Origin of the sequence: Photobacterium kasasachensis (genome assembly GCF_050336885.1) — a bacterium.
GTDB lineage: Bacteria > Pseudomonadota > Gammaproteobacteria > Enterobacterales > Vibrionaceae > Photobacterium > Photobacterium kasasachensis.
The window spans coordinates 1-57,671 of record NZ_JAKJSH010000006.1; the positions used below are offsets into that span (position 1 = coordinate 1).

At 46.3% G+C, this 57,671-nt stretch carries 48 protein-coding genes, 5 tRNA genes, 1 other RNA gene and 1 pseudogene (1 of these 55 running past the window's edge); 32 read left to right on the forward strand and 23 right to left on the reverse strand.

The genetic code is table 11. From position 1 onward, the window contains the following. Window positions 1-24 precede the first annotated feature (24 nt). The 5 genes from L4D19_RS07730 to L4D19_RS07750 all read right to left on the reverse strand — a co-directional run bounded on the left by L4D19_RS07730 (window position 25) and on the right by L4D19_RS07750 (window position 781). Window positions 25-109: transfer RNA gene (locus L4D19_RS07730), tRNA-Tyr, on the reverse strand. 80 nt (window positions 110-189) lie between these two features. Then, a tRNA-Tyr gene (locus tag L4D19_RS07735) sits at window positions 190-274 on the reverse strand. 81 nt (window positions 275-355) lie between these two features. Next, window positions 356-440: transfer RNA gene (locus tag L4D19_RS07740), tRNA-Tyr, on the reverse strand. Window positions 441-520: 80 nt separating this feature from the next. After that, window positions 521-605, reverse strand: a tRNA-Tyr gene (locus L4D19_RS07745). A 91-nt stretch (window positions 606-696) separates the two neighbouring features. Next, a tRNA-Tyr gene (locus L4D19_RS07750) sits at window positions 697-781 on the reverse strand. A gap of 236 nt (window positions 782-1,017) precedes the next feature. Between L4D19_RS07750 and L4D19_RS07755 the strand changes: the two genes are divergently transcribed. From L4D19_RS07755 to aroC, 4 genes are all read left to right on the forward strand, one after another. Further along, window positions 1,018-2,103 (forward strand): efflux RND transporter periplasmic adaptor subunit, encoded by a 1,086-nt coding sequence (locus L4D19_RS07755; protein ID WP_428451989.1) that lies wholly within the window; start codon window positions 1,018-1,020, stop codon window positions 2,101-2,103. Continuing rightward, the gene (locus L4D19_RS07760; protein ID WP_428451990.1) at window positions 2,103-5,240 is read left to right on the forward strand and encodes a multidrug efflux RND transporter permease subunit; all 3,138 of its coding nucleotides are present in this window, start codon (window positions 2,103-2,105) and stop codon (window positions 5,238-5,240) included. The genes L4D19_RS07755 and L4D19_RS07760 overlap by 1 nt, the downstream gene beginning before the upstream one ends. A 170-nt stretch (window positions 5,241-5,410) precedes the next feature. Then, entirely contained in the window at window positions 5,411-6,541 is a 1,131-nt protein-coding gene (gene rluF, locus L4D19_RS07765) for a 23S rRNA pseudouridine(2604) synthase RluF (protein ID WP_428451991.1), read from the forward strand. A 213-nt stretch (window positions 6,542-6,754) separates the two neighbouring features. Beyond that, on the forward strand, window positions 6,755-7,840 hold the full coding sequence (gene aroC, locus L4D19_RS07770; RefSeq protein WP_428451992.1) for a chorismate synthase: 1,086 nt from the start codon (window positions 6,755-6,757) through the stop codon (window positions 7,838-7,840). A 98-nt stretch (window positions 7,841-7,938) separates the two neighbouring features. Here aroC and L4D19_RS07775 read toward each other — a convergent pair whose 3' ends face one another. From L4D19_RS07775 to L4D19_RS07795, 5 genes are all read right to left on the reverse strand, one after another. After that, on the reverse strand, window positions 7,939-8,586 hold the full coding sequence (locus tag L4D19_RS07775; RefSeq protein ID WP_428451993.1) for a trimeric intracellular cation channel family protein: 648 nt from the start codon (window positions 8,584-8,586) through the stop codon (window positions 7,939-7,941). 199 nt (window positions 8,587-8,785) lie between these two features. Beyond that, window positions 8,786-10,063 (reverse strand): outer membrane protein transport protein, encoded by a 1,278-nt coding sequence (locus L4D19_RS07780; RefSeq protein ID WP_428451994.1) that lies wholly within the window; start codon window positions 10,061-10,063, stop codon window positions 8,786-8,788. Between the two features lie 345 nt (window positions 10,064-10,408). Continuing rightward, window positions 10,409-11,689 carry an outer membrane protein transport protein gene (locus L4D19_RS07785; protein ID WP_428451995.1) on the reverse strand — a complete coding sequence of 427 codons (1,281 nt, stop codon included), beginning with the start codon at window positions 11,687-11,689 and terminating at the stop codon, window positions 10,409-10,411. A 291-nt stretch (window positions 11,690-11,980) separates the two neighbouring features. Next, a complete protein-coding gene (locus L4D19_RS07790; RefSeq protein WP_428451996.1) occupies window positions 11,981-12,694 on the reverse strand; it encodes a DUF3379 domain-containing protein in 714 nt (237 codons plus the stop codon). Further along, the gene (locus tag L4D19_RS07795) at window positions 12,681-13,253 is read right to left on the reverse strand and encodes a sigma-70 family RNA polymerase sigma factor (RefSeq protein ID WP_075761854.1); all 573 of its coding nucleotides are present in this window, start codon (window positions 13,251-13,253) and stop codon (window positions 12,681-12,683) included. Before L4D19_RS07795 ends, L4D19_RS07790 begins: the two co-directional genes overlap by 14 nt. Before the next feature lie 569 nt (window positions 13,254-13,822). Between L4D19_RS07795 and fadI the strand changes: the two genes are divergently transcribed. After that, window positions 13,823-15,133, forward strand: a complete 1,311-nt coding sequence (fadI, locus tag L4D19_RS07800) for an acetyl-CoA C-acyltransferase FadI (RefSeq protein WP_428451997.1) — start codon at window positions 13,823-13,825, stop codon at window positions 15,131-15,133. Then, window positions 15,133-17,247 (forward strand): fatty acid oxidation complex subunit alpha FadJ, encoded by a 2,115-nt coding sequence (gene fadJ, locus L4D19_RS07805; RefSeq protein WP_428451998.1) that lies wholly within the window; start codon window positions 15,133-15,135, stop codon window positions 17,245-17,247. Before fadI ends, fadJ begins: the two co-directional genes overlap by 1 nt. Before the next feature lie 72 nt (window positions 17,248-17,319). On the opposite strand, the gene L4D19_RS07810 is transcribed toward fadJ, so the two are convergent. Next, window positions 17,320-20,085, reverse strand: a complete 2,766-nt coding sequence (locus tag L4D19_RS07810; protein ID WP_428451999.1) for an insulinase family protein — start codon at window positions 20,083-20,085, stop codon at window positions 17,320-17,322. A 327-nt stretch (window positions 20,086-20,412) separates the two neighbouring features. Between L4D19_RS07810 and sixA the strand changes: the two genes are divergently transcribed. Together sixA and L4D19_RS07820 are read left to right on the forward strand one after the other, a co-directional pair. Then, window positions 20,413-20,886 (forward strand): phosphohistidine phosphatase SixA, encoded by a 474-nt coding sequence (gene sixA, locus L4D19_RS07815; RefSeq protein ID WP_428452000.1) that lies wholly within the window; start codon window positions 20,413-20,415, stop codon window positions 20,884-20,886. A gap of 144 nt (window positions 20,887-21,030) precedes the next feature. Then, complete coding sequence (locus L4D19_RS07820) at window positions 21,031-21,390, forward strand: hypothetical protein (RefSeq protein WP_083651690.1); 360 nt, start codon at window positions 21,031-21,033, stop codon at window positions 21,388-21,390. A gap of 90 nt (window positions 21,391-21,480) precedes the next feature. Here the strand turns inward: L4D19_RS07820 and smrB are convergent, their stop codons facing one another. After that, window positions 21,481-22,011 (reverse strand): endonuclease SmrB, encoded by a 531-nt coding sequence (gene smrB, locus L4D19_RS07825; RefSeq protein WP_075761833.1) that lies wholly within the window; start codon window positions 22,009-22,011, stop codon window positions 21,481-21,483. A gap of 53 nt (window positions 22,012-22,064) precedes the next feature. Here smrB and prmB point away from each other — a divergent pair, with 53 nt between their 5' ends. Further along, window positions 22,065-22,997: a 50S ribosomal protein L3 N(5)-glutamine methyltransferase gene (prmB, locus tag L4D19_RS07830; RefSeq protein ID WP_428452001.1), complete on the forward strand. Its 933-nt coding sequence runs from the start codon at window positions 22,065-22,067 to the stop codon at window positions 22,995-22,997. Between the two features lie 96 nt (window positions 22,998-23,093). On the opposite strand, the gene queC is transcribed toward prmB, so the two are convergent. Together queC and L4D19_RS07840 are read right to left on the reverse strand one after the other, a co-directional pair. Then, window positions 23,094-23,792, reverse strand: coding sequence for a 7-cyano-7-deazaguanine synthase QueC (gene queC, locus L4D19_RS07835; protein ID WP_428452002.1), 699 nt, complete (start codon window positions 23,790-23,792; stop codon window positions 23,094-23,096). Between the two features lie 296 nt (window positions 23,793-24,088). Further along, the gene (locus L4D19_RS07840) at window positions 24,089-25,153 is read right to left on the reverse strand and encodes a PLP-dependent cysteine synthase family protein (RefSeq protein ID WP_428452003.1); all 1,065 of its coding nucleotides are present in this window, start codon (window positions 25,151-25,153) and stop codon (window positions 24,089-24,091) included. A gap of 177 nt (window positions 25,154-25,330) precedes the next feature. On the opposite strand from L4D19_RS07840, the gene L4D19_RS07845 reads away from it, so the two are divergent. The 3 genes from L4D19_RS07845 to L4D19_RS07855 all read left to right on the forward strand — a co-directional run bounded on the left by L4D19_RS07845 (window position 25,331) and on the right by L4D19_RS07855 (window position 29,589). Then, on the forward strand, window positions 25,331-25,792 hold the full coding sequence (locus tag L4D19_RS07845; RefSeq protein ID WP_428452004.1) for an Lrp/AsnC family transcriptional regulator: 462 nt from the start codon (window positions 25,331-25,333) through the stop codon (window positions 25,790-25,792). A gap of 273 nt (window positions 25,793-26,065) precedes the next feature. Beyond that, a complete protein-coding gene (locus L4D19_RS07850; protein WP_428452005.1) occupies window positions 26,066-27,808 on the forward strand; it encodes an ABC transporter transmembrane domain-containing protein in 1,743 nt (580 codons plus the stop codon). Beyond that, window positions 27,805-29,589, forward strand: coding sequence for a SmdB family multidrug efflux ABC transporter permease/ATP-binding protein (locus L4D19_RS07855; RefSeq protein WP_428452006.1), 1,785 nt, complete (start codon window positions 27,805-27,807; stop codon window positions 29,587-29,589). Before L4D19_RS07850 ends, L4D19_RS07855 begins: the two co-directional genes overlap by 4 nt. Window positions 29,590-29,693: 104 nt before the next feature. On the opposite strand, the gene tesB is transcribed toward L4D19_RS07855, so the two are convergent. Beyond that, window positions 29,694-30,554 (reverse strand): acyl-CoA thioesterase II, encoded by an 861-nt coding sequence (gene tesB, locus L4D19_RS07860; RefSeq protein ID WP_428452007.1) that lies wholly within the window; start codon window positions 30,552-30,554, stop codon window positions 29,694-29,696. A 121-nt stretch (window positions 30,555-30,675) separates the two neighbouring features. Here tesB and L4D19_RS07865 point away from each other — a divergent pair, with 121 nt between their 5' ends. After that, window positions 30,676-31,095 (forward strand): YbaY family lipoprotein, encoded by a 420-nt coding sequence (locus tag L4D19_RS07865; protein WP_428452008.1) that lies wholly within the window; start codon window positions 30,676-30,678, stop codon window positions 31,093-31,095. A gap of 45 nt (window positions 31,096-31,140) precedes the next feature. Here the strand turns inward: L4D19_RS07865 and L4D19_RS07870 are convergent, their stop codons facing one another. Further along, window positions 31,141-31,446, reverse strand: coding sequence for an MGMT family protein (locus L4D19_RS07870; protein ID WP_428452009.1), 306 nt, complete (start codon window positions 31,444-31,446; stop codon window positions 31,141-31,143). Between the two features lie 90 nt (window positions 31,447-31,536). On the opposite strand from L4D19_RS07870, the gene L4D19_RS07875 reads away from it, so the two are divergent. Beyond that, window positions 31,537-32,271 carry a VP0952 family biofilm-associated protein gene (locus L4D19_RS07875; RefSeq protein ID WP_075761843.1) on the forward strand — a complete coding sequence of 245 codons (735 nt, stop codon included), beginning with the start codon at window positions 31,537-31,539 and terminating at the stop codon, window positions 32,269-32,271. A 170-nt stretch (window positions 32,272-32,441) separates the two neighbouring features. After that, window positions 32,442-32,538: signal recognition particle sRNA small type (ffs, locus tag L4D19_RS07880), an RNA gene on the forward strand. A gap of 230 nt (window positions 32,539-32,768) precedes the next feature. On the opposite strand, the gene L4D19_RS07885 is transcribed toward ffs, so the two are convergent. Then, a complete protein-coding gene (locus L4D19_RS07885; protein ID WP_428452010.1) occupies window positions 32,769-33,701 on the reverse strand; it encodes a helix-turn-helix transcriptional regulator in 933 nt (310 codons plus the stop codon). Window positions 33,702-33,895: 194 nt separating this feature from the next. Here L4D19_RS07885 and mblB point away from each other — a divergent pair, with 194 nt between their 5' ends. The 5 genes and pseudogenes from mblB to L4D19_RS07910 all read left to right on the forward strand — a co-directional run bounded on the left by mblB (window position 33,896) and on the right by L4D19_RS07910 (window position 40,956). Then, window positions 33,896-35,047, forward strand: a complete 1,152-nt coding sequence (gene mblB / locus L4D19_RS07890; RefSeq protein WP_428452011.1) for an anti-phage 6A-MBL system MBL-fold protein — start codon at window positions 33,896-33,898, stop codon at window positions 35,045-35,047. Between the two features lie 5 nt (window positions 35,048-35,052). Continuing rightward, the gene (gene cap2-3 / locus L4D19_RS07895; RefSeq protein ID WP_428452012.1) at window positions 35,053-37,302 is read left to right on the forward strand and encodes an anti-phage 6A-MBL system cap2_3 protein; all 2,250 of its coding nucleotides are present in this window, start codon (window positions 35,053-35,055) and stop codon (window positions 37,300-37,302) included. Further along, window positions 37,295-38,452, forward strand: coding sequence for a patatin-like phospholipase family protein (locus L4D19_RS07900; protein WP_428452013.1), 1,158 nt, complete (start codon window positions 37,295-37,297; stop codon window positions 38,450-38,452). Before cap2-3 ends, L4D19_RS07900 begins: the two co-directional genes overlap by 8 nt. A gap of 161 nt (window positions 38,453-38,613) precedes the next feature. Continuing rightward, a pseudogene (locus L4D19_RS07905) lies at window positions 38,614-39,627 on the forward strand (IS630 family transposase). A gap of 1,107 nt (window positions 39,628-40,734) precedes the next feature. Beyond that, window positions 40,735-40,956: a hypothetical protein gene (locus L4D19_RS07910; RefSeq protein WP_428452014.1), complete on the forward strand. Its 222-nt coding sequence runs from the start codon at window positions 40,735-40,737 to the stop codon at window positions 40,954-40,956. Between the two features lie 71 nt (window positions 40,957-41,027). On the opposite strand, the gene L4D19_RS07915 is transcribed toward L4D19_RS07910, so the two are convergent. Together L4D19_RS07915 and L4D19_RS07920 are read right to left on the reverse strand one after the other, a co-directional pair. Further along, on the reverse strand, window positions 41,028-41,633 hold the full coding sequence (locus L4D19_RS07915; RefSeq protein WP_428452015.1) for a hypothetical protein: 606 nt from the start codon (window positions 41,631-41,633) through the stop codon (window positions 41,028-41,030). Between the two features lie 86 nt (window positions 41,634-41,719). Further along, window positions 41,720-42,463 carry a hypothetical protein gene (locus L4D19_RS07920; protein ID WP_428452016.1) on the reverse strand — a complete coding sequence of 248 codons (744 nt, stop codon included), beginning with the start codon at window positions 42,461-42,463 and terminating at the stop codon, window positions 41,720-41,722. 1,029 nt (window positions 42,464-43,492) lie between these two features. Here L4D19_RS07920 and L4D19_RS07925 point away from each other — a divergent pair. The 7 genes from L4D19_RS07925 to L4D19_RS07955 all read left to right on the forward strand — a co-directional run bounded on the left by L4D19_RS07925 (window position 43,493) and on the right by L4D19_RS07955 (window position 49,606). Further along, the gene (locus L4D19_RS07925; protein ID WP_428452017.1) at window positions 43,493-43,951 is read left to right on the forward strand and encodes a hypothetical protein; all 459 of its coding nucleotides are present in this window, start codon (window positions 43,493-43,495) and stop codon (window positions 43,949-43,951) included. Window positions 43,952-43,976: 25 nt separating this feature from the next. Continuing rightward, window positions 43,977-44,306: a hypothetical protein gene (locus L4D19_RS07930; protein ID WP_428452018.1), complete on the forward strand. Its 330-nt coding sequence runs from the start codon at window positions 43,977-43,979 to the stop codon at window positions 44,304-44,306. Window positions 44,307-45,484: 1,178 nt separating this feature from the next. Further along, window positions 45,485-46,228 carry a HupE/UreJ family protein gene (locus tag L4D19_RS07935; protein ID WP_428452019.1) on the forward strand — a complete coding sequence of 248 codons (744 nt, stop codon included), beginning with the start codon at window positions 45,485-45,487 and terminating at the stop codon, window positions 46,226-46,228. Between the two features lie 18 nt (window positions 46,229-46,246). Then, window positions 46,247-46,888 carry a transmembrane anchor protein gene (locus L4D19_RS07940; RefSeq protein ID WP_428452020.1) on the forward strand — a complete coding sequence of 214 codons (642 nt, stop codon included), beginning with the start codon at window positions 46,247-46,249 and terminating at the stop codon, window positions 46,886-46,888. A 745-nt stretch (window positions 46,889-47,633) separates the two neighbouring features. Continuing rightward, window positions 47,634-48,512, forward strand: coding sequence for a DUF2971 domain-containing protein (locus L4D19_RS07945; RefSeq protein ID WP_428452021.1), 879 nt, complete (start codon window positions 47,634-47,636; stop codon window positions 48,510-48,512). A gap of 264 nt (window positions 48,513-48,776) precedes the next feature. Beyond that, window positions 48,777-49,256 carry a type VI secretion system amidase effector protein Tae4 gene (locus L4D19_RS07950; protein ID WP_428452022.1) on the forward strand — a complete coding sequence of 160 codons (480 nt, stop codon included), beginning with the start codon at window positions 48,777-48,779 and terminating at the stop codon, window positions 49,254-49,256. After that, entirely contained in the window at window positions 49,238-49,606 is a 369-nt protein-coding gene (locus tag L4D19_RS07955; protein ID WP_428452023.1) for a T6SS amidase immunity protein Tai4 family protein, read from the forward strand. The genes L4D19_RS07950 and L4D19_RS07955 overlap by 19 nt, the downstream gene beginning before the upstream one ends. Before the next feature lie 113 nt (window positions 49,607-49,719). On the opposite strand, the gene L4D19_RS07960 is transcribed toward L4D19_RS07955, so the two are convergent. Together L4D19_RS07960 and L4D19_RS07965 are read right to left on the reverse strand one after the other, a co-directional pair. Further along, window positions 49,720-50,907: an IS4 family transposase gene (locus L4D19_RS07960; protein WP_428452024.1), complete on the reverse strand. Its 1,188-nt coding sequence runs from the start codon at window positions 50,905-50,907 to the stop codon at window positions 49,720-49,722. A gap of 205 nt (window positions 50,908-51,112) precedes the next feature. Further along, entirely contained in the window at window positions 51,113-51,436 is a 324-nt protein-coding gene (locus L4D19_RS07965; protein ID WP_428452025.1) for a hypothetical protein, read from the reverse strand. 681 nt (window positions 51,437-52,117) lie between these two features. Between L4D19_RS07965 and L4D19_RS07970 the strand changes: the two genes are divergently transcribed. The 3 genes from L4D19_RS07970 (at window position 52,118) to L4D19_RS07980 (ending at window position 53,779) form a co-directional block, all read left to right on the forward strand. Further along, window positions 52,118-52,252: a hypothetical protein gene (locus tag L4D19_RS07970; RefSeq protein ID WP_428452026.1), complete on the forward strand. Its 135-nt coding sequence runs from the start codon at window positions 52,118-52,120 to the stop codon at window positions 52,250-52,252. Window positions 52,253-52,497: 245 nt separating this feature from the next. Continuing rightward, window positions 52,498-52,671, forward strand: coding sequence for a hypothetical protein (locus L4D19_RS07975; protein ID WP_428452027.1), 174 nt, complete (start codon window positions 52,498-52,500; stop codon window positions 52,669-52,671). A 184-nt stretch (window positions 52,672-52,855) separates the two neighbouring features. Further along, entirely contained in the window at window positions 52,856-53,779 is a 924-nt protein-coding gene (locus L4D19_RS07980) for an arginase family protein (RefSeq protein ID WP_428452028.1), read from the forward strand. Window positions 53,780-54,002: 223 nt separating this feature from the next. Here the strand turns inward: L4D19_RS07980 and L4D19_RS07985 are convergent, their stop codons facing one another. After that, complete coding sequence (locus L4D19_RS07985; RefSeq protein WP_428452029.1) at window positions 54,003-54,254, reverse strand: Tn3 family transposase; 252 nt, start codon at window positions 54,252-54,254, stop codon at window positions 54,003-54,005. 226 nt (window positions 54,255-54,480) lie between these two features. On the opposite strand from L4D19_RS07985, the gene brnQ reads away from it, so the two are divergent. Then, entirely contained in the window at window positions 54,481-55,782 is a 1,302-nt protein-coding gene (gene brnQ, locus L4D19_RS07990; protein WP_428452030.1) for a branched-chain amino acid transport system II carrier protein, read from the forward strand. A 255-nt stretch (window positions 55,783-56,037) separates the two neighbouring features. On the opposite strand, the gene L4D19_RS07995 is transcribed toward brnQ, so the two are convergent. After that, complete coding sequence (locus L4D19_RS07995; RefSeq protein WP_428452031.1) at window positions 56,038-56,757, reverse strand: helix-turn-helix transcriptional regulator; 720 nt, start codon at window positions 56,755-56,757, stop codon at window positions 56,038-56,040. 149 nt (window positions 56,758-56,906) lie between these two features. Between L4D19_RS07995 and L4D19_RS08000 the strand changes: the two genes are divergently transcribed. Continuing rightward, a protein-coding gene (locus tag L4D19_RS08000; RefSeq protein ID WP_428452032.1) for an alpha/beta fold hydrolase crosses the window boundary here: on the forward strand, window positions 56,907-57,671 show its 5' portion. The gene runs 180 nt beyond the window's last position; only the first 765 of its 945 coding nucleotides appear in the window; the start codon lies at window positions 56,907-56,909; the stop codon falls past the right edge of the window.

The following is a 57,671-nucleotide window of genomic DNA, read 5'->3' on the forward strand; positions in this document are numbered from 1 at the left end:
TGAGCTAAACAATTTTCAAAATGATGGTGGAGGGAGATGGATTCGAACCATCGAAGGCGGAGCCGTCAGATTTACAGTCTGATCCCTTTGGCCACTCGGGAACCCCTCCACGGGGTGTTGCTAAATTATCGGCTTTTAAAGCCAGAAAACTGTCGGCCACTCTAATGAGCTAAACAATTTTCAAAATGATGGTGGAGGGAGATGGATTCGAACCATCGAAGGCGGAGCCGTCAGATTTACAGTCTGATCCCTTTGGCCACTCGGGAACCCCTCCACGGGGTGTTGCTAAATTATCGGCTTTTAAAGCCAGAAAACTGTCGGCCACTCTAATGAGCTAAACAATTTTCAAAAATGATGGTGGAGGGAGATGGATTCGAACCATCGAAGGCGGAGCCGTCAGATTTACAGTCTGATCCCTTTGGCCACTCGGGAACCCCTCCACGGGGTGTTGCTAAATTATCGGCTTTTAAAGCCAGAAAACTGTCGGCCACTCTAATGAGCTAAACAATTTTCAAAATAATGGTGGAGGGAGATGGATTCGAACCATCGAAGGCGGAGCCGTCAGATTTACAGTCTGATCCCTTTGGCCACTCGGGAACCCCTCCACGGGGTGTTGCTTTGGCAACAAGCTATTAAAGCTTGTTTAGGCCGGAAAGATGTACCTTACAACAAATAAGGAACAGCTTTCAAGAATAATGGTGGAGGGAGATGGATTCGAACCATCGAAGGCAGAGCCGTCAGATTTACAGTCTGATCCCTTTGGCCACTCGGGAACCCCTCCACAAGTGCGGTGCGGATAATATCAAACAATACGTTGCTGTAAACCCTTTTCCTGCGAAATTCTGTCTGCATGCTGTAATTTTCATCATATTGTTGCTTGTCAGGGCATTACCGCCGGTTTGTTCGCACCAGATCCCGGACAGATGAACGTATTATTGCGTAACTTTACATTTCTTTACCCCGTTTGCGCTCTGGTTTCGATATTATTCAACCAGTTTTCTTTAGGCGTTTTTTATCATGAAAAAAATCCTCGTAGCAGCACTGGTTACCGCTGCTCTATCCGGTGGTGGTTTTTTGTATTTTCAGGGCGAGTCTCACGCGGCAGAGAAAAAAGCCCCTCCGGGCGCAGGCAGGTTTATCCCGGTGACAACCGGGGAGGTCTCTTCTCATCCTGTTGCACAGTCGCTGTCACTGATCGGTAAATTGGAAGCCCAGCGCTCGGTGAATGTTGCTACTCAGGTTGCGGCCAAGGTCGATAGTATCGTTGTTGGTGTCAATAATAAGGTCGCCAAGGGCGAATTGCTGGTTCAGCTTGATGATGCCAAGGCGCGGGCGGCTTACGAAGAGGCGTTGGCATACCTTAATGATGAAAAGCGAAAACTAAACGAGTTTAAAAGCCTGGTGAAGCGCGGTGCCATTACCCAAACTGAAATCGATGCCCAGCAGGCTAGTGTAAATATTGCCGATGCCAGACTGAAAGCGGCGAAAGCCGAACTTGATGATCATGCCATTCATGCCCCATTCGCCGGTACCGTAGGACTGATTGATATTAGCCCGGGTCACATGCTGACGGTTGGCAGCGAGCTATTTTCCCTCGATGATCTCTCCTCGATGCGTCTCGATATTCAGGTCCCCGAGCAGTACCTCTCCTTTATGACCGAAGGAATGTCGGTCACGGCAACCAGTCAGGCATGGCCCGGACGTGAGTTTATGGGGGAGATCCAAGCTATCGACTCTCGGGTACAGGCAGACTCGCTCAATATCAAGGTGCGGGTGAATATTGATAATACTGACAACAAGTTGAAGCCGGGTATGCTGATGGCCGCAAACATTGGTTTCACGCCACATGATGCTGCCATTATTCCCGTACAGGCACTGGAGTATTCCGGTACCAAGCGCTTTGTCTATCTGGTGGACGAGGAAAATATCGCTCGCCGCACCGAGGTAACCCTCGGGGCCCGTGTTGAGAACGAGGTTGTGATTGAGTCCGGTATTAATATTGGCGATCGTATTGTTGTCCAGGGGCTGGTTAACATGCGCGACGGGTCAAAGGTCAATGATTTAACCGCAAAGAAGCCGCTTAAATCAGGAGACAGTGCCTAATGTGGTTATCAGATGTCTCTGTTAAGCGTCCGGTTGTCGCTATTGTTCTAAGTTTGTTGCTGTGTGTTTTCGGTATTGTCTCTTTTACCAAGCTATCGGTACGGGAAATGCCGGATGTTGAAAACCCCGTGGTCAGTATATCGACGCGCTATGAAGGGGCCTCGGCAACCATTATGGAAAGCCGGATCACCACGGTACTGGAAGATCAGCTGTCGGGGATCAGCGGGATTGACAGTATTACGTCAACGACCCGTAACGGTATCTCGCGGATCAAGATTGAGTTCGAGATGGGTTGGAACCTGACCGAAGGTGTCAGTGATGTTCGTGATGCGGTTTCACGGGCACAGCGAAGTTTACCTGACGAAGCTGACGATCCTGTGGTATCGAAAGACAATGGGTCCGATGAACCGGCGCTCTATATTAACCTGACTTCTAGCATCATGGATCGGACCCAGCTGACTGATTATGCCGAGCGGGTGCTGATGGATCGCTTTAGCCTGATCAACGGTGTCAGCTCGGTGCAGCTAAGCGGTGCCCTGTATCGGGTAATGTACGTGAAGCTGATGCCGGAGCAGATGGCCGGTCGCGGGGTGACAACCAAAGATATCGTCAGTGCCCTTAATAGCGAGAATGTCGAACTGCCGGGCGGGGAGGTGCGTAATGATACGACAACCATGTCGGTACGGACCGCGCGCCTGTACCGGACGCCTGATGATTTTGCCTATCTGGTTGTGCGTACGGCCGATGATGGAACGCCGATTTATCTCAAAGATGTCGCCAAGGTATCGATTGGTGCTCAGAACGAGAACGCGACGTTCAAAAACAACGGCGTCTCTAACCTCAGTTTAGGCATGGTTACTATGACAGATGCCAACCCGCTGAATGTGGCCGCTGATGTCCATGCCGAAGTTGAGCGGATGCAACGCTTTATCCCCGAAGGGACCTCGCTGTATGTCGATTACGATTCCACGGTGTTTATCGACCGTTCTATCAGCGAAGTGTATAGCACTTTGTTTGTCACCGGGATGCTGGTGGTATTGGTACTCTATATCTTTATCGGGCAGGCAAGGGCGACCTTGATCCCGGCGATCACCGTACCGGTCTCACTGATATCTGCCTTTATGGTGGCCTACTTCTTGGGGTTCTCTATCAACCTGCTGACACTAATGGCGCTGATTTTGGCTATCGGCCTCGTTGTGGATGACGCCATTGTGGTAGTGGAGAACATCTATCACCACATTGAAAAAGGCGAGCCGCCACTGCTTGCGGCGTACAAAGGAACACGTGAAGTTGGCTTTGCCGTCGTGGCTACAACCGTTGTGTTAGTAATGGTCTTCCTGCCTATTTCCTTTATGGACGGCATGGTTGGCCCGCTGTTTACCGAGTTTTCGGTGCTGTTGGCGGTTGCGGTTATCTTCTCGTCTCTGGTTGCCCTGACGTTGAGCCCGGTGCTGGGCAGCAAGCTGCTGAAGGCCAACGTGAAGCCTGGCAAGTTTAACCTTTGGGTTGACGGAATGTTTGGCAGGCTGGAGGCGAAATATCGTCAGGTGGTGACCTTTTCGGTGCGCTACCGATATGTTGCTCCTCTGATTGTATTGGGTTTCATTGGCTTGAGCGTTGTACTGATGAAGTCGGTGCCTTCTCAGCTGGCGCCGCAGGAAGATCGCGGGGTGATCTTTGCTTTTGTCAAAGGGGCTGAAGGGACCAGCTATAACCGTATGGTTGGCAATGTCGAAGAAGTTGAGCGCCGACTGCTGCCGATGGTGGGTGAGGGCGTGATTAAGTCTCTGTCTATCCAGACGCCGGCTTTTGGCGGCAGTGCCGGAGACCAGACCGGCTTTGTGATCATGGCATTGGAGAACTGGGAAGATCGCAGCGTTTCGGCGACTGAGGCTCTTGGCATGGTGCGTAAGGCATTGCAGGGGATCCCGGATGTGCGAGTGTGGCCTTTTATGCCGGGGTTTCGTGGCGGATCTTCTGAACCGATCCAGTTTGTCCTTAACGGCGCAGACTATGATGAGCTGTTTCAGTGGGCAAGTCAGCTGATGGATATAGCCGAAGCCAGTCCGATGATGGAGGGGGCAGATCTGGACTATGCCGAAACGACGCCTGAACTGGTTGTTACCGTGAATCGTCAGCGTGCAGCAGAGCTGGGTATCCCGGTGTCCGAGGTTGCCGAGACGCTTGAGATCATGCTGGGCGGTCGTACTGAAACCACCTTTGTTGATCGCGGTGAAGAATATGATGTGTATCTGCGCGGTGATGAAAATAGCTTTAACAATGCAACGGATCTGAGTCAGATTTATGTCCGCGCCCGCTCCGGTCAGCTGATCACCCTGGAATCCGTTGCTGAAGTTGAGGAAGTGGCATCGGCCCAGAAACTGAGCCATAACCAGAAGCAGAAGTCTATAACCCTGAAAGCAAGCCTAGTGCCTGGGTATACCCTGGGAGAGGCGCTGGAGTTTCTTGATGCCAAGGCACTGGAAATGCTGCCGAGCGATATCGTGATTGACTATGCCGGAGAATCGAAGGATTTCCGTGAGAACCAGAGCAGCATCCTGTTGGTGTTTGGTCTGGCATTGCTGGTGGCCTATTTGGTATTGGCAGCTCAGTTTGAAAGCTTTATCAACCCAATGGTGGTGATGCTGACCGTGCCGATGGGGATCTTCGGTGGTCTGGCGGGGCTGTTGATCCTGAGCCAGAGCCTGAATATTTTCAGCCAGATCGGGATGATTATGCTGATTGGGATGGTGACCAAGAACGGTATCCTGATTGTCGAGTTTGCCAACCAGCTACGTGACAAGGGGGTGGCCTTCGAGCAGGCAATTATTGATGCCTCGGAGCGCCGATTGCGTCCGATCCTGATGACAGCATTTACTACCTTGTTTGGTTCTGTCCCTTTGATTTTATCGACAGGGGCGGGGGCTGAAAGCCGGATTGCCGTGGGTACGGTCGTCTTCTTCGGTATGGCGTTTGCCACCTTTGTGACCCTGTTGGTGATCCCTGCAATGTATCGCTTGATGTCGGAGAAAACTGCATCACCGGGTCATGTTGCCGAACAGCTTGAAAAAGCCCTCCAGCAAGATTATGTCGGTCGTTCGAATCATGGTGAGCTGCCGACAGCAAAAGAGAGCTAATAGCCTTCGGCGCTGTTCTTTGACTGAAACGAAACCGTCCATTAGGGCGGTTTTTTTCGCTATTAAACATAATTTCTTTTCCAGCACCCTGCGGGGTTGGTAGAATTAGGGGGTATAGCCAATTAACTGACCTTGATCGCGTTGTGAAACGCATAGCAAAGAAGAACTCCATGTCTCAGAATCAGCCTCAGAATTCAACTGACAATGCCGACCAGAATCAGGCAAAAGCAGTACGTTTAAACAAATTTATCAGTGATACGGGCTTTTGCTCACGCCGTGAGGCGGACAAGCTTATTGATCAAGGCCGAGTGACCATCAATGGCCAAGAGCCGGAAATGGGCATGAAAGTACAACCGGGCGACGAAGTACTGGTCGATGACCGGCCTCTGCGTGCCAAAGAAAAGCCAATCTATATTGCGCTTAACAAGCCGACAGGCATAACCTGTACTACTGAGCGTCATATAAAAGATAACATTGTCGATTTTATTGGTCACCGTAAGCGTATCTTCCCGATTGGTCGCCTCGATAAGCCATCAGATGGTCTGATTTTCCTGACCAACGACGGCGACATCGTCAATAAAATCTTGCGCGCGGGTAACTCGCACGAGAAAGAGTATGTGGTGCGCGTAGACAAGCCGATCACCCAGGAATTTATTGACAAGATGGCCTCGGGTGTCGCAATCCTCGACACCGTCACCTTGCCATGTAAAGTCACCAAGGAAACGACCTACTCGTTCCGTATTGTGCTGACTCAGGGACTGAACCGTCAGATCCGCCGTATGTGCGAAGCTCTGGGTTATGACGTGTTCAAGCTGCGTCGTGTTCGTATTATGAATATCAGCATTGACGGGCTGCCGAATGGAAAATGGCGTTACCTGACAGATGCAGAAATTGCTGAAATCCATAGCCTGATTTCTGATTCCAGCGGTACTGAGGAAGCCTCGCAGGTTGATGGCAAAGGCAAATCCATTAAAAAAGCGACGGATGCCAAGCTGTTCGACAGTCGTCAGCAAGATGCAGCAGAGCGTAATGGCGGCAAGATCCAGTACAAAACTTATAAGGGCAAAGGCGAGTTTAACCGCAAGCGCCGTTCAGGCGAGCAAGAGGATTCACGCTCAGACGAACGCCGAGGTTCTCGCCCGGGTCGTGGCAACAAGCCTAGCCACAATAAGCCAGGTCATGGTAAATCAGGCCAAGGTAAATCAGGCGGCGGCAGATCTAGCCGTGACAACGACTTCTCTCGTGGCCGCAATTCTGGCTCGAGCGGCATCAAGAAGTGGAAATCGAAAAAAGACGCGTAATTCTGCTTGTATAGCGAGAGAGCCTTCTCTCGCTATATTCCCCCTCATTTCCTCTCCACATTTTAATTGCCATTAATTAGCCTGTTTCCCCTCTTGCATTCCCTGCGACTAATTTGCACTATGTACTCATTAACAAAGACACAACTATGAACATACCAGCAAGATAAATGTTGCTCGGGTATATCTGAAGCATCGAAAAGAACAGAGGAAGTAATGGCAGGCAATACGATAGGACAACTTTTTCGCGTCACTACCTTTGGTGAAAGCCATGGCCTGGCACTGGGCTGCATCATTGATGGCTGTCCCCCGGGACTAGCACTGACTGAAGCGGATATGCAGCATGATCTGGACCGTCGCCGTCCGGGTACTTCCAAGTACACGACCCAGCGTCGTGAACCCGATGAAGTAAAGATTCTGTCTGGCGTCTTTGAAGGCCAGACTACCGGCACCTCGATTGGTTTGCTGATCGAGAACACCGATCAGCGTTCGAAAGATTACTCTAACATCAAGGATAAGTTCCGCCCGGGACATGCTGATTATACCTACCACCAAAAGTACGGTGTCCGTGACTACCGTGGCGGTGGTCGCTCATCAGCTCGCGAAACGGCGATGCGTGTAGCTGCTGGCGCTGTGGCCAAGAAGTACCTGAAACAAGTGCATGGTATTGAAGTGCGTGCTTATCTCTCTCAGATGGGTGATGTCACCATTGATAAGGTTGATTGGGACCAGATTGAACAGAATGCGTTTTTCTGCCCGGATGCCGACAAGGTCGAAGCCTTTGACGAGCTGATCCGCAAACTGAAGAAAGAAGGCGACTCCATCGGTGCCAAGCTGACAGTGGTTGCCAGCAATGTCCCTGTGGGCCTGGGTGAACCTGTTTTTGATCGCCTTGATGCCGACATTGCCCACTCGCTTATGAGTATCAATGCGGTGAAAGGGGTTGAGATTGGTGATGGTTTTGACGTGGTTGAGCAGCGCGGCAGCGAGCATCGTGATGCGATGACACCGGAAGGTTTCAAGACCAACCATGCTGGCGGTATTTTGGGTGGTATCTCGTCGGGTCAGGATGTGGTCGCGCATATTGCCCTGAAGCCGACATCGAGTATTACTGTGCCAGGTGAAACGATCAACCGCCAGGGCGAAAGTGCGGAAGTGATCACCAAAGGCCGCCATGACCCGTGTGTGGGTATCCGCGCGGTACCGATTGCCGAGGCAATGCTGGCGATCACCTTAATGGATCACCTGTTGCGCCACCGCGGTCAGAATGCCGACGTGGTAACAGAAACACCGAAGATTTAGTTATCTCAGGACGGGACACTGGATTAAAAAAGCGAGAGGCTTTCACCTCTCGCTTTTTTATTTGTCGACATATCCAACGGAATGTTTGATGCCCGTTGTCAGGATTGTGAGTCAAGCTCTTTGGGTTCAACCTTGCCGACTTCTTCGAACTTGAATATCGGCAGGCGCCAGCCAAACTGCACGGCAGCAACGCGTACCATAAAGCCGATAACCAGAGTCGCAATCGTCGTTATTGTTTCCGGTACGGCAAAATACATCATCGCGTAATACATTCCGCCAGCCATGAATGCGACAGATGCATACAGCTCTTTATGCAGCACCATGGGGGTACGACGACAGATTAAATCCCGCAGCAACCCACCGAAAACGCCAGTTACTACGGCGGCCACGATACAGATAAGCGGAGACAGGCCCATATCCATGGCGACTCGGCAGCCGATGATACTAAATACAATCAACCCCAGAGAATCGAGCAGAACAAATACTTTGTGAAAGCGAACAACCTGCGGGGCCACCATGGTTGTAAACAGCCCTGCCAGGCAAGTAATCGCAAGGTATTGGGGATTTGCCACCCAGCCGAGCGGGTAGTGGCCCAGTAATATATCGCGTACTGTACCGCCGCCGATTGCAGTCGCGCTGGCAACCAGCATGACCCCGAACCAGTCCATATGACGTTTGCCAGCAGCCAGTGCGCCGGTCATTGCCTCGGCAGTTATTCCGATGATGTATAGTGTTGTTAAAAGCATGAGAAAAATTGATGAAATACTAAGAATGCTAAGAAAGATGCGATTCTATGAGGCAAATTCTGTGACGTCGAATGAAATTTCTTTCTCTATAGATTAATTGAATTCATGTATAAAGCATGCCTAATAAAAAAGAGAGTGCATATCAATACACTCTCTTTATGGACGTAGTTACAATCTTGTTTTTAGTCTTAGCTTGCTATTAAAACTTGTAGCTTGCCTGCACACCAACTAGCCAAATGTTACCGGTGATTTCACCTTTAAAGGTACTATCAGTGACTTTGTCGCCATTTAGATCAAGCTCTTCTGACATAGAAGCATCTTTAGCAAAGATGTAAGTGAAACCAGCATCAAGTGTTAGGTTGTCTGACCATGCGTAACCTGCACCAACACTTAGCCATAGGCGGTCGGTTTCAGGGATAGTCTGGGTACGGTGTTCCTCACTAACAGCAGAGGTATCGTAGGCAATACCCGAACGTAGAGCGAGTTTGCTTGTGTACTGGTAGGTAGTACCTACAGCCAGGCGGTAGTTGTCTTCCCAGTTTTCTTCTTTGATTAGATCTGGCTTGGAAGAAATTGATGGGATGTTTGCTTCAAGCTTCTCGAAACTGCTCCAGTCGGTCCAGTTGAAGCTTGCATGCACTGCTACTTTATCTGTGAGTTGGTGGAAACTAGCAATCTCTGCAGTAGCCGGAAGCGTTAAGTCCAGGCTACCAGCATAATTTTTGCTAGGCGTTTTGCCTTGCATAACAGAGGCTTTATCGTAGGCAAGGCCTGAAGCATTGCCTTCAAGAGTTAGATCAACTGCCGAGCGGTAGTTAACGCCTACACGGTGATTTGGATTGATTTGCCAAGCTGCACCTAGCTGCCAACCCCATGCGGTATCATCGCCTTCCATATATTTCAGATCGGCACCGCCTGCTGCTTTTGGTAAAGCCGCGCCAAAATGGCCTTCGCCCATGACATAGCGAACACCACCACCAACACTGAACTGCTCATTAATTTTGTATGCAAGGTTCGGGTTGATTTCCACAGACTTAACCATGGCCTGGTTACCGAAAGCTGTAGCCAGGTAGTCACCATCTAACTCAGTTTCCATACCATAGTTGGTTGCAAGCGCCAGTCCAACTACCCACTGGTCATTGATTTGGTGAGAAAGGTAGAAGTTAGGGATAACGGCAGAGTTTGCGATATCACTCGCTTTAGTTGGAACTGCGCCATCCACTTTGCCTTCGACATCAATATTCGGATCGACATAGATTGCACCAACAGAGATTTGAGTGCCTGCCAGGTAGGTCATCATCGCCGGGTTGCGGAACTGGGCACTGGCATTGTCTGCCATTGCTGCTTCACCGGCAAATGCGCGGCCAAGGCCTGTTGCCGAGTATTCTGCTAGCTGGAAGCCAGCTGCCATTGCATTGGCACTCATGCCTAGGGTTAATGCTGCTGCCAAAGAAAGCGTAATTTTGTTTTTATTCATCAGTCTAAATGTTCGCTGAAATGTAATGGTGCGAATCATACGCTTTAGAGTAAAAGCTTTAAGTTATTCTTTGTTCTTAATAATCATTAAGTTGTTTGTGCTGGTTGTTTTTGGGCTTTTGGTGTTATATCTGGTAAAAAATGCTCATTCCATTCTGGTCGGATGAGATTTCAGCGTACACATGTATATGAAATAGAGAGTTTCAGCGACGCACTGTTCACTCAAATTAGCGAGGAAAAGGTATATATAGTTATAAAATCTTTTAGTGACAGTAAGTTAGAATGGAAATAGAAAAGGGAGCCCAAAAGCTCCCTTTTACAAATTCAAGCAAAATGATTCGCTGAATTAGAATGAACGGCTGTACTGGATGCCGTATAGCAGTGCGTTAGCGTGCGTAGTGGCGCTGATGCTTGTTGCATCAGGGAATACTGGGTTTGTATTCGGATCTGGGTTAGGTGTTGATTCAGTAACACTAACATCTTTACCCACTAGGTAAGTAAGGCCAAAGTCGATATTAGACTTGGAATCGATGTGATAAGTGAAACCTGCCGAGAACCACTGACGGTCTGAATCGGGTACGGAGATCGATGTTTTCTCATCCTGGGCACTGGTGTCATACATGTAACCTGTACGTAGCGTCCAGTCGCTGTTTAGGTAGTAAGTACCACCCAGAGCGTAGTGCCAGCCGTCTTGCCACTCATAGGTATTTAGTACTTTGTTGCCACTTGTCTCTAGTTTGTCGAATGCACTCCAGCCAATCCACTGCACACTATAGTGAACTGCAAATTTGTCGTTAAGCTTATGGAAACCAGAGAATTCGGCCATATCTGGCAGAGGCATCTTCAGCTTCTCGTTGCCGATATCACCGCCGCCAGGTTGGTAATGCATATCACCTTCAGCTTCCAGTTCCGGGCTGTAACGGTAAGAAAGACCAAAGCGGTTATTGTCATTCAGCTCATAAACCGTACCCACGTTCCAGCCAAAAGCAATACCGTCTGCATCTACATCTAGAAGAGGACCTTCTCCAGGTAGGGCTGCTTCCAACGCTTTGTTAGAACGTTGAAGTTTACCTGCACCATAAATCACATCCAGGCCACCACCGACACTCCATTGCTGGTTGATTCGGTAAGAGGCACTCAGGGCAAAGTTGATGCTTTTCACATCGGTCATACCGCCGTATTCATTGGCTGCATAGTTATCACTGAATTCAGTTTTGGTACCGAAGTTAGAGTAAATACCTGCACCTACCGCCCACTTGTCGTTGATTGGGTGGATATAGTAGATATTTGGCGCGTAAGAGGTATCACCAACTTGCTGGTCTGCCAAAGAGGCTGTAACTGGTCCTCTTTGAGTCAAAGCAGTGTATTTGGCATCTTTTACATCAATATCACTATCAATAGCGTTGATACCTAGCGAGATAGCCGGTGCATCAAATAGCGACATTGCCGCTGCGTTACGAGCCATTGCCGATGCGTTATCAGCGATAACGGCATCACCTGCGAAAGCACGGCCAAGGCCGGTTGCAGATTGTGCGTTTAGCTGAAAACCAGCAGCAAGTGCTTGCTGCGATGCCATGGTGATTGCTACCGCAACCACAGATTTTGTAAACAGACGCTTCTTATTCATATTTATTGTTATTCCTAATCATATACTGCATTTATCTGCTATTTTTGCAGATTGCGCACGATTGTAGGTGGGTAGCCTGACGTATCAAATCAGACCAGTTGTTAACTTATTGGTTGTTATCGCAAAGTTAACAACTGGGGAGGGATTCTAGCGAATTTTTGTCGTAGAAAGGGATGGTTAATTGCAAAATATGCAACCAAGGTAACAAATAAAATTGCTATATTTTTCAGGGGAATAAGTGCGGTCATTTCCATTATTTTAGGGAATGACCGCAAATTGGAGGCAAGTGGGTTAAATTTCCCAGTTAAGATCAGAGCCCAGGCTTTCGGCAATAGGGGCGACGTTTTGTCCCTTCTCGCCAACGACTATCAAGCTCGCATTTTGAACAGGCATCACCACTCCGTTCAAGTTACTGTCACTGAATGATGACATTTTGGGCTGTTGCTCAGGCACGACGAATACAGTGACTTTGCCGTTTTCGGTTGCCATGACCATATGAAGCGCGTTTTTATCGCCAAAGCCACAATGGTTCACATAGTAAACATGGCCGGGCAAGCTGGTTAGCTCAGAGCCAAAGGGCGTTAGTTTGGCATTAACCTGCTGTAGTGAGACCGATTCGTCGATGCCCTCGATAAATGGCGCTTCGGTGTAGACATGCTCCATGGCGACCTGTGCAATTTCACTGGTGGCACCGGTCGGTACAATCTGAGAGTTAAATTGACCGACAAACAAACCGAAGACAAAAGCGATAGAGGCGGCTATAGCAAGATGGAATCGTGTTCTTCCTCGATCCTTCTCAGGCTGTCCAGATTGGTGAAACAAGATACGATCAGCCAGATCATCGGGCACATCGACTTTTAAAATACTTTCAAGCTTGGCATCGAGCTGTAATAGTTCATCCGATAACTTACGGTTGGTTATCGATGAGTTTTTTGCTGCGATCATTTCCTGACTGTTATCGTTAGGATCTGCCAGGATACGACGACGGAATTCAAGATCGTCCATTTTGTTGGCCCCTCCGCTCGGATTGCTTTTCAATTTGCTCTTTTAATTGATTTCTGGCGCGGAACAAGCGTGTCATTACAGTATTGCGGTTAAGGTCGAGGATTTCGGCAATTTCATCACCGCTAAACCCAGCCATAACCTGCAAAACTAATGGTTCTCGGTATTCTGGTGCCAGCTTCATGATCTGCTTGTGCAGGATCTGCTGCTCGACATCCATCTCGGAGCCCTGATGCTTGGTATCTGCGATGGCATAGTCATCAATATCAACCAAATCCAGTTGCTTTCGCTCAAAACGACGTGCGTTTTCCCTGCGAAGGATTGTAATCAGCCAGGACTTGGCGGCTTTGTCATCATGTAGGCTGTCGAGAGAGCGCCACGCACGTAGACAGGTTTCCTGCACCAGATCCTCGGCGATATGAGGATCGTGGCATAACCAGTAGGCGTAGCGATATAAGTCCCGATGCCAGGCCCGGACAAGGGCTTCGTACCGTCTTTGCTTATTCATGTCTACAGAGACCGAGGCATCCGTCTTTTTCTTACGAAAAAATTGCTTAATCATAAATTTGCCCATCAAAAAGAAACCGCTGGGTCGTTATTCAGTTCGTTTTATTCAGCGATTGCATGATTCATCGGATTATCAGCACTAAAATTGATCTGGTTCAAATTGTGTCCCCGTGAGGAAGCTATAGTAGTTCACGTCATCTGATGGTAAGCATTGAATTCGGTTCTGTGGAACAGGTCTGTTTTTGTATGGTTACTATCTGTTGAGCAAGATGACAACTTCCTTTTGAAGGCTGACTTTACTTTCTCCTATCAGGCTCTGCCTGATTTGCAATTGGCTTTATGTTAATTGACTTATACCTTGCATGGATTTTTATCCGTGTAAATTATAACCATACCATATCGGTATGGTTTTTTTTTGCCTTTTTTCTCATAGTAAGCAACAAGTTGCTCTTATTTTACTAAGATAGAAAGTACATATCCCCGCCGTAATTTCCTACTTGTGTCTCGCTTCTTGCAAATACTTAAAACAATTGTTTGAAATAAGTAACAAGTTGATTACAATTGATGTGGTCAGACCTCTACCGTGCACATTGAGTGCCCTGCAAATCATAATAAGGAGTAGCGATGACACGTCTCCAGAATCTCACCACTCACCAAGGTGAGCGCATCGCCGTTGTAAGTGGATTACGTACCCCGTTTGCCCGTCAGGCCACGGCCTTTAATGGCGTTCCTGCCTTGGACATGGGGAAAATGGTGGTCAACGAAATGCTGCAGCAGATTGACTTTGATCCCCAACTGATTGATCAGGTGGTATTTGGACAGGTTATCCAGATGCCTGAAGCACCGAATATCGCCCGCGAAATTGTTCTTGGCACCGGCATGAATATCGGCACTGATGCCTACAGTGTAACCCGGGCCTGTGCCACGAGTTTCCAGGCGGCGGCCAATGTGGCTGAGAGTATTATCTCGGGTACCGTTGATATCGGTATTGCCGGTGGGGCCGACTCTTCTTCGGTATTGCCGATTGGTGTTTCGAAAAAAATGGCAGCGACCTTACTGGCACTGAGCAAGGCAAAAACCATGAGCAAGCGTTTAAAACTGCTCAGCAAACTCAGCATGAAGGACCTGATGCCGGTACCGCCGGCGGTGGCTGAATATTCAACCGGCTTAAGTATGGGCCAAACCGCCGAGCAGATGGCGAAAACCCATGGCATCACCCGTGAAGAGCAAGACGCCCTGGCGCACCGCTCGCATTCACTGGCTGCTCAGGCGTGGAAAGACGGCCTGATCCAGGGTGAGGTGATCACTGCCTTCCCGGAACCTTATCGTCAGTGGATTGATAAAGACAACAACATTCGTGAAGACTCGTCACTGGAGTCTTATGCCAAGCTGCGCCCGGCCTTTGACCGTAAATTCGGTTCGGTTACCGCGGCCAATGCGACACCACTGACAGACGGTGCGGCGGCGATCCTGCTGATGCGTGAAGGTAGGGCCAAAGAGCTTGGCCTCAAACCATTGGGTTATATCCGCTCCTATGCCTTCTCGGCTATCGGGGTGGAGAAAGACATGCTGATGGGGCCGTCCTATGCGACACCTATGGCCCTCGATCGTGCCGGTATCAGTCTGTCTGATCTTACTTTGATTGATATGCACGAAGCTTTCGCCGCGCAGACGTTGGCCAACGTGAAGATGTTTGGCTCGAAGAAGTTTGCCGAGGAGAAGCTGGGGCGCAGTCAGGCAATTGGCGAGATTGATATGGACAAGTTCAATGTGCTAGGGGGATCTATCGCTTATGGTCACCCGTTTGCCGCAACAGGGGCACGAATGATCACCCAGACACTGCGTGAACTGCAGCGTCGAGGCGGTGGTTTGGCATTGAATACCGCTTGCGCAGCTGGTGGCTTAGGCGCTGCAATGATCCTGGAGGCAGAATAATGACCCAACAAGAATCCGCATTTTCTTTATCTTACGGTGATAACGGTGTCGCTTGGCTGAAAATCGATGTGCCGGAAGAAAAAATGAATACGCTGCAGTCAGCGTTTGTCGAGCAAGTATCTGATGTACTGGCTGAATTAAAGGCCAAACAAGATATCAAAGGGCTGGTTGTTCACTCTGGCAAGCCGGACAACTTTATTGCCGGTGCCGATATTCGTATGCTGGCGGCCTGCACCACAGCCGAAGAAGCCCAACAATTAGCCGCAAAAGGTCAGGAGCTGTTTGCCGAGCTCGAAGCGCTGCCATTCCATGTGGTGGCAGCAATCCATGGCCCGTGTTTGGGTGGTGGTATGGAGCTGGCACTAGCCTGTCATAGCCGAGTCTGCTCTGATGATGACAAGACCCGCTTAGGTCTGCCTGAAGTGCAGTTGGGCTTGTTGCCGGGCTCGGGCGGTACCCAGCGTTTGCCGCGCCTTATCGGTGTTGCCAACGCACTGGATATGATCCTGACCGGCAAGCAGTTGCGGGCCAAAAAGGCGAAAAAGCTCGGTGTTGTCGACGAGGCAGTTCCGCACAGCATCTTGCTTGAAATTGCCGAGAAGCAGGCACTGAAAGCCAAACCCAAGCGTAAGCACTCGTTTCAGGACTGGGCGATGGGCGGTAATGCTTTGGGGCGCTCTCTGGTGTTCGATCAGGCAGCCAAGAAAACCCATGAAAAAACTCGCGGTAACTATCCGGCGGCCGATGCCATTTTGGAAGTCATTAAGTTTGGTTTGCAGTTTGGTATGGAAAAAGGCCTGAAGCAGGAGGCCAAGCGTTTTGGCGAGTTGGTGATGAGTTCGGAATCAGCTGCGTTGCGCAGCATTTTCTTTGCCACGACGGCAATGAAAAAAGAAACCGGATCGGATGCCAAGCCGGGCGACATCAAACGAGTTGGCGTGTTGGGAGGCGGCCTGATGGGCGGTGGTATCAGCCATGTAACCGCATCCAAGGCCAAGTACCCGGTCCGGATCAAAGATATCGCCAATGACGGCATTTTAAACGCCATGGCTTATAACTATAAGCTGCTGGATAAAAAGCGTAAGCGTCGGATCATCAGCAAAGCCGAGCTGCAAAAGCAGATGATGAGCATTGCCGGGGGCACTGACTATACCGGTTTTGGCAATGTGGATGTGGTGGTTGAAGCGGTATTTGAAGATCTGAAACTCAAGCATCAGATGGTGAAGGAGATTGAGGATAATGCCAAGGCCGAGACTATCTTTGCCACTAACACTTCCTCGTTGCCTATCCACCAGATTGCCGAGGCTGCCGAGCGTCCGGAAAATGTCGTTGGTCTTCACTATTTCAGCCCGGTAGAAAAAATGCCGCTGGTAGAGGTGATCCCTCATGCCGGCACCTCTCCGGAAACAGTGGCCACAGTTGTTGCGCTGGCGAAGAAGCAGGGCAAAACTCCGATCGTTGTCGGCGACAAAGCCGGATTTTACGTTAACCGTATTCTTGCCCCTTACATGAATGAGGCGGCATCGGTACTGCTAAGCGGCGAGCCTATCGAGCACCTTGATGCAGCGTTGCTGGACTTTGGTTTCCCGGTCGGGCCTATTACTTTGCTTGACGAGGTGGGTGTCGATATCGGTGCCAAGATCATGCCTATTATGGTCGAGGAGCTGGGCGAGCGCTTCCGCGGACCGGATGTGTTTGATGTGCTGCTTAACGACGGCCGTAAAGGGCGCAAGAGCGGTAAAGGTTTCTACCTGTACAACAGCAAGAAAAAGTCTGTCGATAAGACGGTCTACAAACTGCTGAACATCAAACCGGAGAAGAAGGCGGAAGGGGCGGCACTGGCCATGCGCTGTAGCCTGATGATGCTGAACGAAGCGGCCCGCTGTCTGGATGAGGGCGTTATTCAGTCGGCACGGGACGGTGATATCGGCGCTATCTTCGGTATCGGCTTCCCGCCATTCCTCGGTGGTCCGTTCCGCTATATGGATCAGTTGGGGATCAAGCGAGTGGTTGAATTGCTCAACGAGCATGCCGATAAGTACGGCGAGCGCTTCAAGCCATGTGACAAGCTGATTGCGATGGCAAATGAAGGCCAGAGCTTCTATCAAGCCTGATAAGTGTAACCATTAAAAATGGCCTGCAAATGCAGGCCATTTTTTATTCTCTTTGCTGGTTTTTAGCAGACGTTAGCGCGCTTTTTTCTGAAACTCATCGATTGATTCGAGGGGCAGGCCGATGCTGAGCGGCTCAAGGTTGCTATGGGCATGTCCTTGGCAGTGCATGACCAGCCGGTTTGAAGTGCGAGGCTTGATGATCTCGACAATGAAGCGAATCATATCGGCACGACTGAGATCCTGAAGCTCCTGCACCACTTTCTGGCGCTGGTTAAACTCCGCATCCTTGTTGCCGATGCTGACCCAGAATCGCTGTGCCCGGGCACGCAGGTTCGTATCCGGTTCGGATATTTGCGCGATCAGTCCTTGTTTGCTGGCCTGCCATTGCGCCTCGGTCAGCTCTAGCAATACTAGGGCAAAGGCATTGGTGAATTCGTCAATGGCCTCGGATAGCTGAGCTGGCGCGGCCACCGGCGACTGGATATATAAAATCAGCCCCGGATGGCGGTTCAGGGGCAGATTTGCGGTGCCGACCATATAGCCCAATTGCTGGCGGGTACGCAGTTCATGGAAGAAGGTGGTCGACATCAGATGGTTTGCCAGAGTGTAGACGGCAATTTTTCTGGGGGTCGTTTTCCTCGACTGGTAGTACATCAGGATCGCAGAATCGGCATGGTTGCAGTTGACTTCATGACGCAGGGTGCCGACTTTGCCCAGACGAACCAGTGGTCTTTGTGATTCGCCATAGAGCTGGTCGGTAACCCGGAAAGCGTCCTTGAGAAGCTCGGCCAGTGCCAGTGCATCTTCTTTCAGCCAGTTACCGTAGATAAAGGTGTCGATGTGCAGCTCGGCAAACATCGCCTCGACAAACTCCGGAAGCTCGTCGACCTCAATGGTTTCCAGCTCTTCGATGAGCACCGGGTAAGGCGGGTTGTTAGGCTGCAATATCCCGGTCAGCTCGTTGAAAAGCTGAGATATCGGTTTGTCCTCGGCGGCATTGCGCCAGTTACGGAGCATTTGCGCCTTGATGTTCTGGAATCTTTCCGGATTGAAGGTTCTTCCCTCGAAGCGCTCCAGCAATAGCTTCATCAAGAGCGGTTGCTTCTCGCTAAACCCCGACAGTTGCAGGGTGACGCCACCCTGGTGGGCATAGAGGTTATAGGACATACCGGCGATTTCGGCCGGGTAGGCAGATTCGTTGATGGCTTCCAGCAACATCTCGACACAGAGGCGTGTCTTGACAATATTGCGGGGCGTGTCGACGGCATGCGGACTATCGATAGCCACAAATACCACGCCTTTGGGTACCCGGAATTCATGCTCCTGCTTGTACCACAGGCGGAACCCCGGAAGATCCTGGATTAGCTGGGGAGGAAGCTCGGAGTCTGCCTTTAGCGGGTGCGGATCCAGTTTCTCACAGATATAGGGGTTGACCTCGGGCAGGCGGAGATCCGGGTCGGCGTCGACCTGCTGCCAGCGTGCCAGTTGCCCGTCGGTAAAGGCCGAAATGGAGTAGGGGGTATGGTACCACTGGGCAATACGGTCGTAATCCTGTCCCTGAGCAACCAGTACCAGACGCATGTTGTCCGGGCTGAGGTAGGCAAGCAGCTCTCGCAACAGCGGCTCGTCATACTCAGCCATCATATAGTCACCGTAGATCACGTCTTCCGGTGCGTAGTGAAACAGGTTCATGACCAGGTAGCTGACCGTATCTAGCGGGCGGTTTTTTTCCTGATAGCGGAAAGCCTGCTCTAGTACGGCCTGTTTTTCTGTATAGCGCCACTTATCCAGGCCCTGTTGCCTGATCAGGTGGATATATTGATAAACAGCCGTAACGATATCATCGACATTTTCCAGTCCCTTCGGGGTCAGATTAAGGCTGATGGTGAATTCGCGAAAATTGCTGCCGTTGACTCCGCCACCTGCGGCGAGCGTATTGATCAGTCCTCGGCTTTTCAGCATCGACATCAGGCTACCGCAGCCTTCATTGCCTAGCAGATGGGCAATATATGAAAGGGGCTTTTGGCGATAATATTGCTCGACAGAAGGCATTGCGAAAGACAGGGTGAGCTTTCGAACTTCTTTAATGGGCTCAATCTTAATGAACTTTGCAGTTTCGTTGGCGGTGACCAGCGGTTCGGTGATCGCTGGCTTGGTAATATCCGTATTAGGAATGTGGGCAAAGTAGGTAGTGGTAAAGTTTTCCAGCTCGTCCAGCGACTGCGGGCCGAGTAGTACCAGGCTCATCAGATCGGCAGAGTAATGGCTTTGGTAGAAGGCAATCAGCTCGTCACGAACCGGTTTGCCGTCTCTGTCATCTAATGTTGTCTGATCGCCGACGGAAAATTTGGAAAAAGGGTGCGCCGGGTTAATGGTTTCTTTATGGACCTGGTAAAGACGGCGTACATCGTCTTTGACTTTGAGTTTGTATTCGGAATCGACGGCCTGGCGTTCTTTATCAACGGCTTCTTCGTTAAACAGGGGAGCGGTAAAAAACTGGCCGAAGCGATCAAGTCCCTCGCTAAAGGCATGGGGACTGACTTCGAAGAAAAAGGTCGTATTTTCAGTGCCGGTCCAGGCATTGTTGCTGCCGCCGCTCTGGTTGATGAATGTCTGGAACTCGCCGACTTTGGGGTACTTCTCCGTGCCGAGAAATAGCATGTGCTCCAGGAAATGTGCCATGCCCTGTCGATCAACGGGATCATCGAAATGACCGACCTTGACCGATAATGCAGCAGCTGAACGTGGGGCGTCTGCGTCATGTACCAATAGAACCTTAAGCTTATTATCTAAAGTCAGGTAGCGGTACTGCTTAGGATCATTAGGACTGATATGCACGTGAAGAGCCTATTTTCTTAGTAAATTAAGCTAATTATGACGCTCAATATAGAGGGTGGCAAATTAACTTCGCCGTGATTCTTATTCGCATCAGCCCTTACCGGGGCTGGGGTGAGGCTAATTAAGCATTGTGTCGAGAATTGCCGTTTTTTTTGCTCAGGCGTTTCACCGGTCACGGAACGGTAACAGAATGTGCGGAATGGCTATTCAGCATTGGCTGGACTTGTTAGCATAGCGGCTGATTGGGCGGACGTTTGCAGGTTTGGCAAGATAATCTGGCGTCGACGGTCCGGTTAGTTAATAGGACGGGTTTATTGGATAGGCTATATGCGAATTTATATCATGCGTCATGGTGAGGCGCAGAACTTCGCTCCCTCTGATGCGGAGCGACCTCTGACAGCGCGTGGTGAGTCACACTCCGAACAGATGGCGATCCAGCTGACAAGTCAGCTAAGCGATGGGCTGGATATGGTTTGGGTGAGCCCTTACCTGCGTGCCCAGCAGACATGGCAGGCGATGGCCGGGCATTTGCCGGAGCCTAAACGCCTGATGACTGTCGAAGAAATCACTCCTTATGGACAAGCAGAGGAAGTGGCGGCTTATCTTAAGGCGGTTATTGCCGTTGAACGGCCGGAAACTGTCCTAATTGTCTCGCACCTTCCTCTTGTTGGTTATCTGACTGCGGAGCTGGCCCCCGGTCTGCAGCCGCCTATGTTCCGCACATCCGCGATTGCGGCTCTTGACTACCAGCCTGATGCTGAAGATGTTGAGTTTTTGTGGCAGGCCAATCCTGAAGGGTAAGGCGTATTTAGCGCTAAGGATCTGGACAGAGCTGCCGATATAGGTCTCGAGAGCTGATTTAGGACTCAGTTTTTATCTATTGAGGTTTCATCCCTAGCTGGATTGAGTATCATTCATCGAACGAGAATTAACAAAGTTACTGTTATGAAAGGTAAAATTTTTGCAATCCTCAGTGCTGTACTGTTAGCTGGCTGTATCCAGGGGCCTCGAGCTCCGAGCATTAATGCCAACGGTGCAATCAAGTGGGCCAATGGTGTCAGTGAAGAAATGCACATTTCCGCATCCGGCAGTACCCTGACGTTTGCCGCGCCGCAGAGCATTTTTAGTGCTGGTGGGATCACTATCTTTTCGCGTATTGACAGCGCCCGTAATGGTAACTGTGAACACTACTACAGCGAAGGTGCGGTAAAAACCCGTATGCAGATTTGCGACAGTGGCGAAGTGACACTGATTGTCGAAGGTCAGGTGATCAACGTGGGAGCCCTGGCGAAATATGTATACTAGCCAAGTGGTGAGAATCTAGTATCGAGTGACGAGCAATAAACAGGCTGTTGTTTTTCTCGACACTCGTACTTTGGCTCTCGCCTCTTTTGTTTATCTCTCCGGAATATCAATTAAGACCAGCAACGCACCATCCCCCCCGAACTCCAGCGGAGCCTGGTGAAAAGCCATCACGTCCGGATGTTGTGCCAGCCACAACGGCGCTTTTTGCTTCAAGATATGTTTGCCAATGCCATGCATCACACAGGCGCAAGAGACACTTTCCTTGATACAGGCAGCAATCATGGCAGCCAGTTCGCGTTTGGCTTCCTGTTGCGTCATTCCATGCATGTCCAGATACATATCGGGTACATACACCCCGCGGCGTAACTTTTTCACTTCATATTTTGACACACCGGTACGGGCATATTGCATCGGGCCATGCTCGTTGAGGAGGGGCTCGAATTCATCGGAGAAATAAAACTCGTGGTTTTGAGTTTCTTTTTCCGAGACTTTGGGCTTATCAGCCTTTGGGCTCTGTCGGCGTGGCGTGATTATGGTATCATGCGACAACTTTTTTACGCCTTTAACCGCATCCTGAAAGAGTGCCAGGTCATCTTCCAGGGTAAGATCTTTTTTACTCATAATGATATTCCAACAACTCTATAGCGGTATTGTAGCGTCATTCGGAGGCTATTTTGGATAAGATTTTTGTCGACGAGGCCGTCAACGAACTTCACACTTTGCAGGACATGCTACGTTGGACGGTAAGCCGTTTCAATGCTGCGGGTCTTTTTTATGGTCACGGCACGGATAATGCGTGGGACGAAGCGGTACAACTGGTACTGCCGACCCTGTATCTGCCATTGGATATTCCGTCGGAAGTCCGCTTTTCACGGCTGACGAGCAGCGAGCGTCTGCGTATTGTCGAGCGTGTGATCCGTCGTATTAACGAACGTACCCCTGTCGCTTATATGACCAACAAAGCGTGGTTCTGCGGCATGGAATTCTTTGTCGACGAGCGTGTACTGGTGCCTCGCTCACCGATCGGCGAGTTGATCGAGAATGGTTTTGAACCGTTCCTGGCCGAGAGCCCGACTCGTATTATGGACCTGTGTACCGGCAGCGGTTGTATCGGTATCGCCTGTGCGCATGCCTTCCCGGAAGCCGAAGTTGACTTGGTTGATATCTCGACGGATGCGCTGGAAGTTGCCGAGCAGAACATTCAGGACCATGGCCTGGAGCAGCAGGTGATCCCGCTACGCTCTGATCTGTTGCGCGACGTACCAAAAGATCAGTACGACCTGATTGTGACTAACCCGCCGTATGTTGATCAGGAAGACATGAACAGCCTGCCGGATGAGTTCCGTCACGAGCCGGAGCTAGGCTTGGCAGCGGGTACCGATGGTCTGAAGCTGGTTCGTCGTATTCTTGCCAATGCGCCGGATTACCTGAAAGAGAACGGTGTCTTGATCTGTGAAGTGGGTAACTCGATGATCCACATGGAAGAGCAGTATCCGAACATTCCGTTTACCTGGATTGAGTTCGAGAACGGTGGTCACGGCGTGTTTATGATGACCCGTGAGCAGCTGCTTGAATGTCAGGACGAGTTTTCACTGTACCGTGACTAATATCGAGTCGTTCCAGTGAGAACCAGAAACTAAAAACCGGAGCACAAGCTCCGGTTTTTTTATGGGGTGATCTAGTCAGAGATAACTGAGCGGGCGCTAGGCATTGCCCTTGGCCTGTTTGGCCTCAAGTTCAGCCATTACTGACGCTTTATTGTTCAGGTAGTCTTCGAGACCAGCACGGCGCAGATCGCAAGACGGGCAGTCACCGCAGCCATCACCGATAATCCCGTTATAGCAGGTCAGTGTTTGCTGGCGGACGTAGTCCAGCTTGCTGTACTGATCGGCCAGCGCCCATGTTTCGGCCTTGTTCAGCCACATCAGTGGTGTTTCGATATTCAGCAGACGATCCATACCCAGTACCAGAGACTGGTTGATGGATTTGACGAATTCGTCGCGACAGTCCGGGTAGCCGGAAAAGTCAGTTTCGCAGACGCCGGTGATCACAGCCTCGGCACCAATTTGGTAGGCATAGATCCCTGCCAGAGTCAGGAACAGGATGTTGCGACCGGGAACAAACGAGTTAGGCAGGCCGTTTTCCTGCAGCTCGTGGGAAACGGCAATATTGTCGCGAGTCAGCGAGCTGATCGCCAGCTCGTTGAGCAATCCGACATCCATAACCTTGTGCGCGGCAACGCCCAGATCTTTGGCGACAGATTGTGCCACTTCAATTTCCAGCTTGTGACGCTGGCCATAATCAAAGGTGATGCAATGAACTTCATCGTAGTTGGCAAGTGCCTGGATCAGGCAGGTGGTGGAGTCTTGGCCGCCACTAAAAACGACTACGGCTTTACGCATACTTTGTCTTTCCTGTGTTATAGCCTTACCGAAAAACAGTCGGTGGCTTGAATGAACATACCAGGCTTATTAATTATCTGATCGGCCAGTTAATTATAAGCAGGTATTACTACCATCAGCAGGTTCTCTGTTGGCACGGCAATGCTACCTCAGAGTTGTTGGTGAGGAAAGTTTCTCTGCTCAGCCGGCAAACAGAAGGTAAAAAAAAGCCGCAGACAGGCTGCGGCAAACTAACGTGTAGATTGCAGGATAGAACAAAGAAAAAAGTACCCAAGCTATTTCACAATAGTTTGGGGTTACAGCGAACCGGTTTTCTCGAAGGCTTCCAGTTGGCTGAGGTAAGCAGAGATATCACCGATGTTGTCGGCCACCCACTGCTCGTTGAAATAGGTATCCAGGTAGCGCTCGCCACTGTCGCAAAGCAGGGTAACGATAGAGCCTTTTTCACCGCGGGCCTTCATCTCGCAGGCCAGCTGTAACACGCCGTAGAGATTGGTTCCCGTTGAGGCACCGGCCTTGCGTCCCAGCAATTTTTCCAGCCAGTGGACGGTGGCGATACTGGCCGCATCGGCAATGGTGCGCATTTCGTCAACCACGTCCGGAATGAAGCTTGGCTCAACGCGCGGGCGGCCGATGCCCTCGATCCGGCTGCCGACAGTGCCGGTCAGAGTCAGATCGCGGGTCTTGTAATAGTCGTGGAAGACCGAGTTCTCGGGATCGACCACGCAGAGTCTGGTCGGGTGCATCTGGTAGCGGATATAGCGGCCGATTGTCGCTGATGTGCCGCCTGTTCCCGGGCTCATCACGATCCATCTCGGGATCGGGTGCTCTTCTAGTTGCATCTGCTCGAAGATGCTGTTGGCGATGTTGTTATTACCGCGCCAGTCAGTGGCACGCTCGGCAAAGGTGAACTGGTCCATGTAATGGCCGTTGAGCTCTTTGGCCAGACGGCGCGACTCGGCGTAAATTTCGCTTGGGCTGTCGACGAAATGGGCACGGCCACCATAGAACTCGATTTGTTCGATTTTCTTGTGGGCTGTCTTGCGCGGCACAACCGCAATAAACGGCAGGCCAAGCAAGCGTGCAAAATAGGCTTCTGATACGGCGGTGCTGCCGGACGAGGATTCGATAACCGTTGTATCCTGACCAATCCAGCCATTACACAGGGCATACAAGAACAACGAACGGGCCAGTCGGTGTTTCAGGCTGCCGGTCGGGTGGGTGCTCTCGTCTTTTAGATAAATATCGATACCGTCAAGAGAAGGAAGATCCAGCTTGATGAGGTGGGTGTCTGCCGAACGCTGAAAGTCAGCTTCTATCTTACGGATGGCACTGTTAATCCACTGTGGGTCATGGCTCATGTCTCTTCCTCTTTCTCAGGCGGCTCGGTTGGTAATCGGGGGGAATACCAACGGTTATTTTCTTATTGGAATGCTTAGCATAGTACTTGAAGTACGTGAAAAATCTTTGCTTTGTTTGCTTTTATAACGATAATATGGAGAAAAATTTTCTCTATGTTGTAATTTAGGGGTAATACTTTGGCTGATTTAGATAGCACTGACAGAACATTGCTACGGATGCTGCAACGAGACGGTACCTTGGCGCTGGCCGAACTGGCTGAGGCGGTAAACCTGACGACGACACCTTGCTGGAAGCGCTTAAAGCGACTGGAGGAGAGCGGCATCCTCAGGCAGCGGGTGGCCTTGCTTGATCCGGTGAAGCTTGGTTTGTCGTTTACGGCATTCGTGCAGATCAAAACCAGTAACCACTCCAAGGAGTGGTACCACTGTTTTGTCGAAACGGTATCGGACTTTCCTGAAGTGATGGAGTTCTACCGAATGGCCGGTGAGTACGATTACATGATGAAGGTGCAGGTGGCTGATATGGCCGCATTCGATAAGTTCTACAAAAAGCTGGTCAACAGCATCGAAGGGCTGACCAATGTGACCTCGACGTTTGCCATGGAGCCGCTGAAATATACGACTGCTTTGCCGGTGTGAAATACTGTATAAAAAAGCAGATATAACTGATTTATAAATTATCATGGAGAAAGTGATTGTTTTGAATTTTGCTGTCTCCATTTGGTTGATTTATTAGTCAATTTTCCGATAATGGCTTTGTTTATAAGCAACAAGGCCAGCATGATACAACAGCCTTTCTTTTCTCTTTGATTGGTATCACTTCTCCTGCAAATTGCATTCCGAGGCAATTGCTGCTCTGACTGACTTTGATTCGTCTTAAACTTTGGCTATGCCTGTTTCTGTGGAGGGACTATGCAGATTTTTTGGCAGTTGAGATGGTATTTCCGCCAGCAATGGCGTCGTTACGGCGGCGCGATAGTAATTTTGATCCTGGTTTCTTTGTTCGAGCTATTGCCGCCGCGGGCAATCGGCTGGATTGTCGACGGCGTGGTAACCGGGGAGATCACCCTGCCGGTTATGCTGAGCTGGTTAGCAGGCATTGCCGTTTTGTGGTTCGTGGTTTATATCCTGCGCATTATCTGGCGAGTCTGGTTATTCGGTGCGGCAGCCGAGCTTGGCACTGTGCTGCGTAACCGCCTGTACCGCCACTTTTCTTCTCACCCTCCGGTGTTTTTTGAACGCTATAAAACCGGCGACTTGATGGCGCGATCCACCAATGATGTCAATGCCGTGGTGATGACTGCCGGTGAAGGCGTGCTGACCGCGGCCGACTCCCTGATCATGGGGCTGGCGGTACTATTTGTGATGACCACAATGCTGAGCTGGGAGCTTACTGTTCTGGCCTTGTTGCCGATGCCCTTTATGGCGATGGCGGTCTTTCGTTTTGGTCGTCAGCTTCATAGTTGTTTTTCTGAGTCGCAGGCGGCATTTTCCGACTTGACGGACAAAACGCAGGAAACCCTCAATGGCGTGAGAATGATCCGTGCCTTTGGCCTGGAACAGCGTCAGCAGGTTGACTTTGCCGATGTGGTCGACAGGGTCGGGGAAAAGAACCTTGCGGTGGAAAAGGTCGATGCCAAGTTTGATCCGGTGATCCAGTTGACGATTGGGATGTCTTTCTTTCTCAGTATCGCTGGTGGTGGCTATATGGTGTCACAGGGGCGTCTGACGTTGGGTGATCTGACCGCATTTGCGCTTTATCAGGGGCTGATGATCTGGCCGATGCTGGCCATGGCCTGGCTGTTCAATATTCTTGAGCGAGGCTCGGCTGCCTGGAAGCGACTTCAGCATATCTTTGACGAGGCACCGGAAATTGTCAGCGGTGATGCCGCCCTGGCTGCCACGCAGCAGGACTTACAGGTTGATATCGAGGCGTTTTACTGGAACGGGCAGACGCAACCGGCGCTGAGCGAGGTGAATGTGACCTTGCAACCGGGTCAGATGCTCGGCATAGCCGGGCCGATTGGTAGCGGTAAGTCCACCTTACTCTCTTTGCTTCTGCGTCAGCAGGAATTAAAGCAGGGCAGCATCAGCTATGGCGGAATCAGTATAACCGAAGCCGACCTTAACCATTGGCGGAGCCGGTTTGCCGTTGTCAGTCAAAGTCCTTTTCTGTTCTCGCGTTCAATCGCCGAAAACATTGCCCTTGGCAGGCCGGACGCTTCTATGGCGCAGATCCGCGCGGCAGCTCAGGCGGCCTGTATCGATGAAGATATTATCCAGTTCCCGGATGGCTACGAGACCTTGGTCGGCGAGAAGGGGATCACCCTGTCGGGCGGACAAAAGCAACGTATTTCGATTGCCCGGGCTTTGTTGCTAGAAGCGGAAATTCTGGTTCTGGATGATGCGTTGTCTGCCGTTGACGGTAAGACAGAGCACCGGATCCTGGCCAATTTGAGGCAGCAACAGAAGCAGACGGTTATTGTTATTGCTCACCGCCTGACGGCACTGGAGCAGGCGGATACTGTTCTGGTGTTACAGCATGGCCAGATCGCAGAGCAGGGCGATCATCAGACCTTGATTGGAGCGGGAAGCTGGTACGGTGAAATGTACCGCTATCAACAACTGGAGCAGGCAATTAAGGAGGCGAAATGACAGGGAAAGCCGTAAATAAAGCCGTCCTCAAACGGCTGCTGGGTTATGCCTTGCATGATAAGAAAAAACTGGCGATTGCCGTTGGCCTGCTGTTGGTGGCTTCGCTGGCGGACGTTTCCGGTCCCTGGATGATCCAGCACTTTATCGATAACTATATCGCCAAAGATCAGTACCCGCTGGATATGGTGGCAGGGCTGGCACTGGCCTATATCGCCCTGATGGGGATAGCGGCGTGGTTTAAGTATGTGCAGGCACTGAGGTTTAACGAAATTGCTATCGGTGTGGTGCAGACCGTCCGCAAGCAGTTGTTTGGCAAGGTGCTCAATCAGCCACTGTCGGCTTTTGATTATATGCCGACCGGTAAGTTGATCTCCCGGATCACCAATGATACCGAGGCGATCAAGGACTTTTATGTCTTTGTGATTGGCACGGTACTGAAGAATGTGATTTTTATCAGCGTGATGCTGGTAGTCATGAGCATGCTGAGTTGGCGTTTGACCATGGTGGTTCTGGTGTTGCTGCCTGCGGTTGTTGCCGTGATGGTGCTCTATCAGCGAAAGAGTGCAGATGCATACCGGAAAATGCGTGATCTGCTGGCCGATATCAATGCCTCGATGAGTGAATCTATTCAGGGCATGAGTCTGATCCAGCTGATGCGCCAGGAGCAGGCATTCAGCAAGCAGTTTTCCAGCCTGACCCGGCGCCATCTGGAGTCGCAGATCGGGGTCATGAAGCTCAACGGGCTGATGCTCCGGCCCTTGATTGATTTTCTCTCCGGGGTGGCATTGTTGTCACTGGTTGCGCTGTTCGGTATCAGTGGTGCCGAGCTGGTCGGGGTTGGGGTGCTGTATGCCTTTATCAGCTATCTCGGCCGGGTTACCGAGCCATTGATTGAGCTTACCCAGCAGCTTTCTCTTTTGCAGCAGGCGTTAGTGGCCAGCGAGCGGATCTTCGGGTTTATCGATGCCAAGCAACAGCGCTATGGCGATGATGCTCTGCCAATGGCGGCAGGTAGCCTGGAATGCCGTGAGGTTGCGTTTAGCTATGATGGCAAGCAGCAAGTACTCAAGGGGATCAATGTCGAGTTGCCGCATCGGGGCTTTCTGGCATTGGTCGGCCATACCGGCAGCGGTAAAAGTACCCTTGCCTCGCTCATGATGGGTTTCTATCCGATCACCAGTGGCGAGCTGAAGCTCGATGGCAGGTCGCTGGATTCCCTTGAACACTCGGTACTGCGGGAAGGGATTGCCATGGTACAGCAGGACCCGCATGTTCTTAACGATACCGTCAGAGAAAATGTCTGTCTCGGGCGGGATGTCAGCGACACTTTGATCTGGCAGGCATTGGAAAAGGTCGGGCTCGCCGAACAGATACGGGCTTATCAACAAGGATTGGATACCCGCCTGGGCAGTGGCGAAGCCAACTTGTCGGCTGGTCAAAAACAGCTACTGGCCATGGCGAGGGTGCTGGTTGTGCAGCCTAAGATCATAATTCTTGATGAGGCAACCGCTAATATTGACTCGGGTACCGAGCACCATATTCAGCAGGCGCTCAATGCTTTGCGTCAGGATATGAGTATTGTTGTGATTGCGCACCGTTTGTCGACTATCATGGAGGCTGACGAGATACTGGTGCTCAGCCATGGTGCCGTGACGGAGAGGGGAAATCACCAGCAGTTGCTTGCTCAGGAAGGGCACTACTGGCAAATGTACCAGTTGCAACAGGCGGGCGAGCACTTGCACCAGATAGAAGAGCAGGGCGTTGCCGAGCTATCTGCTTAAATGCTCGATTTAACAATATCTATCTAAGACAGGTGACATGGAAGGCTACCAGCTTGTGATGGCTTACAACAGAGGTTGATTGCTCAACCTCTGTTGCGTTCCGGCTATTGACCTTGGCGCATCAGTCCTTCCTGGACCGCCGAGGCCACTAGTTCACCTTTCTGGTTGTAAATCTCTCCTCGTACCAGCCCTCGCGCTCCACTGGCCGACGGGCTGTCGATGGCATAGAGCAGCCACTCGTCCATCCGGAACGGGCGGTGATACCACATCGAATGGTCGATCGTGGCAACCTTCATCTTAGGTGTCATCAGTGTTACCCCATGAGGCTGCAGTGCCGTGACCAAAAAGCCCCAGTCTGAGGCGTAGGCCAGTACATACTGGTGGATGCGGGGATCATTCGGCATGTCGCCGTTGGCCTTGATCCAAAGGTATTGCTTGGGGGCCTCTGGTTTGGGTGCCAGCGGGTTGACGACGGTGACCGGCCTTACCTCGATAGGTCTTTCACGGCCAAATGTCTCGACGGCAGCTTTCGGCAGGTGCTCGGCGATTGACTGCACTAGAGCCTGTTCTGAAATCAGAGACCCGGGCGGTGGGACATCCGGCATGGTGGACTGGTGGCTCAGGCCGCTCTCTTCAGCCTGATAAGAGGCCGTCAGATAAAAGATAGGGCGGCCATATTGAATTGCTTTTACCCGCCGGGTGCTAAAGCTTCTGCCGTCACGCAGGTTTTCAACATCGTAGATGATCGGTTTTTGCGGATCGCCCGGGCGTAGAAAGTAGCTGTGAAATGAGTGAACCTGGCGGTTTTCGTCAACGGTTTCTTTGGCAGCAGATAAAGACTGCCCGATAACCTGGCCACCATATACCTGCGGTAAGCCTAAATGTTCACTCTGGCCGCGGAATAAACCTTGTTCAAGTTGCTCTAAGTGTAACAGAGTGAGAAGTTCATTCAGTTCTTTGCTCATTGGAGCTCCAAGTTCCATGATATGATTAGCTGATTTTTACGGATACTTGGTCACAAATTCAAGTGTAATTAACGGGTAATTGCAATGTTAAGAGTTTGTGTCTGATTGCAAGGGGAGAGGGATGAAAAAGATATTTACACTGCTTTCAGCATTGATCGCGTTATTGGTTATTTCAGCTTGTACCAATTTAATCAAACAGGATGCGGATCTGGGAACAGTGGATGGCTCTTTGACTTATAAAGAGCGTATTGCCTTACCGAATAATGCCCGTATTACGGTAACCCTATCTGATGTATCAAAAATGGACGTCCCTGCCGAGGTGATCAGCAGCCAGGCTTTCTTGTCTGACGGCAAGCAGGTTCCGTTTGATTTTCAGCTTAACTTTATGAAAGAAGAAATTAAGCCGAACCATACCTATTCAATCAGTGCCCGTATCGAAGTCAACGGCAAGCTGATGTTTATTACTGATACGTCCAATCCCGTTATTACCGACCCCTCTTTGACGACCAAGCTCAACCTGATGCTGGTAAACGTTCAGTAATACGAAAATCCTCCACGGCGGAATCAGGCTGTGGAGGTGATTTGACTACCTTCCGTCCCAGCGGTATTTGGTAAGCCTGAGCTTGCCAGATTCAGCCACCTCAATACCTTCCTGAAGCAGTCGCTCGCGCTGACGCTGCAGATTGTTCCCAGATAGGGAGATCATGCCTTTCGCATTGATGACGCGGTGCCAGGGCAGCTTTGAGCCTTCGGGCAGGGTCGCCATGAGCCGTCCTACCTGCCGTGCATAGCCGGGATAGCCTGCAAATTTGGCAATATCCCCGTAAGTTGCCACTTTTCCATGGGGAATTTGGTGAACCTGGCTATAGATTTGACTCGCAAAATCGTCCATATTTATACCTGAACCGAACAAAACATCCCGATAGTTGCTGAATTCTGTTTTTCTCCTTCGTACTATCGGATAACGCAAGGAGGTGCTGCCATGTTGTATGCCGCGTTACTTGTTGTGGTTAGCATAGCGCTGACCGTGTTGGGTGTCAGTGCTTTGGGTTACAGCCAAGGAGAGCTTCCCGCACTGGCATTGGCTATTCCCGCCTTGTGGTTGCTACCGCAAGGTGGTCTTCGCGCCTGGCTGTTACTCGTCGGACTCGGCGCATTCGGTGCCGTGCTACCCGAACAGCCTCTGGCCCTGTCTATCAGTATCTTTATGATGTTACCTGTTTTTTCTGTCAGTTTCTCGCCCAAAAGTGGCTGGCAGCTGGCAGCTTTGCTGATCTCTATCGTGCTGGCCATGGATGTTGGCCTGATGGCACTTCAGGGTGAAGGTAAACTGCCGGGGTATGCATCCTATACGGTGATCCAGGTTCTGGCTGTCACTCTCATCTGGTACGTGGCCCGCAGCTGGCGTCCGGTTGAGGGAAACACCTGGTGGCCGCTGTTTCTGGTGATCCCGCTGTGGGTTGGCGGCATGGAGCATGCTGCGCTGGTGGCCCTGTGCGTCACTGGCCTGATAGCCTCGATGCAGGAGATGATGAAAGGCAAACTACGTGAGTGGGTGCCACGTCTTGCTTGGGTCTTGCCGGCCGTCGGCTTTGCCACGCTGGTACTGGTGCCGTACTTTGAAGTACCGAATCCCGTACTGGTGGCCTGGTTACTGGTTCTGGGCGGTGCGCTGCTGGGCGAGTTCTTGCTGGAAGAGCCGGAAGAAGAGCTGTAAACCTGCTTTCTATTCAGGCTGTTATGCTGGTTATTTTACCTAAGCGGTATTATCTGGGCAATAAATCAGCAGTCAGTCTAATAAGGGGGATTGCCCCCTTGCATTGTCGCAGGCGTTAGCGGATAATCACCCCCGTTCTCTAAACGAGACAACGAATCTATGGAGGCCCCCATTGGTCCTCCCGCAACACTAACCTGTGAACTCGGCCAGGCCCGGAAGGGAGCAACCGCAGCGGGCGACGTGTGTGCCGGGATGTGGCTGGTGGGGGCTTCCACCCATCTGATGGCTTAGCCTTACTTTGCCCCTTTCGTTAGAGTTGTGATTCATTCACATACTGTTAATCTTCTTTATCCATACCACCGGAGGCAGTGTGAAGACCAATTGGAAGGTAAGGGCATGATTATTGCCCTTTAACTGATAGGATATTTGGGGAAAATCCCTTGTAGTTAGGTTCGTAATGCCTTAAAAGCATTAGATGTTAGTCTGAAAGCAGGAAATTAGCTTGGGTAATCAGACAATCCTGGTGCGATCATTCTGCTTTCTACATCGTAAAGAGTTTGATGATTACGTAACCAAAGTTGGTATTGATAGCCTTTTAATGAATGGTTTTCAGTACAATCAACATTCCAAAGTGCTAGCCAATACCCAGCAATAGTAGCTCTAACACTCAGCTCCAAACAGCCTTTCTTCATTTGGAAGTCATGTTCAATAGTTTGAGGGCAAGAAACATTCTTCTTATTTGGGTGTGGAACAAGTTCTAATTTCACCATTCTATTCCATTGATGATCTAACAGTTTGAGATCTGCGTGATCATCCAGTGTATCACTTACTTCTGAACTAAGAATTCTACTCAAAGCATAGCTTCTAAAACTTTTTTTCTCGATGTCCCATGCTCGCATATACCAGCGAGTTCCGTTATCAAATATTGAGTGAGGAATTAGCTTTTTAAGAGAGAATCCATTTTTTACTGAGTAGTATTTGGTAATCAAAACAGCTCTACTAGATATTGACCTTGTTATAGTCGCTAGATTTTCAATTGTAGGGAGTCCGAGTCTAGGTGGTGTTAGTACTCCATTACTACTTCCCATATCCAACGCTTCACAAAATTTTTGTTTCCGAATCTTAGCTAATACTTGTTGAATAGTAATTTCAAATAAAGGCTTAAACGTGCCGCTTTTGATTTCGTAATATTTAGTGGTGTTATTTAGCTTGAGATTGAGATCTTCATTTGATTCATTTTGGCTGTAATCTCTATATAAACGAATATCTCTTGTAGCAGCAGCATCACTAGTTCCAAACCTTTCTTTTAGATCTGCACGTGAAACCCACCCTCTAAATCGGAGCATAAACTCTAAGTACTCAAGTCTTTCGTAAGTGCTTCTTGGTAACTCGTTGATATCTCTCATGTTTAATTCATCGTCTGTTTTCATTCTACAATTATGACCTAATTAAATCACTTTTGCCAGTTGACCTGGTCAAAATGACCATGTAGTCTAGTCATAAAGTTTAGATTAGTTGACCGTTAAAGATGGGTGTTTACACCTTTGCTCAGAAGCAATCACGAGATAGAAACCAATTTACGTTTGCGTGTTGTTTACGGTCGTAACAATTCAGAGGAATAATCATGCATACTGTAACCTTCTATCCTGTTGGAAACGGCGACACCAGCCTTATCACCTTGACCAACGGTAAACACATCTTGATGGATTATCGACAGCACGGCAATGCAACTGATAATGACAAACCAGAGTACGATATAGCAAAAGACCTTAAAAAAGTTCTCAAAGATGCTAAGAAGAACAGCTTTGAAGTTGTCGCATTCACTCATGCAGATGAAGACCACATCGAAAGAAGCACAGAATTTTTTTACTTTGAACATATAAAGAAATATCAGGGTAGCGACCGAATTAAAATTGATGAGCTTTGGGTTCCAGCTGCAATGCTCTTGGAATCAGTCACTAAGGATAAGCTGGATTCTGAGTTTGTGACTTGGCGAACAGAGGCTCGTGAACGCCTAAAGAGCAAGAAAGGTATTAAGGTATTCTCAAAACCAGAAGACCTCGTAAAACTTATCGAAAGTTGGGATATGACAGTTGATGAGCTGTCTGAACACATCATTGATGCAGGGACTATCGTAGATACGTTTTCACTGAAGAAAGACGGGGTTGAGTTTTTCGTTCACTCTCCATTTATGAAACACTGTAGTGAGTCAGGTAAGGATATTAAAAAAGTCCGCAACGAAGCTGCATTAATGTTCAATGTTCGTTTTAAGGAAGGTGAGCAGCTGTTTGACTATTTGGCAGTCGGTGATTCTAGTGCAGAAGTGTTAGAGGACATTGTTGAAATAACCAAGAATAAGGGGCGTGAAGACCGTCTAAAATGGGATTTATTTAATATTCCTCATCATTGTAGCTACCTAGCCTTGGCGTATAAAGGAGACAAAGGCGAAGAGGAGACTATCCCTGTGGCAAAGGTGAAGGAATTACTTCTTATGGGCAATGAAGATGCATACCTAATCTGTTCCAGTAAAGCTTTTGAGAAAGAGAAAGATGCGCTTGAGCGCGATCAACCTCCTCACTTACAAGCTAAACGTTGTTATGAGCGTTACCTGAGAAAAGTTAAAGGTAGAAAGTTGTTTGTAACCATGGAGAACGGTGGTAAGAAAAAACCTGAACCTATCACAATAGAATTCAGTAAATCAGGCATGAGCAAAAAAGCCTTGGTGGCGACGGCTGCATTAGCAACCGCTGCTACAACACCAGCTAGAGCAGGGTAATACAAGTGAGTGATTATTTCCCTTGCCACGAAGATAAAATTGAAGAAGACGAAGTGAAGTTGAATGGCTCTACTTCCATGGTTAAAGCTATAAAAAGAGATCAGTGCGCAGATCTCATTGATATTCGGGTTAAAAAAATTGAAGGTAAGAGCTTTGAATACATCATCGTTGACATTTACAACGATGAGATCCCATCTCGGAACAAAACTGGGATAAAGTATTGTGAGCGAATAAGCTATGTGTTTACTGAAGGAGAAGTGACTCCCCTTACGCTTGCCATGCGTAAAGACTTTCCTGTAACCATGCATCAAGATGCGATAGCACCTGAACAGCCTAAAAGTCTATGTCTTTATGTAGATCCAAAGGACGTGGTTGATGCCTATTGGACAGCTGAACGACATATAAAGCGCACTCGTTGGTGGTTAAAAAAAGCGGCAATGGGAGAGTTACACCCTGACGATCAGGCATTAGAGCAACTGTTTTACAACTCCTCTTCTACGATCGTTCTTCCACATGACTACGATTCAAATTCTAAACACGGAAGAACCTTGATAGCTGTTGCACACACTAACGAAGAAAAAAAAACCAACGATATATTCATTGTTACCAAATGGAAGGGGCAAGGCTTTAAAAATGGTGGAGTAGAAATCAATATTGTTGATGTTTTGACAGAGCCTGTGACACATGGGGTTATTAATCAAACTCCTCGAAAGGTGGCGGAGCTTGCTTCTTTGCTTGAACCATTAGCAGTCGATTTGGTAACTCTGATCCGACAAAGACTACTTTCTTTACTTAGAGCAAATGATTTTCAGTTGGATATTGCCGCTACAGTTTTTGTTGTTAAATTTCCACTTAGACGTTCAGATAATAAACAAGCCGAGTCTTACCAAACAATTGCTTTTTATTGTAATAAATCCTTAGTTGAATTGATGAGGTTGTTTGAGGTAGTCCTTGAAGGCTCCTTGGAAGAGAGAACAGATTTCGACCACAAATTGTTCCCAATGAGCACTAACGAAGTTGATTTAAATATCGAGTTTATAGAGTGTCTTAGAGAAAGCAGCTCTAAAGAACGACGAATTCAATCAGGTGTCCAAAAACCATTTGGTAAAGGGGTGATTGTTGGTGCTGGTGCGTTGGGTGGCGCATTAGTTGATCTTTGGGTTAAAGCCGGCTGGGGAGCATGGACAGTTGTAGATAACGACATATTCAGACCTCATAATTTTACACGCCATGTTATCCCAACTTGGGCTACAGGCCTTAATAAGGCGCAGGTTGTTGCTGGTCATTACTCAAGCCAGTTTAAAGGAAGTAACGTCAAGTGGATTGATGCTGATGCCACGAACTTTACCCACCCCCAGCTTAAACAATGCCTGAGCGAAGCTGAAATCGTTGTTGATGCAAGTGCATCCCTCAGCTATCCAAGAGCGGTAAGTGGAGTTCGAAACGCCCCAAGGCATGCTTCTGTGTTCTTCTCTCCAAGTGGGAATGGAGCTGTTTTGTTGGTTGAAGACAGACGGAGGAATGTCCGTCTAAGCTCGCTAGAGGCTCAGTACTACAGGGCACTTATTCATGAGGCGATTGGTGCCACCCATCTGACCTCTGTAACAGACCAGTTCCGCTCTGGAGCCTCTTGCCGTGATAACTCATTTGTTATGGCTCACTCGAGGGTAATGGCTTGCTCATCTTTGCTTTCAGAACAAGTAATTCAAGCTTGTGAGCAGGGATCTGCGAAAATTATGATTTGGCAAGATAATGAAGAAACGGGCGACCGTATATCCTTCCAACCAATTGTGCGTCGAGTGAAAACTTCTAACAACCACTCTCTTAATCAGTTCAAGGTTTATTGGGATGAGGGGATTGAAGATCGCGTTAAGAAGTATCGAAAAGAAAGCCTCCCGAATGAAACTGGGGGCATCTTGATTGGCTACCACGATATGATTCAACGATGTGTGTTTATTGTAGACGCACTACCAGCTCCCAGTGACAGTGAAGGTACCGCGACAACATTCCAAAGAGGAACAAATGGGGTCGTGGAATCACTAAACAGAATAGTCAAACGGACGGCAAATAATGTTGGTTACATCGGAGAGTGGCACAGCCACCCTAAAGGGGCGTCGGTAAAAATGAGTTCACTCGACAAGATACAACTAAGGGAGCTTGCTGAAAGCTTATCTAGAGATGGACTACCCGCATACCAAATGATAGTCGGAGAGCGTGAAATTAAGGTATATGAAAAGGTATTCGGTGATGAGTAATGAATTAAAAAAGGGCCTGGCATTGTCAGGTGGTGGCTTCAGAGCTACGCTTTACGCACTAGGCACGCTTTGGCGCATGAATGAAGATGGCTTACTTACCGAGTTAGATACCATTACAGCTGTATCTGGAGGTGCAATTGCTGCTGGTTTCCTAATGCATAAATGGCAAGACCTTGATTTTGAGCCCGTTGATGAATCGAAAAACCGTTATCGTGCAACCAACTTCAAGTCAGTAATTGCAGATCCTCTAATTGAGTTCTGCTCAAAAACAATCACGAGTGAGGCTCGAATCTTACTACACACACTAAACCCAAAAACAACAGCATCGACAGAAGTTCGTAAAAAGTATGAGGGGATGTTGTTTGGAAGTGTCCGTCTTTGTGACATTCCATTTTGCCCTAAATCACCGGAATTCGTTTTCTACGGTACGAACTATGATACTGGTGTTAGCGTCAGAATATCAAAGCGTGAGCTAAGGGATTATCAGGTTGGGGTCGCAACAAACCACGATATTACCTTGGCACAGGCGGTATCCGTATCCAGCGGATTTCCTCCATTCCTTGCTCCTATTGGTTTCTCTGGCAAAAAGTGGGATTGGGCTGATACAAAGTATCATTCTTTGTCACCTGATCAAACACAGAAGCTTCGTAACCACTTGGAGTTGTGCGACGGAGGCCTTTATGACAACTTGGGGCTTGAGATGCTGTGGAAGCACGGAAATTACAGGGAGTATGACGTTGTGTTTAGCTGTGATGCTGGTGCACCATTCTCAGTACCTTGGACAGGACTGCTTAAATCATTTAAGAACTGGGCGGGACAGTTTTTCCGCATGTCAGACATCATGATTAATCAGCAAAGAGCACTTAGGAAACGAATGCTTGTGAGAAATTACATAGAGGGACATTACAAAGGTGCATATTGGTCAATTGAAAATCAGGTTACAGATTACGAGCAAGTAAACCCATTGCTGTCGGTATCTGAAGCGAACGGGTATAAACATTTAAAAGAGCTGGGAACTCAATTAAAAGGGTTCCCAGACGATGACAATTTCAAGCTCATAAACCTTGGATACTGTCACGCTGATATGAACTTAAGGCAGTGGTTCGATCGCACACTCAGTCGACCAGCTTTACCCTACGCATGCAGCTAGATTATGCAATTTCTCTCGATTTATCTGAGCGAAAGTATGAAATAGCCATACAAGGGGCTGATACTTCAATATACTTTATCCGAACCTAACAAGTTAGGGCTTATACCAATTACACTAAAGATCTAATCTAATAGAGGTAAGTCTGACAAGGCGCAATACCGATGCTTACCTCTGATGAATTCAAACAACTCGCAAATGCTGAAACAAATGCCAGAAAACGTATCAGGCTGTTGGCCCTTTCCCACTTTGCTGACGGGCATAGCCGAACGGCGATTGCCGGTTTTCTCAAAGTTGCCCGTAGTAGTGTTAATGCCTGGGTTGCTGGCTATTTGAAGGATGGTTTGGCTGGGCTTGAAAGCCGAAAGCCTTCAGGCCGGCCACCACACCTTTCGGTTGAACAATATAAGACGCTTTCAGCATATATAGAGCAATGTAGCCAATCTGATAAAGGTGGCTGGGTAAGGGCTATCGATATTCAAGCCTATATCGAGTCAGAATTTGGCGTTCATTACAAGCTATCGAATATTTACCGGTTACTTGGAGAGCTGGGCTTTGCTTGGATCACCAGCCGCTCTAAGCACCCAAAGCAAACTCAAGCGGCGCAAGAGGCTTTTAGAAAACCTTCCTCTGGCAACGATCCTTAACATTCCGGGGCATGTTTCTTTATCTCATGTCGATATTTGGTTTCAGGATGAAGCAAGGTTTGGCCAACAAAATACGACGACCCGAGTATGGGCGCCCAAAGGAACACGTCCACGGGTAGTACGGCAGCAGCAATTTGAATATGCCTATCTATTTGGTGCTGTATGTCCGTCCACAGGGGCAACCGAGGCACTGTTAAGCCCGGTGGTAAACAAAGAGGCTATGGCCCAACATCTTTCCCAAATATCAGCCCGGGTAGAACAAGGACGTCATGCTGTCATGCCGACTGGCACACAGATGATTGTGCAGCACTCTTCCCCAATATCACTCTATTAAAGCTACCCCCCTATTCTCCAGAGCTTAATCCTGTTGAGCAAATATGGAGTTGGTTGAGACAAAACCACTTGGCCAACAGGCACTTTCAAGGCTATGAGGATATTCTTGATACGTGTACCGACGCATGGAATGACTATATTTCTAAGCCAGCAAGAGTGGTACAGATGTGCCTTAGAGACTGGATTAAATTGACTTAATGTTTAATGTAATTGGTATTAGATTCTAATTCATTTTGTCCCATAGTGTGTTAGTAGTGATCATTGATTAACTCGTTTCTGACATCCTTTGAAGCTAGTAGAGTGTTTCTCAAATGTGTATGTAATTTTCTTTCATGCATTATTCTCTAGAACAGAAGTGATGAATAAAATGACAACTTTTGGTTTTTGTTTCAGGTCATGACGTTTTCTTACCTCAGTATTTAGCTAACCAGCAGATTCTTAATGGTAATATGCGACATTTTTTGTAATAGTGACAACCAATCTGTTGAACAAGCAGAGGAAAACACAAAGCCATTGAGCACAGGCTCAGTGGCTTTTATTTGTATGAAATTTTCTTACTATCAAAATGAATGATCGATCAGTTTATGAGTTCTAGGACATTTTTTGGTTTTTTCTTAGGACATGTTCTGGTTTTAGTGGTTCGATAAGTTACTGATTTACATTAGTTAGGGTGGGACGCTTTTTTATTTTATCGAGAATTGAAGCACCCCAGCATTGCTGGGGTGTTTCCATATGGGGTGAGCTCACAAACAGAAATGTCAGGTAGCTCATTAATGTATTTTTTAGAGCTTTAAGCTGAATCTGGCGTCAGTTCAAATTTCTGTGATTCCAACCACTATAACTTACGAACCGAAACTTAATTAATTCAGCGATGAGAAACGAATTAAAGATGTTTGTATGTCAGAATAGGCAGCAAGGCACAAATTATGAGTAAGATGATTATTTTTGGTCGTTAAATCTGCCAATTAACATAATGGGCACATAGGCGATGTAAGCTTGTAATAATAGATTATATATCATAGATGTTATTTTAAATTGCTGGTTGGTGGAAATTTCTATACTTCTAATCTAGATTAAGATGTAGGATTAACTAGTCRCTAGAAAGGTAAATATGAGTTTAATATGCATGATTAAATAATTTTTAAGATTGAATTGTGGATCTTTCTTAGTGTGATGGGCTATTTCCCTTAATGACAGTTGTTATAAATTCGCATGTAAATTGCTTTGTTTTAAAAATTCACGTTAAGGCTTTGTTACTGTTGAAAAAGAATACATAGTGTAATAAAAATAGTGAAGGATTTTATTATGAAAGGCAAAAAAAATATTGTTACAGATAAAAAACAACTTTTAGATAAAAGCTTGTCTATTAACAATGATTATGAAGATGAATTGAATAATACATCATCCCAAGACATTGGGCCTATAGGAGGAGATATTAATAACGTTGTTTCTACAAGTGGAGATGGTGATTCTATTGCACCTATAGGTGGGGATGGGAAAAAGAAAAATAAAGACAGTAAGTTATAATCATGATGGAGTTAAAATCATACGTTATAACTTTCACGAAAGCATGCCTAGCATGCTTTCAATATAAATAATTATAGATAATATTTATAATGTTGTTCCCAGTATGGTATCTTTTCATTTTTCCAAGTTTCCAAAAGTTTGGAGTAACTAGGAAAGAACTTTTTCCAACCTAACCCTTCCATCCAGTTAAATTTCATACTCTCTTTAATAAAGTACTCCTTAAGTTGAGCTAAAAAAGTCTCTTGATCATACTGATCTAAAAGATACCCTGTGGCCACCTTATCATAATACGTAAATAAAGTAAGTAAGTTGTCGAAAAGAGCTTTTAGATAAGCTTCTTCATCTTTGCTAAATTTATACTGACAACTATTATATTCATCTATTGGATAGTTTGGGTATTCGATTTTTAAATGTAAATCTAGTCTTGAAGAAAGTACGTAGTGCCAAAAGCATTGTGATTCTTTCTTTTCTTTAACCCATTTAATATAAAGCTCATCATTTACGATAATTTTTCTTATTTTAGCTTTCGTCGTCCACTCATCAAGTAACTGAATTGTATTTTGTCCTTTGTTGATCTCATTTGTTGTATGGATTTGTAGACCAGTAAAGATAACGCCAAGAGCTGTGATAAATAGTCCGAGAGACTCAAACTTTATCTTTGATATTTTTCCAGACATAGATATATAACCTTTCAATACGGTCCTATTTATATGCTTTCATTACTTTATTGAAAATTGTTGAATTTAAACTTAGTTAGGTTGTGTCATGTAGGTTTAATTGATTCAGAAATTTTGTTAGATATTAAACTTAGTCCTGAACTGCCGCCACCTAATAATCCACCAGTAATAAAAATATCTAATAGCTTTATAATTACTTTTTGTATGCCATAAAAATCATCATAGTTGTTAATTACTTGAGATAAAAAACTTAATCCAAAGCTTGCTAAAATTATACCTATTAAAAAAACTATACGAGTAATATAACGATCTGTTATTGAATTATGCTTGGCTTGTTGGAACTCATAAGCATGTTTTGCAGTGAGTAAAAATCCAATATAATAATCAGTATTAGTATCAGAAGCACTTTCTTTAACACGTTCAATCTTGCTTATAACCTCTTCACTTTCGAGTTTTTGCAAAACTTTTAATTCTCTGTTGTAGACCTGTTTAAGAATATTTAAATGAGGATCTTCTTTCGATAATGTTTCAGACAACCTCTTTATCCTCAGTGACCAATTTATGTTACTCTGACGCCTACTGTTTCCCACAATGACAGCTGCTGAACGCTCTATTGCAATTATTAGTAGACTGTATTGCCATAATATAGACTCAAGGTCATTAAATTTTAACTTTCCATCAAATAATATAAATGAATGCTTGGAACTGTAAAATATGAACAATGAAACTGATATAATTATAATTATTATTATAAATAATCCCTCATTTGCCCAGAAGAACTTTTTAAGATCTTCAATACTGTTGTCTTTATAAAACTCTTTTCTACTCATGAAAATGAACTCTTTAAATTTATGGTGCGGAGAAAATTTATGTGTGAGTCGATTTATCAATAAAAGCTAGAAATTCAATTTTCCAAGGTTAACTATGACTCTTACACTAGTATAGTTACAAATATTTTCAATGCTGCAGTGTCTGTTTTTCTGTTTGTCAAATTAACTATCAAGTAGTTAATGTGTTGATTTACCAAATTATTATTAACTTTAACATTTAATGTGTTCTCAATAATAATAATTTCTCTAATTTGTATTGTTAAGTGTTCTCTATGGTCTAATATTATGTACACTGATAAGTATAGATATGATTTTTTCTTATGGCTAATATAATGTTTAAATAGATATCCGTTGACGTAATTGACATCTTTAAGTTAGATAAAATGAATAATAAGTATGTGTTATGAACAGCAAGTTAGATCCCGAATAATTCTAAATTGATATATTATAGTAATAGGCTAAGACGTGCCATCGTGAGAAATAATTTAGGGATATCGAAAATACAGAACTAAACTCTATACTTAATATGTCTTTGTTGATAGTAAATTAACTAAGGAGCTCAACTTTACAGAATCGAATCAATCTTAGGTAACCGACATTACGTAAATAAACCTCTCGAGGTTGGGTTATGTTTCGCCATCGTTATTGACTTGTTTTCTTGTCGGGTAATTGGTTGATCGATGAAGATCAAAATAACTATAGAGTTAGTTCTGTATGTTTTTCTTATGGTGATATGACGGTGAGCGCCATTGGTGAACGTATTAGTTCATTCATAACAAGGAAGTCAATGTATTGTCCACGATTGGTGCAAATTTTAAAACAGCATAGGTTTGATTCAATTATGAACTGACGAGTAAACTACCATAGTAATGCTTTAGTCTAAGTGATAAATAATTGCTCCTAAAGCGCTCAAATATTTTTATTGAAAATTCATACCATACATGATCAAACAGACATTATTTCTAAATTTAACTTAAAATTGATGTTTGTTTCAGTTAAATGTAATCATGACTTTTAAGAGAGGGCACTGTGTTAGATGAACATTCATATAAAAGAGTATCGCATATAAGAATTAATACAATATTTATTTTACTGATTATTTTATCTGGATGCTCAGTAAAGCTTATTAGCAATTATGATGAAGGTACAGACAAGGCAGTAACACAATTGCAGAAAGATTTAGAATTTTTTTTGGTTACTATTGATAATCAACTAGGGCTGCCTGAATGTAAATATGATAATCATAAGAAATTCTATCAAGATACATATGTAAGTATCAGTGCAATTGAGGTTAGAACAAAGGCACTAGATAAAAATGAAATAACAGTTGAGCAAGTTGGTCTCCTTAAAGATAGTTTTTCAAGTATGGAAAGTCTTCATAAGCTTAGCTGTTTGAATCATAAACAAATTGAACTCTTGAGAAGTGGTTTTAATTCGAGTGTTACTGCGATATTAAAGCTTGAGTTAGCAAAGAAGCGTGGTGAATAATTAATCTGATTTGAAGGTGATTAATATGAGTCTAGACGTAGGTAATTTAGCATCAAAAATGTTTGAAGTATTTAAAGATAGCTTATCAGAGAACTGGCCAGATGTGAAAGATTATGCTCTAGTGGAATCGAAGAAACTCGCTGAGAATTTTGCAATGATAGAAAAATTGAAAGTAACAGGCGAGATAACTGAAGAGCAAGCAATACTTCATCATGATATTCAAAGAAATGCTACAAGAACTGTGCTGTTAACTATTCAGGGCTTGGGGTTATTAGCGGTAGAACAAGCTATTAACGCAGCAATGAGTGTAGTGAAGGATACAGTAAATGGAGCTTTAGACTTTGCATTGCTTTAGTTTTTTTGACACTGAGCCTAATATTTTTTTCTGAGGCTCAGTGTTAATTTCGGGGGGGGGGATTGTCTTTACTGTGATGAGGAGATTTGTTTACGTTTAGGGAAGAGGGGAACTAAGATGTACAGAACTAAGAGTTAGGATTCGGCACTGTTTACAAAACCTTGTCATGCAAGAAACCATACGCTATTCATGATTGGTGTTGATTCATATGACTCTTGCTGTTGCTAACAAGAGGAGTAAACAAATGAGCTTTGTTTGAAAGTTTCCTTCAATGGGTAATTCATCAGAGGGAGTGAATGTAGGGTTATGTCACCTTATGCTTCATTTTTATGCCAACTTATGGTGCCAAATAATCGCTAACTATTTGATGTGAATTTAGCGATTATGTCGGCTTATGGTACAAGCAACAATATGATTATTTTCAATAATATATCTAGTACAACCTCTTCCCAGTAACACATTGTAGATCACAATAACGTTGTCTCTATCACCTCCAATTCATAGTTCAATCCAACTGCTATGATTTTGCTTACTCAGGTGCTGAGCTGCTTCTGATTTTTCCTTTCTTGCTAAACCAGTACTCGTTTTGGTTCTCTTTAGGTTATCTGCACCATTATCTTGATTGTCTGCTTTATTATCGTAGTGTTGGTGGCCAAAGAATTTGGGATAGAACTTACATAATTTAGCATATGACAGTTGATATCTTGGTTTTGTTATAATATAACATTTCAAGTTTTTCTAACTTTTATGATTCATCCAAATGTCGGCGATGGTGTATGGTTTCTAAAGCACTAACACAATGTATTAGCCTGCTCATGCTATTTATCGTCGCAGTTGGTATGACTTCTTCTGCTATAGGCGAGTTTCGTTCTCACAGCTTGTCTGCAATATCCTCAATCGATAGTGGGCATATTCATACTCACTCTCATGCTGTCGATGACGAGTATTCCTTTCAACATGATGCAAGCAACCATAATCACACTTATGACAGTGCGTCTATAAAGGCTGTTAATCACATTGTCTTGGCTGGTTTGATGGTATCAACTTATGACAGACTGGTTAGCGGAACACCTATCTATAAACCTTTCAGAATAGAGCGCCCCCCAAGAGTTTTGTTATTTGCTTGATAACAGCCGTAATACGCGGCTAATGGATTTTCAACAAATAATGGAGTTTATATGAACTTACTCTCATTACGCGAAGAAAGTACGTCGCCTGCTGTTTTGGCTACGTTGCTTCGTAAGGGGATGCTTTATCTCACCCTCACCTTAGTCACGATCATGAGCACAGACGTTTTTGCTCATGCCGTTGCACAAGGTGATAAAGGTTATATTCAAGAAATCACGGGTACCAACATTATTGCGTTTATGTATTTAGGGGCGAAGCACATGGTGACAGGATACGACCATATTCTGTTTCTATTTGGTGTGATTTTCTTTCTCTACAAAATGAAGCATATCGCGCTGTATGTGAGCCTTTTTGCAATTGGGCATTCGTCTACCATGCTGCTTGGGGTGTACTTCAACATCGGCATTAACAGCTACATCATTGATGCCATCATCGGGTTGTCTGTCGTTTATAAGGCGATGGACAATTTAGGTGCATTTCAACGATGGTTCGGCGTACAACCCAACACCAAACTAGCGACCTTGCTGTTTGGGTTCTGTCATGGCTTCGGGCTATCGTCAAAAATCATTGAATATGACATTTCTCCTGATGGATTAATTCCTAATCTATTGGCGTTCAACATTGGTGTGGAAATTGGGCAGCTGATTGCGCTTGGCACCATTTTGATTGTGATTGGCTTTTGGAGGCGACATACCAGTTTTTATCGCCAAGCCTACTCAGTTAATGTCGTTATGATGAGCTTGGGTTTCATGCTCATCGGTTATCAATTAACAGGCTACGTTGTCGCTCAGTAAATAGAAAAGGAATCAATCATGTACAACACAGATATGCCAACTCGTGCAGAGCTACCGACAACCAAGCAACTAGTCCGCTCAACCTTTATTGCGTTAGGAACAGCCATCGTACTACTCGTTACCGTTATTTTACCTGCTGAATATGCCATTGACCCAACTGGTGTAGGTAAATCGTTAGGATTAACAGAAATGGGAGAGATTAAGGCTCAGCTAGCTCAAGAGGCCGAAGAGGATAAAGCTAAAAGTGAAGTTATCGCCGCCGTGAAAACGGTTGAAAAAGAGCCTGTTAGGACTAAACCTGTAGAGGGTGCTCCACAACCTGAGAGCAGTGTGGCCACAGAGCCTGTTTGGAAAGATAAAATCATATTTTCACTCAAACCAGGGCAAGGGGCTGAAGTTAAATTGGTGATGGAAAAAGGCCAAACAGCTCAATTTGAATGGATATCGAAAGGTGGTCCTGTCAATTACGACACTCATGGTGACGGGAATGGTAACTCGATTAGTTATAAAAAAGGTCGCGGTGTACCTAGTGCTGAAGGTGAGTTAGTCGCAGCTTTTACTGGGAATCACGGCTGGTTTTTCCGTAACCGTAACGATAAAACGGTTATGGTTATCCTCAGAACCAACGGCGATTATGCTCAGATGAAGCGTGTCTTGTAACTGAATTATAGCCTCTATGATATTGCTGATCATAGAGGCTATTTTTATCAATACCTTACCTGCAAAAATACTCAATTTATAGTCTGGGTGATCCACTTTATGCGTATTACCTGAGGCTGCTATGACAACAAACCTATGGTTATCCCCGCACGGTATCTGGTACTTCCGTAAAGTCTATCTCCTGCCTTCGGGCAAACGTAAAGAAACTCGAAATAAGTCTTCCCCTATCTGTACAATGCCCCCTCGCTACCTGTCACGGTTACACCTGATTATCTGTCCAGACACCTTGAGCGCTATATTGAGGTTAAGTCATGGCGCTGCTGTGAGCGCGAATTACTGACGATCAGGCGCTTTATCACTCGGTACATTACATATCTCAGGCAAGACTGCACCTCGTCTACAGATCCCAAATCATTAACTTGTTCTGCAAAACGCAACTTGATTCACATAACGTTGAGCAGCGCCAAAGAAATCTAGACTTGTGGTGATAGAATTGCCTGCTTTTATAGACGTTCGTGGGCTCTAAGTGTCCAAGGGCGGTAGCATGGAATTTTGATACTGAATAGGTATGTCTACGGTAGGTTTTGATCGTGGCTCAAATCACTAAGCTCTTATAGAAATATACGAAAGCAGGCCGCATATTTCGTTCATATATCTACCGATATCCAGGAGATTTACGAACTGGGTTCGTTGAATAAAATGCTAGTAGCTTGGAATACCAACAGTTATAAAGTAAGGGTAATTTTTGAAAGTATACAAATATCGAGCTGTCGATGCATATAGTCTCGCAGGATTAGCAAATAGTGAATTATGGTTTTCTGGGCTACAAGATTTTAATGACCCCTTTGAGGGATCTTATAAATTTGAAGACGATGAATTTGATGCCCAAGATAAGTCAGCAATCAATTTGTACGCTCCGTGGCAAGGCTTCGAAGGGGTTGCCAAACAAAATATTGATGCATATTTGGATGAAAATGACATTAAAGATTTTGATTCATGGTCATCAGCTGACAAGTGGATCTTTGTTTTCAAGATTGATATTGAGAGTATGTTGAAGACAATCCATGCTTCAAAAGCTGTTTGTTTGTCTAGACAATATCTAGATGAAGATGATTTTGCTTCCGGAGTGGAACAGGACACGATTAAAGACAACTTGATGTGGTCTCATTATTCATCTGGACTGAGAGGCTACTGCTTGGTTTTTGATCTTGAGCCTTTCTATGAAAGTTTGGTTAAGTATGGTGATGTAGTTGTTGTTACTCCGATAGAGTATCAAGTTAACCCAAGCACACTAGAGCTAAAAAAATGGCAGGAAATGGTTTGGGCGGAAAAGCCGGATGTAATAGATCAAGTTAATTATATATATAAAACAATTGCTACTAAGTCACCTCACTGGAAATATGAGAAAGAAGTGCGTTTTGTTTCAACAGATCGTTCGACATCAAAACGAAAATACGATCCTAGCTCATTAACTGAAATTGTTATTGGTGAGAAAATGCCGAAAGATCAACGTATGCTTGTAATTAGTACAGCAAGAACTGCAAATCCTAATATAGAAATAAAGCTAGCTAAGTTAAAGCCCGGTAGTTATGAGCTCGAAATTGTTGACCTAATCGAGGAGTAGTGGTCGTCAACGCTCTAACAAAGCAATCAAGGTGATGCGTTACACTCGGCGGTTTTGGTACGGAGTTCAGTGTGCTTTGCTGGTTCAGTGGGGCACACCTTATTGCAGGCGTTATAACTTTTTTCATCAATTTCATCAATTTCATCAATTTCATCCTTTCACACCTAAATTTGAAGGTGTTCTAGAACTGGAAAACTGGTGTTTGTTGAGCATCAAAAGTATGAGATTTTCATGTCTTCATGGAAAATCTTATAGGTGGTTATGATGGCGGTACGTCCAAGCTTGCTAAAAATGAAACAAGCTTTTGCAAAAGTAAATAGGGAAGTTAATGAAGTCGGAAATTTAATTGGTGGTAAAGTAAATCACAATATTAACGTACTAACTCCTGAGCAAGGACGTTTTGAGAATGCATGTGCAATTCGCATGTCCTACGCTTTGAATTACGCTGGGTATAAAGTGCCATTTATGAAAGGCAAGACAATCTCAGGAGGTCAAGGTCATTGGTATATTTATCGAGTTAGAGATTTGGTCAAGTTTTTATATGATAGTTTCGATGATCCCGAAGTCGTTATTGATTCTCCTCATACAGATAAGCTGTCGGAATACAAAGGTATATTAGTAGTAGATGTCGATGTGTGGTCAGATGCTTCTGGTCATGCCACTATTTGGACTGGTTCTAGGTGTACAGATAGTTGTTATTTTCCATTAGCGAAAAAGGCTTACTTATGGCAATTAAAAGACTAGCCTCAATATTTGTTACTCTGTGCTGCAGTTTAAGTGTAAATGCCCATATGTTGAGTGATATGAGTGATAAGCAGTTGCTTAAGAACTATGCTTTATCCACATGTCTCGCAACCTTTTACAAGGGGTCAGAAGTATCTAAAGATGCCATCGCTGCAATGCAAGGTTACCGTGATTACTCAGATTTACCACTTGAGGTATTCTTCGAGGTTTCAAAGCTTGTAGAGAGTAGTGATTTAAGTGGTTATAGTTCAAAAAAAGGTAACACTATTGAGCTCGGGTATTGCATAGACTTCGCTGAATCAGAGGGTGTTGAGTTACTATATCAACAAGCTTTAGCATCAAAGTTATAACAAGGCAATCAAGGTGATGCGTTACACTCGGCGGTTTTGGTGTGGAGTTCTGTGTGCTTTGTGAGTTCAGTGGGGCACACCTTATTGCAGGCGCTGGCGGATCCCCACATAATTTACGCACGATAATTGTTCCTTGCCATTAGAATTAGGGTGGATTGCGCCCAACGAATTGCTGAATCGTTGATGTGATATTCCAGCCGTCGGAAGACCTCTTTTCCTAGCCTAACAAATGATAAAACGCGTCGGTCTTTTACAGAATTTGCCTGAAAGTGACGGTGCCAACCGTTATGTTCTGCAATTATTCCAAACCACCAATAGACCATAAAAGCGAGCAGACCAATGAGTAGTAAAATGTCGAAGCGTTTAGGGTCATGAGTGCGGCTTTGGCGTAAGCCAAAACCGTATTGTGGACTTTTTAAGTCTCGAAATGTTTCTTCAATTTGCATGCGTTTGGTGTAGAGCCTGACGATACATCGAGATGAAAATATATTTGTTGGGATATTAGTCGCCAGCAGCCAAGGTTCTAGTGCTGACTTCTTATGGACTGCCTGGGCGGAGAAGTGCTCTCGACCTTTTGGCCGGACTTTACGTTTTTTAGGTGTTTGTTTTTTATAGAGATGAAGATGGCATTGCAATGGTTTTCGCTTGGCTAGCTGTGTGAATCCGACATATTTAGGTTTGCAACTCGCTTGATTAAACAACTGCTTGATGTGTTGCCATTGGCTTTTTATTAAGACGTTTACATYACCTCTTACGCGTCCAAGATAACACCAACCCATGTCATTAACTTGTCTAAACCACGTATTACGAAAGCCAGCATCAGTCACGATGATAGGGATGACATGCGAGGGTAAAACAGCTTTAAAGTTATTGAGAAACTGTTGATGACTACGTGGAGAGTTGTAGTTTTTGAAAGTAAAAGTTTGCTCGAAAAGCGTAACAGAACGACCATCTACAGCAATAGATGCTCTTAGTACCATGAGTCGTTCATATTCGCGGATGTCAGCCCAATCGACTAAGACAATAGGCTGTGCATTGACCGAACAAAATTGATGACAGTGCCACCGATAAATATCGAGTCTGCCGTGGTGAAGGTGATTATTACCTAATAAACGGTCAACGCGCTTAATACAGTGTTTGGTTTTGGCCTTTGAAGGACGTGAGCGCCCAAGCAAAGTAAGCGTAAGTGCATCATTGCTAAGCAATGATTGCACCGAGTCCATGAGTGATTGGAGTCTCTTTTTGTGAATGTTAGGGCATTGATTTTCCAGCGACTCGTGTAGTATTTGAATATCACGCATCTTGCTTTCAATCTTTTGTGTTTGTGGTGAATTCATTAGATCAGAAGGTAAGGTGCGTGTCTACTTATTGAACTACAAAGGTATTTTGTGGGGATTCACAAGTCGCAGGCGTTACATGCCTATTTTTATAATGATTATCGGGCGCAAGTCTTCTTTGGGTTATAAATTCACCAGAGTATGCTCGCGCCCTGCGCTTAATGTGGTGTTAGTTTGCGTATCGGGTAGTGTAAAAGTCAAAATTACCGTTATTGTATAAAACATATCCACCGTCAAGGCGGTATAACTCTAAAAATTGTGGCATCATTTCATATGGCAAATATACCCATAGCTGCTTCGCATCATCCAAATTAGGTTTTAAGTCTGTACCTCCAGGAACAAATAGCATTATAATTTGGTTCACTTCATTATTATCTTCTGGAATTATACAGATGGATCCTAAAACTTTTTCTTCAGTTACCTTTCCGCACCAGATATTATTAAAGCCAACGCCGTTATTTCTGTAACTGCAACCATTTTTTAAATTTGCCATGATTTTTTCCTTGTATTCAGGTTTTATATTCATTGTAGGAATTTAATTAACGCCTACAAAAATAATTTAAGTAGTTCTATTTACGTAAGAATAGGCACAATTAAAACTCTATAGCATCAACTAAAATAATTCTATTACACGCTATTACACTGGAGTACTAATTTTTAATACTCTATTTTATGTATGCGTTAAAGGGTTGATTTTTCAAAGTTAACTAGTTTTTTTGAGCTGGTTATGTAGGCAAGCTAACAAGCACTTCAAACCGGATTCAAAACTATTTCGCATTTTTTGGTTATGTATTCGCTGGTGGTTTCTACACTTCTTTGGGTAGTGAAGTCTCAACCATTCGCGTAGTTTTAGGTTCAATCGACTTACCAAAAATACCAAAGAAAATCATTGAGCTTGTCGCCTGCTTTAGGCATCTTGGTGGGGCGGTCAAGCCGCATTGGATTCAGCGTTAGCATGTAACAAGGCAATTAAGGTGACCCGTTACACTCGGTGGTTTTGGTGTGGATTTCAGTGCTCTTGGTTGGCTTAGTGGGCGTACACCTATTGCTGGCGTTAGGTTTCCGAGTTACATCATCTGGCACTTAAGTGCGAATTGCCTCAAAAAAGTGTAAGTTGGATCTTGGTGCATAATTGTAAGCTGCTAGTGTTCTCTACTTTAAGGAGAACTTTTCGATGGCTTCATGCAAAATAAACTTAGCATCGGTACAAAAAGATATTGATGATAATCTGAAGCTGATGAACTTACCAACAACAAAGACAGTAGCGGGTTCAGCTGCTCTCGCCTGGGCTATGATCGATAGCTTTTGATAAAGCTATGGCCATCTCTGGAGGTGCGGCTCAACCTATTAAAATGTCAGTTGTTGCACGTGCTGGTACTGTTGGGGCTGGTTTATATGCTTCATTTTGGGCAGGGGCTGTAATAGGTAGCACTGCTAGGGCTATATACAAAAATACTGATTGTACACATAGTCAAGTGATGGCATTTGCAAAAGACAGTGGTGTGGCTGGAAATTGGCTTCAAACAACTTATGCTAGGTACCCGGAGTTACTAAATGGCTGATAAGTTTAAGTTGGTTGCTGTATCAGTTCTTGTCGTTGTAATCATCTTGTTGTTATCAAAACTATTTGGCAGCAATGCTATCTTTCTAGCAATAATTGCTTTATCAATATTTGAAGTTTTAAGGCGAATTTATATAAAGCTAAAAAATAGCAAAGATGAACCTTAATATAACAGACACTACTGAATTTAATCAGTAGTGTTTGTAGTCGCAGATAAGAAACCTAACAAAAACATCAAGTTGACCCATTACACTCGGCGGTTTTGGTATGAAGTTCGGTTTGCTCTGTTAGTTTAGTGTAGGGAACTTTATTGCAGGCGTTATGTGTAATAAGAATAAATAAGGAAGTTCGATGGGAAATAAGTTCGACATAATTGGTGCTCCATTTAATAAGCTTGGCTGTTTTCCGACTGACGAGAATACAGTTGATGAGCTTCGTAGTCTTGATGAACATACTTGGGTTGGTCTTAGTGATTGGATAAATGTGCGAACTACTCGTTGGAGCGCTGATATCACTGATACTGGGGATGTTGAGGTCTGCGCCCAAGTCCAAGAGCTCATAGATACCAATAACAAAGAAGCGGCCCTTTCTCTTTACTGTGATCAGCTAAAATCGAAAATAGTTAGTAGTTACAAACAAGGGCGTATACCAATAACTATTGGTGGTGATCATTCAATAGCTGTGGGTACAGTACAGGCAACCTTGGATTACTATCAGAAACAAAGAAATGAAAAGGTCGCCATTGTTTGGGTTGACGCTCATGCTGATTGTAATAACAGTTTAGAAAGCAACCTTCATGGCAAGCCTTTAGCGATGCTAATGAATCAGTATCCGCACAATGGATGGTCAGTTGAACATGAGCTGATTCTGTCACCTAAGAACATTTATTACGTTGCAGTGCGCGATTTAATGCCCAATGAGTATCAGCTCATTAATGAGCTTGGAATAACAAACTATGGTATGGATAAAATAGATAGTTTGGGCTTTAGAGCCGTATTAACTCAACTAGTTGAAACGTTAGAACAGGACTTTGACAGGATATACCTTTCGTTTGATTATGATGCTTTAGATGGCTCAATCTTTCGAGCTTGTGGTACACCAAATGTTGGGGGACTGAGTGCCAGAGAGGCATTAACGTTAGTACACGCACTAGCGACAAGCCCTAAATTTGTTGGTGTTGATTTTGTAGAGTATTTACCTGAACTTGATAAAGAAGGTATATCGAAGGAGCTGATGGTAAAACTCATTGATGCAGTTTGGGGTTTTCGTGCATAAAACACACATAACAAAGCAATCAGGGTGACCCGTTACACCAGGCAGTTTGAGTGTTAAGTTCGGTGAACCTTGCAGATTCACCGGGTGGTACCTTAATACTGGCATTTTTAATAATTAACTAATGTCTTCAGCCCTAATTGAGCACCAAATCTAATATGTTTCTGTTCCACTTCGTGCCAGCGTCATCATGTGATTACCGAGGAAACCTACACGTTGGCTAATATCAGACGTCAACTCTTTCACCACGCTTTCTCAATGTTTCTACTACCTTCTTTGTATACTCCGTATTCCAAAGAATGATGACTACTACAACCAAGTTGAGACCGCTGGCACGGTATCGCTGATTCTCAAAACTCCTGTCATGTAGCCCGAACTTTACACTGGTAAAAATCACCCGCCCCACATTAAAAACCGAAAAATAGTTTACAACCCCGCATTTTGCTTGTACTTTGATTTTGTTACCGTTACAAAACACCAGAGTTTATTATGCTATTAAATACAGCCAAACTATTTGCTGCTTCCCTGAAAGTACCGGGTCAGGCTGTATTGCGTGCAACCAACATTATTATCGCCATTATTCTGGTTATTATTAACTAGGCTGGCGGTTACCTTCCGTCAGCCTGGCTGACGGAGGAACGATTACCTTTCTTTTTTTCAGCTTTCCTGACGGTCCTAATTACAAACAATACAGGACATGTCCCTTGAAAAAACACGACTTACTTGCCATAGGCTTTATGACCTTCGCCCTTTTTCTCGGTGCAGGAAATTTGATCTTCCCTCCATCACTCGGACTTGAAGCAGGAACCAACCTATTTCCTGCAATGGGTGGATTTCTGATTACTGCGGTAGGCCTGCCAGCCTTCACGCTTGTCGTCCTAGGGCGTATCAGCACGACCCAAAATTTAACCCAGCCGCTACCAAGCTGGCTGGCACGTACATTCTGGGTAGCTCTGTTTACTGCCATCGGCCCGGCATTTGGTATGCCCCGTGCTGTCACCGTGGCTTACGAAATGGGACTCAAGCCATTTCTCGACAGTGATCAACTCTTGCTGTTTTCAGTCGTATTTTGTGGCCTGACTCTTGCGCTGGCTTTCCGTCCAGGCCGACTGGTGGACTACATTGGCAAGGTAATGACGCCTTTGCTAATCCTGATGCTACTGTCGCTGGCGCTTGCTGCCATTATCTCGCCACTGGGATTACCACAAGCCCCGTCGGCAGATTATCAGCAAAATGCCGTCACCCATGGGTTGATCCAGGGCTACATGACAATGGATGCCATTGCTGCGGTAGGTTTCGGTTGGGTTATCATCCAGGCTATCAACGGCAAAGGTGTCACCGAGCCTAAAGCCGTGGCAAACACCGCTTTCAAAGTGGCGGTGATCTATGCGGTGCTGATGGCGGGTTGTTACCTGGCTATGGGTTATGTCGGTGCTACATCTACAACCGTGGCTGCCAATGCGACCAATGGCGGTGAAATCCTGACACGGTATGTTGCCGGAGAGTTTGGCATCTACGGCCAATGGTTGCTGGCGGCTATTATTGTCATGGCCTGCCTGACTACCACTGTCGGCCTGACTAATGCGTGCGCAGAATATTACAAACAAACTTTTAACGCACCGTTTTCGCTGACAGCCAGCATTGTCGTAGTACTTACTTGTATCATTGCCAACTTTGGTCTTGAACAAATCCTGGCTGTCAGCCTTCCCGCGATCCTAGTTATCTGCCCTGTCGCAATTGCATTGGTATTAGCCGCTTTTGTCCTGCCATCTAAAAAAGTCAGCGCATGGGTATACAATGCCAGCTTGCTTACAGCCTTAATTTTAGGCGGGCTTGATGCTTTGAATATCCTGGGCCAGATCCCGGAAAGCCTTGGCACAACACTAGTACGCATGCTGCCATTATATAGCGCCCATGCCAGCTGGCTGCTGCCTTGCCTTCTGATACTAACCTTGAACCGCCTGCAGGTTATAAGCAAAACAGTTATGACTAAGGCGACCGAATAAAAGTCACAGGGGGTAATGACCATTTTGGGTTGTTATCCCCCAACTACGCTCACCAAAAGACTTCACTGCTCTTACTATTATGTCTTATTTTTTACGGTATCTTCACTGACAGGACTAACGCCAGTTTATAAGCTGGACATTAAGCATTTATTCTCACGCGAAAATGCCCAGATTTGAGTTTCGATGCTTATTCATACTGATGTGCATCCTTGATGCACCAGTGGTTAGTTGTTAAAAGGATCTTACATGCTATCGCTAGCGAGCCAGGTTGCGAATTGGGGATACATGATCTTCAAACGGAACATGTCGCCGTAGAAATGTTTTACCTTCGACGAACTCGGGAGTGCTGATCCGGTCCATCCTAAAGTGACGAAAATCCTGACGTTTCGGATCCCAAGCGACCAAATACCAGAGTGGCGGCAAGATCAGCATTGCTTGTGGCTCAACATATCGGTTGGTGACAGTTCCTTTGGCGTCACAATATTGAAAGCGCAGATGGAGTTGCTGCAGAAAAGCTGTCTCGAAAACGGGCAGTAGCGCGGGATCCATCGCTCCCATATCGGTTATGTCCACCTGCGGAGCGAGTTTCCCGACATACAAACAATCCAGCAGGCGGCGCAGATCGTGCAATTTGTCTGATGGCAGCGCTTTTTCGATTTTGGCAAGCCCATCGTCAGCGAGCCCTGAGAAGGGCATGCCTCCGGCTGCACGCATCGATGTAACGCTGATGACAAGTGCAAAGACCTCGGCGACAGAGAGTCTCACTGTGGTTTGAACGGATCGCGGATCAAGTTGCAGGCCACCCCCTCGACCGGGCTCTGAATGAATCACAAAACCTTCATCACGCAATGCGTTGAGGTCGCGTAACACTGTACGCCTGGAGGCTCCCACCTCCTGCGCTAATTCAGCGACTGTCGAAGTCCCGTTGCGGCGTAGACTTCGCACGATGGCATCTTGGCGTAGACGAATATTCATTTTGTAAAGCTACCATTCAATGGTGTCAGTATTTGTCACTATTAAGATATATAAATTATCTCTCGACGTCAGCAAGGTGATTTAGACGGTGTAATGCGCATCGTCAATTCCTGAGTCTTAACATCCCCAGTCTATATAGGAGAGATAAAATGTATGATCCCGCCGATTTTCCAGAATCCACTCTGGTTTCCGTCAACGGGGAGACACTCGAAGTCTTCGAAGCGGGGCGGTCAAATGTGGGTAACCCTATCGTGCTCTGCCATGGCTGGCCAGAGCATGCCTTCTCTTGGCGGTATCAGATCCCCGCCCTTGTCGAAGCGGGCTACCATGTCATCGTCCCAAATCAGCGTGGTTATGGTAATTCGTCACGCCCGTTGCAGGTTACTCAATATGACATTACTCATTTAACGGGAGATCTTGTCGCTCTTCTCGATCACTATGGATACCACAACGCCACCTTTGTCGGACATGATTGGGGAGCGATGGTCGTTTGGGGGTTGGCCTTATTGCATCCTGACCGTGTCAACAACGTGATAAACCTGAGCTTGCCCTACCAGGAACGAGGGGAAACGCCCTGGGTCGAATTGATGGAACATATACTTGGCGGCGACAACTACTTTGTTCATTTTAACCGACAACCCGGTGTTGCCGATGCGGTGCTGGAACAGAATACACCTCAATTCCTCCGTAATCTGTATAGGAAAAATATGCCCGATAAAGAGCCGGAACAAGGCATGGTGATGATCAACCTTGCACGATGTGAAGAGCCAACCGGTGAGCCCTTGATGAGTGACCAAGAGCTGGCTGTTTTTGTCTCTGCGTTCGAATCATCAGGGTTCACTAGCAGCATAAATTGGTATAGAAACCTTGATCGAAACTGGCACTTGTTAGTGGACGTAAACCCAATCATCCAG

Excerpts from the sequence above, each read along its gene's own strand:
- L4D19_RS07840 (WP_428452003.1), bottom strand. The coding sequence starts at position 25,153 with ATGAGCCATGACCCACAGTGGATTAACAGTGCCATCCGTAAGATAGAA.
- aroC (WP_428451992.1), top strand. The coding sequence starts at position 6,755 with ATGGCAGGCAATACGATAGGACAACTTTTTCGCGTCACTACCTTTGGT.
- L4D19_RS07870 (WP_428452009.1), bottom strand. The coding sequence starts at position 31,446 with ATGGACGATTTTGCGAGTCAAATCTATAGCCAGGTTCACCAAATTCCC.
- L4D19_RS07920 (WP_428452016.1), bottom strand. The coding sequence starts at position 42,463 with ATGAGTAGAAAAGAGTTTTATAAAGACAACAGTATTGAAGATCTTAAA.
- rluF (WP_428451991.1), top strand. The coding sequence starts at position 5,411 with ATGTCTCAGAATCAGCCTCAGAATTCAACTGACAATGCCGACCAGAAT.
- L4D19_RS07820 (WP_083651690.1), top strand. The coding sequence starts at position 21,031 with ATGAAAGGTAAAATTTTTGCAATCCTCAGTGCTGTACTGTTAGCTGGC.
- fadI (WP_428451997.1), top strand. The coding sequence starts at position 13,823 with ATGACACGTCTCCAGAATCTCACCACTCACCAAGGTGAGCGCATCGCC.
- tesB (WP_428452007.1), bottom strand. The coding sequence starts at position 30,554 with ATGAGCAAAGAACTGAATGAACTTCTCACTCTGTTACACTTAGAGCAA.
- L4D19_RS07760 (WP_428451990.1), top strand. The coding sequence starts at position 2,103 with ATGTGGTTATCAGATGTCTCTGTTAAGCGTCCGGTTGTCGCTATTGTT.
- L4D19_RS07995 (WP_428452031.1), bottom strand. The coding sequence starts at position 56,757 with ATGAATATTCGTCTACGCCAAGATGCCATCGTGCGAAGTCTACGCCGC.
- L4D19_RS07875 (WP_075761843.1), top strand. The coding sequence starts at position 31,537 with ATGTTGTATGCCGCGTTACTTGTTGTGGTTAGCATAGCGCTGACCGTG.
- L4D19_RS07780 (WP_428451994.1), bottom strand. The coding sequence starts at position 10,063 with ATGAATAAAAACAAAATTACGCTTTCTTTGGCAGCAGCATTAACCCTA.
- L4D19_RS07915 (WP_428452015.1), bottom strand. The coding sequence starts at position 41,633 with ATGTCTGGAAAAATATCAAAGATAAAGTTTGAGTCTCTCGGACTATTT.
- L4D19_RS07955 (WP_428452023.1), top strand. The coding sequence starts at position 49,238 with ATGGCAATTAAAAGACTAGCCTCAATATTTGTTACTCTGTGCTGCAGT.
- L4D19_RS07885 (WP_428452010.1), bottom strand. The coding sequence starts at position 33,701 with ATGAAAACAGACGATGAATTAAACATGAGAGATATCAACGAGTTACCA.
- queC (WP_428452002.1), bottom strand. The coding sequence starts at position 23,792 with ATGCGTAAAGCCGTAGTCGTTTTTAGTGGCGGCCAAGACTCCACCACC.
- L4D19_RS07930 (WP_428452018.1), top strand. The coding sequence starts at position 43,977 with ATGAGTCTAGACGTAGGTAATTTAGCATCAAAAATGTTTGAAGTATTT.
- L4D19_RS07865 (WP_428452008.1), top strand. The coding sequence starts at position 30,676 with ATGAAAAAGATATTTACACTGCTTTCAGCATTGATCGCGTTATTGGTT.
- L4D19_RS07785 (WP_428451995.1), bottom strand. The coding sequence starts at position 11,689 with ATGAATAAGAAGCGTCTGTTTACAAAATCTGTGGTTGCGGTAGCAATC.
- L4D19_RS07970 (WP_428452026.1), top strand. The coding sequence starts at position 52,118 with ATGGCTTCATGCAAAATAAACTTAGCATCGGTACAAAAAGATATTGAT.
- L4D19_RS07795 (WP_075761854.1), bottom strand. The coding sequence starts at position 13,253 with ATGATTAAGCAATTTTTTCGTAAGAAAAAGACGGATGCCTCGGTCTCT.
- L4D19_RS07935 (WP_428452019.1), top strand. The coding sequence starts at position 45,485 with ATGAACTTACTCTCATTACGCGAAGAAAGTACGTCGCCTGCTGTTTTG.
- sixA (WP_428452000.1), top strand. The coding sequence starts at position 20,413 with ATGCGAATTTATATCATGCGTCATGGTGAGGCGCAGAACTTCGCTCCC.
- L4D19_RS07755 (WP_428451989.1), top strand. The coding sequence starts at position 1,018 with ATGAAAAAAATCCTCGTAGCAGCACTGGTTACCGCTGCTCTATCCGGT.
- L4D19_RS07790 (WP_428451996.1), bottom strand. The coding sequence starts at position 12,694 with ATGGACGATCTTGAATTCCGTCGTCGTATCCTGGCAGATCCTAACGAT.
- L4D19_RS07980 (WP_428452028.1), top strand. The coding sequence starts at position 52,856 with ATGGGAAATAAGTTCGACATAATTGGTGCTCCATTTAATAAGCTTGGC.
- L4D19_RS07850 (WP_428452005.1), top strand. The coding sequence starts at position 26,066 with ATGCAGATTTTTTGGCAGTTGAGATGGTATTTCCGCCAGCAATGGCGT.
- smrB (WP_075761833.1), bottom strand. The coding sequence starts at position 22,011 with ATGAGTAAAAAAGATCTTACCCTGGAAGATGACCTGGCACTCTTTCAG.
- L4D19_RS07855 (WP_428452006.1), top strand. The coding sequence starts at position 27,805 with ATGACAGGGAAAGCCGTAAATAAAGCCGTCCTCAAACGGCTGCTGGGT.
- L4D19_RS07965 (WP_428452025.1), bottom strand. The coding sequence starts at position 51,436 with ATGGCAAATTTAAAAAATGGTTGCAGTTACAGAAATAACGGCGTTGGC.
- L4D19_RS07950 (WP_428452022.1), top strand. The coding sequence starts at position 48,777 with ATGGCGGTACGTCCAAGCTTGCTAAAAATGAAACAAGCTTTTGCAAAA.
- mblB (WP_428452011.1), top strand. The coding sequence starts at position 33,896 with ATGCATACTGTAACCTTCTATCCTGTTGGAAACGGCGACACCAGCCTT.
- L4D19_RS07900 (WP_428452013.1), top strand. The coding sequence starts at position 37,295 with ATGAGTAATGAATTAAAAAAGGGCCTGGCATTGTCAGGTGGTGGCTTC.
- L4D19_RS07910 (WP_428452014.1), top strand. The coding sequence starts at position 40,735 with ATGAAAGGCAAAAAAAATATTGTTACAGATAAAAAACAACTTTTAGAT.
- fadJ (WP_428451998.1), top strand. The coding sequence starts at position 15,133 with ATGACCCAACAAGAATCCGCATTTTCTTTATCTTACGGTGATAACGGT.
- L4D19_RS07775 (WP_428451993.1), bottom strand. The coding sequence starts at position 8,586 with ATGCTTTTAACAACACTATACATCATCGGAATAACTGCCGAGGCAATG.
- L4D19_RS07940 (WP_428452020.1), top strand. The coding sequence starts at position 46,247 with ATGTACAACACAGATATGCCAACTCGTGCAGAGCTACCGACAACCAAG.
- L4D19_RS07975 (WP_428452027.1), top strand. The coding sequence starts at position 52,498 with ATGGCTGATAAGTTTAAGTTGGTTGCTGTATCAGTTCTTGTCGTTGTA.